Source organism: Streptomyces viridochromogenes (assembly GCF_001270495.1).
Classification (GTDB): Bacteria; Actinomycetota; Actinomycetes; order Streptomycetales; family Streptomycetaceae; genus Streptomyces; species Streptomyces viridochromogenes_A.
Map to the genome: position 1 here is coordinate 57,036 of NZ_LGUR01000048.1, position 56,101 is coordinate 113,136.

At 71.1% G+C, this 56,101-nt stretch carries 55 protein-coding genes and 1 riboswitch (2 of these 56 only partly in view); of the genes, 29 read left to right on the plus strand and 26 right to left on the minus strand.

The genetic code is table 11. The annotated features are described in order from the left end of the window. The 4 genes from ADK36_RS07585 to ADK36_RS07600 form a co-directional block, all read left to right on the plus strand. On the plus strand, positions 1–315 hold the final stretch of the coding sequence (locus ADK36_RS07585) for a polysialyltransferase family glycosyltransferase (protein ID WP_048586939.1). 1,020 nt of this gene lie to the left of the window's left edge; the window shows 315 of its 1,335 coding nt (coding positions 1,021–1,335); its start codon lies beyond the left edge, outside the window; its stop codon occupies positions 313–315. Between the two features lie 306 nt (positions 316–621). Continuing rightward, positions 622–1,743, plus strand: coding sequence for an acyltransferase family protein (locus ADK36_RS07590; RefSeq protein WP_048586948.1), 1,122 nt, complete (start codon positions 622–624; stop codon positions 1,741–1,743). Between the two features lie 132 nt (positions 1,744–1,875). After that, positions 1,876–2,772, plus strand: coding sequence for a sulfotransferase family protein (locus ADK36_RS07595; RefSeq protein WP_234329706.1), 897 nt, complete (start codon positions 1,876–1,878; stop codon positions 2,770–2,772). A 204-nt stretch (positions 2,773–2,976) separates the two neighbouring features. Beyond that, positions 2,977–3,891: a class I SAM-dependent methyltransferase gene (locus tag ADK36_RS07600; protein WP_048586937.1), complete on the plus strand. Its 915-nt coding sequence runs from the start codon at positions 2,977–2,979 to the stop codon at positions 3,889–3,891. Between the two features lie 74 nt (positions 3,892–3,965). On the opposite strand, the gene ADK36_RS07605 is transcribed toward ADK36_RS07600, so the two are convergent. Next, positions 3,966–4,337: an RICIN domain-containing protein gene (locus ADK36_RS07605; protein ID WP_234329707.1), complete on the minus strand. Its 372-nt coding sequence runs from the start codon at positions 4,335–4,337 to the stop codon at positions 3,966–3,968. Next, positions 4,304–5,884 carry an acyl-CoA mutase large subunit family protein gene (locus ADK36_RS07610; protein ID WP_048586936.1) on the minus strand — a complete coding sequence of 527 codons (1,581 nt, stop codon included), beginning with the start codon at positions 5,882–5,884 and terminating at the stop codon, positions 4,304–4,306. Before ADK36_RS07610 ends, ADK36_RS07605 begins: the two co-directional genes overlap by 34 nt. A gap of 158 nt (positions 5,885–6,042) precedes the next feature. Between ADK36_RS07610 and ADK36_RS07615 the strand changes: the two genes are divergently transcribed. Then, positions 6,043–6,861, plus strand: coding sequence for a L,D-transpeptidase family protein (locus tag ADK36_RS07615; protein ID WP_048586935.1), 819 nt, complete (start codon positions 6,043–6,045; stop codon positions 6,859–6,861). 213 nt (positions 6,862–7,074) lie between these two features. Here ADK36_RS07615 and ADK36_RS07620 read toward each other — a convergent pair whose 3' ends face one another. The 4 genes from ADK36_RS07620 to ADK36_RS07635 all read right to left on the minus strand — a co-directional run bounded on the left by ADK36_RS07620 (position 7,075) and on the right by ADK36_RS07635 (position 10,863). After that, positions 7,075–8,085: a hypothetical protein gene (locus ADK36_RS07620; protein WP_053084777.1), complete on the minus strand. Its 1,011-nt coding sequence runs from the start codon at positions 8,083–8,085 to the stop codon at positions 7,075–7,077. Then, positions 8,085–8,747, minus strand: coding sequence for an RNA polymerase sigma factor (locus tag ADK36_RS07625; RefSeq protein WP_048586934.1), 663 nt, complete (start codon positions 8,745–8,747; stop codon positions 8,085–8,087). Before ADK36_RS07625 ends, ADK36_RS07620 begins: the two co-directional genes overlap by 1 nt. Before the next feature lie 453 nt (positions 8,748–9,200). Further along, positions 9,201–10,034 carry a hypothetical protein gene (locus tag ADK36_RS07630; protein ID WP_078916750.1) on the minus strand — a complete coding sequence of 278 codons (834 nt, stop codon included), beginning with the start codon at positions 10,032–10,034 and terminating at the stop codon, positions 9,201–9,203. 211 nt (positions 10,035–10,245) lie between these two features. Next, positions 10,246–10,863 (minus strand): RNA polymerase sigma factor, encoded by a 618-nt coding sequence (locus tag ADK36_RS07635; RefSeq protein ID WP_048586933.1) that lies wholly within the window; start codon positions 10,861–10,863, stop codon positions 10,246–10,248. A 265-nt stretch (positions 10,864–11,128) separates the two neighbouring features. Between ADK36_RS07635 and ADK36_RS07640 the strand changes: the two genes are divergently transcribed. Continuing rightward, positions 11,129–12,019, plus strand: a complete 891-nt coding sequence (locus ADK36_RS07640; RefSeq protein ID WP_048586932.1) for a septum formation family protein — start codon at positions 11,129–11,131, stop codon at positions 12,017–12,019. A gap of 248 nt (positions 12,020–12,267) precedes the next feature. Continuing rightward, on the plus strand, positions 12,268–14,877 hold the full coding sequence (locus ADK36_RS07645; protein ID WP_234329708.1) for an N-acetylmuramoyl-L-alanine amidase: 2,610 nt from the start codon (positions 12,268–12,270) through the stop codon (positions 14,875–14,877). Between the two features lie 104 nt (positions 14,878–14,981). Here ADK36_RS07645 and ADK36_RS07650 read toward each other — a convergent pair whose 3' ends face one another. After that, positions 14,982–15,377, minus strand: a complete 396-nt coding sequence (locus ADK36_RS07650; protein WP_048586768.1) for a hypothetical protein — start codon at positions 15,375–15,377, stop codon at positions 14,982–14,984. Between the two features lie 171 nt (positions 15,378–15,548). On the opposite strand from ADK36_RS07650, the gene ADK36_RS07655 reads away from it, so the two are divergent. Further along, entirely contained in the window at positions 15,549–16,037 is a 489-nt protein-coding gene (locus ADK36_RS07655; RefSeq protein ID WP_234329709.1) for a DUF1877 family protein, read from the plus strand. Between the two features lie 32 nt (positions 16,038–16,069). Here the strand turns inward: ADK36_RS07655 and ADK36_RS07660 are convergent, their stop codons facing one another. From ADK36_RS07660 to ADK36_RS07670, 3 genes are all read right to left on the minus strand, one after another. After that, positions 16,070–16,684, minus strand: coding sequence for a hypothetical protein (locus ADK36_RS07660; RefSeq protein ID WP_048586766.1), 615 nt, complete (start codon positions 16,682–16,684; stop codon positions 16,070–16,072). Positions 16,685–16,802: 118 nt separating this feature from the next. Then, positions 16,803–17,306 (minus strand): hypothetical protein, encoded by a 504-nt coding sequence (locus ADK36_RS07665; protein ID WP_053196809.1) that lies wholly within the window; start codon positions 17,304–17,306, stop codon positions 16,803–16,805. A gap of 87 nt (positions 17,307–17,393) precedes the next feature. Beyond that, the gene (locus ADK36_RS07670) at positions 17,394–19,007 is read right to left on the minus strand and encodes a beta-N-acetylhexosaminidase (protein ID WP_048586771.1); all 1,614 of its coding nucleotides are present in this window, start codon (positions 19,005–19,007) and stop codon (positions 17,394–17,396) included. Positions 19,008–19,222: 215 nt separating this feature from the next. Here ADK36_RS07670 and ADK36_RS07675 point away from each other — a divergent pair, with 215 nt between their 5' ends. The 6 genes from ADK36_RS07675 to ADK36_RS07700 all read left to right on the plus strand — a co-directional run bounded on the left by ADK36_RS07675 (position 19,223) and on the right by ADK36_RS07700 (position 24,341). Continuing rightward, the gene (locus ADK36_RS07675) at positions 19,223–19,819 is read left to right on the plus strand and encodes a 2-oxo-4-hydroxy-4-carboxy-5-ureidoimidazoline decarboxylase (protein ID WP_048586764.1); all 597 of its coding nucleotides are present in this window, start codon (positions 19,223–19,225) and stop codon (positions 19,817–19,819) included. A gap of 167 nt (positions 19,820–19,986) precedes the next feature. Further along, entirely contained in the window at positions 19,987–20,367 is a 381-nt protein-coding gene (gene sdhC, locus ADK36_RS07680; RefSeq protein WP_078504082.1) for a succinate dehydrogenase, cytochrome b556 subunit, read from the plus strand. A 9-nt stretch (positions 20,368–20,376) separates the two neighbouring features. Continuing rightward, positions 20,377–20,871: a succinate dehydrogenase hydrophobic membrane anchor subunit gene (locus tag ADK36_RS07685; protein WP_048586763.1), complete on the plus strand. Its 495-nt coding sequence runs from the start codon at positions 20,377–20,379 to the stop codon at positions 20,869–20,871. Between the two features lie 22 nt (positions 20,872–20,893). Then, positions 20,894–22,648, plus strand: coding sequence for a succinate dehydrogenase flavoprotein subunit (gene sdhA, locus ADK36_RS07690; protein ID WP_048586762.1), 1,755 nt, complete (start codon positions 20,894–20,896; stop codon positions 22,646–22,648). Continuing rightward, positions 22,648–23,409, plus strand: coding sequence for a succinate dehydrogenase iron-sulfur subunit (locus tag ADK36_RS07695; protein WP_048586761.1), 762 nt, complete (start codon positions 22,648–22,650; stop codon positions 23,407–23,409). The genes sdhA and ADK36_RS07695 overlap by 1 nt, the downstream gene beginning before the upstream one ends. A 155-nt stretch (positions 23,410–23,564) precedes the next feature. After that, positions 23,565–24,341: a hypothetical protein gene (locus ADK36_RS07700; protein WP_048586760.1), complete on the plus strand. Its 777-nt coding sequence runs from the start codon at positions 23,565–23,567 to the stop codon at positions 24,339–24,341. On the opposite strand, the gene ADK36_RS07705 is transcribed toward ADK36_RS07700, so the two are convergent. Continuing rightward, on the minus strand, positions 24,336–26,825 hold the full coding sequence (locus ADK36_RS07705) for a DUF4132 domain-containing protein (protein WP_053196811.1): 2,490 nt from the start codon (positions 26,823–26,825) through the stop codon (positions 24,336–24,338). The genes ADK36_RS07700 and ADK36_RS07705 overlap by 6 nt on opposite strands. Next, complete coding sequence (locus ADK36_RS07710) at positions 26,825–27,217, minus strand: hypothetical protein (protein WP_048586758.1); 393 nt, start codon at positions 27,215–27,217, stop codon at positions 26,825–26,827. The genes ADK36_RS07705 and ADK36_RS07710 overlap by 1 nt, the downstream gene beginning before the upstream one ends. Positions 27,218–27,285: 68 nt before the next feature. On the opposite strand from ADK36_RS07710, the gene ADK36_RS07715 reads away from it, so the two are divergent. The 5 genes from ADK36_RS07715 (at position 27,286) to ADK36_RS07735 (ending at position 30,899) form a co-directional block, all read left to right on the plus strand. Then, a complete protein-coding gene (locus ADK36_RS07715; RefSeq protein ID WP_048586757.1) occupies positions 27,286–27,696 on the plus strand; it encodes a VOC family protein in 411 nt (136 codons plus the stop codon). Positions 27,697–27,825: 129 nt separating this feature from the next. Continuing rightward, positions 27,826–28,233, plus strand: coding sequence for a hypothetical protein (locus tag ADK36_RS07720; RefSeq protein WP_048586756.1), 408 nt, complete (start codon positions 27,826–27,828; stop codon positions 28,231–28,233). A 59-nt stretch (positions 28,234–28,292) separates the two neighbouring features. Beyond that, complete coding sequence (locus ADK36_RS07725) at positions 28,293–28,853, plus strand: thiol-disulfide oxidoreductase DCC family protein (protein ID WP_425315363.1); 561 nt, start codon at positions 28,293–28,295, stop codon at positions 28,851–28,853. 206 nt (positions 28,854–29,059) lie between these two features. Further along, a complete protein-coding gene (locus tag ADK36_RS07730; protein WP_053196813.1) occupies positions 29,060–30,088 on the plus strand; it encodes a peptidase in 1,029 nt (342 codons plus the stop codon). A 37-nt stretch (positions 30,089–30,125) separates the two neighbouring features. Next, on the plus strand, positions 30,126–30,899 hold the full coding sequence (locus ADK36_RS07735) for a TetR/AcrR family transcriptional regulator (RefSeq protein WP_048586754.1): 774 nt from the start codon (positions 30,126–30,128) through the stop codon (positions 30,897–30,899). Positions 30,900–30,917: 18 nt separating this feature from the next. On the opposite strand, the gene ADK36_RS07740 is transcribed toward ADK36_RS07735, so the two are convergent. Beyond that, positions 30,918–33,338 (minus strand): MMPL family transporter, encoded by a 2,421-nt coding sequence (locus ADK36_RS07740; protein ID WP_053196815.1) that lies wholly within the window; start codon positions 33,336–33,338, stop codon positions 30,918–30,920. Between the two features lie 164 nt (positions 33,339–33,502). Between ADK36_RS07740 and ADK36_RS07745 the strand changes: the two genes are divergently transcribed. Then, positions 33,503–34,228: a response regulator transcription factor gene (locus ADK36_RS07745; RefSeq protein WP_053196818.1), complete on the plus strand. Its 726-nt coding sequence runs from the start codon at positions 33,503–33,505 to the stop codon at positions 34,226–34,228. Beyond that, positions 34,225–35,685 (plus strand): sensor histidine kinase, encoded by a 1,461-nt coding sequence (locus ADK36_RS07750; protein WP_048586751.1) that lies wholly within the window; start codon positions 34,225–34,227, stop codon positions 35,683–35,685. Before ADK36_RS07745 ends, ADK36_RS07750 begins: the two co-directional genes overlap by 4 nt. A gap of 72 nt (positions 35,686–35,757) precedes the next feature. Here ADK36_RS07750 and ADK36_RS07755 read toward each other — a convergent pair whose 3' ends face one another. The 4 genes from ADK36_RS07755 to ADK36_RS07770 form a co-directional block, all read right to left on the minus strand. Then, on the minus strand, positions 35,758–36,165 hold the full coding sequence (locus ADK36_RS07755; protein ID WP_048586750.1) for an ATP-binding protein: 408 nt from the start codon (positions 36,163–36,165) through the stop codon (positions 35,758–35,760). Between the two features lie 96 nt (positions 36,166–36,261). Next, positions 36,262–37,818 carry an ABC transporter substrate-binding protein gene (locus ADK36_RS07760; RefSeq protein WP_048586749.1) on the minus strand — a complete coding sequence of 519 codons (1,557 nt, stop codon included), beginning with the start codon at positions 37,816–37,818 and terminating at the stop codon, positions 36,262–36,264. A 179-nt stretch (positions 37,819–37,997) separates the two neighbouring features. Beyond that, complete coding sequence (locus tag ADK36_RS07765) at positions 37,998–39,434, minus strand: metallophosphoesterase (RefSeq protein WP_053196819.1); 1,437 nt, start codon at positions 39,432–39,434, stop codon at positions 37,998–38,000. Between the two features lie 57 nt (positions 39,435–39,491). Continuing rightward, the gene (locus ADK36_RS07770; protein WP_053196821.1) at positions 39,492–39,731 is read right to left on the minus strand and encodes an SCO4848 family membrane protein; all 240 of its coding nucleotides are present in this window, start codon (positions 39,729–39,731) and stop codon (positions 39,492–39,494) included. Between the two features lie 172 nt (positions 39,732–39,903). Here ADK36_RS07770 and ADK36_RS07775 point away from each other — a divergent pair, with 172 nt between their 5' ends. Next, positions 39,904–41,190, plus strand: a complete 1,287-nt coding sequence (locus tag ADK36_RS07775) for a D-alanyl-D-alanine carboxypeptidase family protein (protein WP_053196823.1) — start codon at positions 39,904–39,906, stop codon at positions 41,188–41,190. Here ADK36_RS07775 and ADK36_RS07780 read toward each other — a convergent pair. Genes ADK36_RS07780 through ADK36_RS07795 form a run of 4 tightly spaced genes read right to left on the minus strand, consistent with a single transcriptional unit; the run spans position 41,138 to position 44,124 of the window. Next, positions 41,138–42,145: a YihY/virulence factor BrkB family protein gene (locus tag ADK36_RS07780; protein WP_048587017.1), complete on the minus strand. Its 1,008-nt coding sequence runs from the start codon at positions 42,143–42,145 to the stop codon at positions 41,138–41,140. The two genes, ADK36_RS07775 and ADK36_RS07780, sit on opposite strands and share 53 nt — an antisense overlap. Next, positions 42,133–42,609 carry a GtrA family protein gene (locus ADK36_RS07785; RefSeq protein ID WP_048587016.1) on the minus strand — a complete coding sequence of 159 codons (477 nt, stop codon included), beginning with the start codon at positions 42,607–42,609 and terminating at the stop codon, positions 42,133–42,135. Before ADK36_RS07785 ends, ADK36_RS07780 begins: the two co-directional genes overlap by 13 nt. After that, positions 42,603–43,595, minus strand: coding sequence for a decaprenyl-phosphate phosphoribosyltransferase (locus ADK36_RS07790; protein ID WP_199830129.1), 993 nt, complete (start codon positions 43,593–43,595; stop codon positions 42,603–42,605). Before ADK36_RS07790 ends, ADK36_RS07785 begins: the two co-directional genes overlap by 7 nt. Then, positions 43,588–44,124 (minus strand): phosphatase PAP2 family protein, encoded by a 537-nt coding sequence (locus ADK36_RS07795; protein ID WP_048587015.1) that lies wholly within the window; start codon positions 44,122–44,124, stop codon positions 43,588–43,590. The genes ADK36_RS07790 and ADK36_RS07795 overlap by 8 nt, the downstream gene beginning before the upstream one ends. A 133-nt stretch (positions 44,125–44,257) precedes the next feature. Between ADK36_RS07795 and ADK36_RS07800 the strand changes: the two genes are divergently transcribed. After that, positions 44,258–45,613 carry an FAD-binding protein gene (locus ADK36_RS07800; protein WP_048587014.1) on the plus strand — a complete coding sequence of 452 codons (1,356 nt, stop codon included), beginning with the start codon at positions 44,258–44,260 and terminating at the stop codon, positions 45,611–45,613. Positions 45,614–45,641: 28 nt separating this feature from the next. Then, positions 45,642–46,397, plus strand: a complete 756-nt coding sequence (locus ADK36_RS07805; protein ID WP_048587013.1) for a decaprenylphospho-beta-D-erythro-pentofuranosid-2-ulose 2-reductase — start codon at positions 45,642–45,644, stop codon at positions 46,395–46,397. 130 nt (positions 46,398–46,527) lie between these two features. Here ADK36_RS07805 and ADK36_RS07810 read toward each other — a convergent pair whose 3' ends face one another. Both ADK36_RS07810 and trpS read right to left on the minus strand, forming a co-directional pair. Further along, positions 46,528–47,106 (minus strand): 2'-5' RNA ligase family protein, encoded by a 579-nt coding sequence (locus ADK36_RS07810; protein ID WP_048587012.1) that lies wholly within the window; start codon positions 47,104–47,106, stop codon positions 46,528–46,530. Between the two features lie 232 nt (positions 47,107–47,338). Next, positions 47,339–48,352, minus strand: coding sequence for a tryptophan--tRNA ligase (gene trpS / locus ADK36_RS07815; RefSeq protein ID WP_048587022.1), 1,014 nt, complete (start codon positions 48,350–48,352; stop codon positions 47,339–47,341). A gap of 131 nt (positions 48,353–48,483) precedes the next feature. On the opposite strand from trpS, the gene ADK36_RS07820 reads away from it, so the two are divergent. The 4 genes from ADK36_RS07820 to ADK36_RS07835 all read left to right on the plus strand — a co-directional run bounded on the left by ADK36_RS07820 (position 48,484) and on the right by ADK36_RS07835 (position 51,787). Beyond that, the gene (locus ADK36_RS07820; RefSeq protein WP_048587011.1) at positions 48,484–49,044 is read left to right on the plus strand and encodes an RNA polymerase sigma factor; all 561 of its coding nucleotides are present in this window, start codon (positions 48,484–48,486) and stop codon (positions 49,042–49,044) included. Continuing rightward, complete coding sequence (locus ADK36_RS07825; protein WP_425315481.1) at positions 49,037–50,119, plus strand: hypothetical protein; 1,083 nt, start codon at positions 49,037–49,039, stop codon at positions 50,117–50,119. The genes ADK36_RS07820 and ADK36_RS07825 overlap by 8 nt, the downstream gene beginning before the upstream one ends. 232 nt (positions 50,120–50,351) lie before the next feature. Beyond that, complete coding sequence (locus ADK36_RS07830; RefSeq protein ID WP_053196825.1) at positions 50,352–51,071, plus strand: hypothetical protein; 720 nt, start codon at positions 50,352–50,354, stop codon at positions 51,069–51,071. A gap of 29 nt (positions 51,072–51,100) precedes the next feature. After that, a complete protein-coding gene (locus ADK36_RS07835; protein WP_053196842.1) occupies positions 51,101–51,787 on the plus strand; it encodes a hypothetical protein in 687 nt (228 codons plus the stop codon). A 21-nt stretch (positions 51,788–51,808) separates the two neighbouring features. Here ADK36_RS07835 and ADK36_RS07840 read toward each other — a convergent pair whose 3' ends face one another. Next, positions 51,809–53,257 carry a glycine hydroxymethyltransferase gene (locus tag ADK36_RS07840; protein WP_048587009.1) on the minus strand — a complete coding sequence of 483 codons (1,449 nt, stop codon included), beginning with the start codon at positions 53,255–53,257 and terminating at the stop codon, positions 51,809–51,811. Between the two features lie 31 nt (positions 53,258–53,288). Continuing rightward, positions 53,289–53,385, minus strand: a riboswitch (ZMP/ZTP riboswitch). A 162-nt stretch (positions 53,386–53,547) separates the two neighbouring features. Here ADK36_RS07840 and rocD point away from each other — a divergent pair. Further along, complete coding sequence (rocD, locus tag ADK36_RS07845) at positions 53,548–54,762, plus strand: ornithine--oxo-acid transaminase (protein WP_048587008.1); 1,215 nt, start codon at positions 53,548–53,550, stop codon at positions 54,760–54,762. A gap of 18 nt (positions 54,763–54,780) precedes the next feature. Here rocD and ADK36_RS07850 read toward each other — a convergent pair whose 3' ends face one another. After that, the gene (locus tag ADK36_RS07850; protein WP_048587007.1) at positions 54,781–55,659 is read right to left on the minus strand and encodes an alpha/beta fold hydrolase; all 879 of its coding nucleotides are present in this window, start codon (positions 55,657–55,659) and stop codon (positions 54,781–54,783) included. Between the two features lie 193 nt (positions 55,660–55,852). Further along, positions 55,853–56,101: the 3' portion of a glutathionylspermidine synthase family protein gene (locus ADK36_RS07855; RefSeq protein ID WP_048587006.1), read on the minus strand. The gene runs 939 nt beyond the window's last position; the window shows 249 of its 1,188 coding nt (coding positions 940–1,188); its start codon lies beyond the right edge, outside the window — the gene reads right to left on this strand; it ends in the stop codon at positions 55,853–55,855.

Consider the following 56,101-nt stretch of genomic DNA (forward strand, 5'->3'; position numbering starts at 1 on the left):
CTGCCCGAGCTGACGGACCGTGCCGCGGTCACCGACCAGCGCCGGGGCATGGACACGGACGCCCTCGCCGCCCTCCTGCGGGCCGTCGGCTTCGCCATGCAGGCCAAGGTCCTGCCGAACCTGCGGCGGGAGGCGGAGGAGTATCTGGCGCGGCATCTGAATCCGCACACCCTGCGGTATTTCAAGCGCAGGCGGCTGACCTCGCTGGGACTGCCCGGCGGGGTGCCGACCCAGCTGGCGTTCATCCCGCGCAACGCGACGGTCCGCCGGGTCGCGCGCAAGGCGCGCAGTCTGCGCCGGGCCGTAAAGCGCTGAGCGCACCTTTCCCAGGGTGTGGGGCCGTTTCCGATCCCCAGGGCGTGGGGCCGCTTCCGAACGGAGCGGCCCCGCGCCCTTTCACGTCTTCTCCCCTTCACGTCACCTTCCCAGGATTTCTCGGCAAGCGACAGGAAGATGAATTCCCGCCGACGGCTGACCGAAGTCTGTCCGCATCCGGCGAAGCACCTTGTTAATTCGGACTAATGTGCTGTGGCCCGACTGAGTTCCACTGAGGGGAATCCTGTGATCGACGCGTCCGAGGGCACCCGAGCGGCCTCCACGGACACCGCGGTGCGCACGGTCCTGCCGTCCACCGTCTCCGCTCAGCCCGCCGATCAGCCCCCCAAGCGGGACAAGCCCCGCGAGACCCGGCTGCGCGCGCTGGACGGACTGCGCCTGGTGGCCGCGCTGATGGTCGCGGCGTACCACTACGGCGGCCGTGACGGCGAGGTCTCCCAGGCCTGGGGCAGCTCGCCGAGCCTCCAGTTCCCCACGCTGCACGAGCTGTTCGCGTACGGCTGCCTGGGTGTGCAGGTGTTCTTCGTGATCAGCGGGTTCGTCATATGCATGAGCGGCTGGGGTCGCTCGCTGCGCTCGTTCTTCGCCTCCCGCGCCGCCCGGCTGCTGCCCGCGTACTGGGCGGCGATCATTCTCGTGACGGCGGTGTTCGCGCTGCCCGTGGTCGCCTACAAGGCCGTGTCGCCGAGCGACGCGCTGGTGAACCTGACGATGCTCCAGCAGCCGCTGGGCGTCGACCGGGTGCTGGGCGTGTGCTGGACCCTGTGGGCGGAGATCCGCTTCTACGCCCTGTTCGCGCTGTGCATCGTGCTGCCCGGGGCGACTCGCCGGCGGGTGATCATGTTCTGCGCCTTCTGGACGCTGGGGGCGGCCATCGCGCAGGCCGCGCAGGAGCCGCTCCTCGACCTGGTGCTGATGCCCGAGTACGCGCCGTACTTCATCGGCGGCGTCGGCCTGTACCTCGTGCACCGCGATCGCCGGGACGCGTACGCCTGGGGCATCGTGGTCGTGAGCTGGCTGATCGGTCAGCACTACGCGGTCGACCGCCTGTGGCACGCGCCGGAGGTGCAGGCGTTCTCCTACCGCAGCTCCTTCGGCATCATCCTGGTCGTCACCCTGGGCTTCCTGGCCGTCACCGCGATCGCGCTGGGCTGGCTGAGCTGGGCGAACTGGCGCTGGCTGACGGTCGCGGGCGCCCTGACGTACCCGTTCTACCTCGTCCACGAGCATCTGGGCTGGGTTGTCATCGAGGTCCTGCACCGGGACCTCGGCATCCCCTCGTACGCCACCGTCCTGCTCACGGTCGCCTCGATGCTGCTGCTCGCCCGGCTGCTCAACCGGGGTGTGGAGGACTGGGCCACGCCGCTGCTGCGTCGCGAGCTGGCCAGGATTCCCAGGAAGAATTAAGAAACCGGTAAGGCCCCTGGTCAGCGGGGAAATACGCGGACGCCCTCCCGCGCCGCGTCTCCTGCACGTCATCTCCCGTTCAGCTGTCGCCCCTGGGATACGGAGCGCACAGCGCGAGAGAGAGGTGTCACCGTGCGAGACCCCCGGATGACGGCGATCGGCAAGGGACTGAGGCGTCGGGGCAGGCTGATGATGCAGGCGGTGAGCCCGCCACGGGGGAGCCTTGACGCCATCCCCTCGCCCCGGCCCCGGAACTCGGACGTCCCCGGCGTCTCCGACGACGCCTGCTACACCGCGCCTCCCGCTCCGCGCCTGGTGGAGTCACCGGTCTTCGTCCTGTCCTCGGTGCGCTCCGGGTCGACCCTGCTGCGGGTGCTGCTGAACAGCCACAGCCGGGTCCGGGCCCCGCACGAGATGCATCTGCGCACCGTGCACGTCCAGCTGTCCCGCGAGTTCACGGCCGCCGCCATGCAGGAACTGCGGCTCGACAAGGACGAGCTGGAACACCTGCTGTGGGACCGGGTGCTCCACCTCGAACTCACCCGCAGCGGCAAGGACGTCATCGTCGACAAGACCCCGCCGAACACCCTCATCTGGCCCCGGCTGCACCGATGTTGGCCGAAGGCACGCCACATCGTCCTGCTGCGGCATCCGGGCACCGTCATCGCGTCCCTGACCGAGCGCCGGTCGGATCCCGACCACGAGGCCATCCGGGCCGAGGTCCTCGGCTACAGCGAGAAGCTGGAGGAGGCGCGCCGGAACCTCGACGTCCATGTGGTCCGGTACGAGGAGCTGACCGCGGAGCCGGAGCGGGTCACCCGCGGCGTCTGCGCCTATCTCGGCGTTCCCTGGGAGCCCGGCATGCTCGACTACGGCGCACAGGACCACGGCACCCTCCGCCCCCAGCTGGGCGACTGGTCCAGCACCCTCAAGTCCGGCCGCATCCAGCCCGCCCGCACCGCCCACCCGGACATCGAACTCCCGCCGCGCCTGGCGGAGTTGGCGCAGGAATGGGGATACCCGGTCTGACCCGCCCGGTCCCGCCCCCAACCGTCCGAACCGGCGTCCCGCCGTGGGCGCCGCTCGCCCCGTCGCCCGGCAACCGGTGAGGCCCCTGTTGTCCGGGCGAAGTTGTCCCGCCGTTCATCCGGCGGCGGGTTTGGCGTACCCCCTCCGGGCAGATGCCCGAGTACCCCGTCCGATCCGCAGGTTCACAACGGAGTGCTCGTGCCCATGGCAGCCACACAGCCCACGACCGCCGCCCGACGTCCCCGCACCCTCGACGACGTCCCCGGCTGGTTCCCCGCTCTCGACCAGGTGCTTTTCGACTGGCTCCTCGACCGGCAGCGATCCGCCGGCCTGCACGGCGACCTGCTGGAGGTCGGCGTGTACATGGGCAAGAGCGCGATCTTCCTCGGGCGCCGCCTCCAGCCGGGCGAGCGCTACACGGTGTGCGACCTCTTCGAGGGGGACGCGCCGGACGACGCCAACCAGGCGGAGTCGCAGAAGTCGTACGGCTCCCTGACCCGGCGGGCCTTCGAGGAGAACTACCTCTCCTTCCACGACGAGCTGCCCCGTGTCCTGCAGGGCCCCAGCTCGATCGTGCCCGACGAGGTCCCGCCGCGGTCGTGCCGGTTCGTGCACATCGACGGCTCGCATCTGTACGAGCACGTGTACGACGACATCGGCGCCGCCCAGGACCTGCTGGTGCCGGACGGAGTGGTCGTCCTGGACGATTTCCGCTCCGAGCACACGCCCGGTGTCTCCATAGCCGCCTGGGAGGCCGTGCTCAACCGGGGCCTGCGCCCGATCTGCCTGAGCACGCAGAAGCTGTACGGCACCTGGGGTGACCCCGGGCCGGTACAGGAGGAGCTGCTGGCGATGGTGCGGGCGCGCACGGACTGCCGGCTGAGCGTCCAGCAGGCGGCCGGGCACCGCATCGTCCGCCTCAAGGCCAAGGGCACACAGGCCCCGCCGTTCCCGCCGTCCCGGCACGCGGACGACACCACCGAACAGCCCGCCGAGCAGCCCGCAGCCCGCCCCGCGCCCCGGCGGACCTCCCGCAGTCGCGCCCGAGCGCTCGCCACCGACCTGCTCCCGCCGGTCCTCACCCGCGCGATCCGCGAGGCCCGGCGCCGGGGACGGTGAGACGTCGGCCATGGAAGAAGGGCGACCGCCGAAGCGGTCGCCCTTCCGTTCCCGCGGCCTTCAGCGGCCGGAGGTCAGAGGTTGATCCAGTTCCATCGCTGGTCCCCGCTGTCCGAGCAGGTCCACTGGATGACCTTGGCGCCGTTGTCCGAGCTGGAGCCGGGGATCGCCAGGCACTTGTCGCTGTTCAGGTTCCGCAGCCGCTGCCAGCTGTCACGGATCCAGACCTGCTCGCTGCCGCCGTCGCAGGGCCACTGAACGGCCTGGGCGCCGTTGTCCGTGGTGGCACCGGGCATGGCGATGCACTTCAGGCTGTTGCGGTTGCGGATGATGTAACGGTCGCCGTTCCCACCTGCGACCTTCGTCAGCGTCCAGTCCTGGGAGGGGTGGGACGGGTCGTGGGGCGGGTCGTTCAGAACACGTCGCTCGGCAGGTAGGTCCCCCACACCTCCCGCAGCGCGTCGCACACCTCGCCCACCGTCGCCCGGGCCCGCAACGCGTCCTTCATCGGGTACAGCACGTTGTCCTGGCCCTCGGCCGCCTTCTGCAGCGCGGCCAGCGCCGTGTCCACCGCTCCCTGGTCCCGTTCCGCACGCAGCCTCACGAGCCGTTCCGCCTGCCGGGCCTCGATGGCCGGGTCCACGCGGAGCGGCTCGTACGGCTCCTCCTCGTGCAGCTGGAAGCGGTTGACGCCGACGACCACCCGCTCGCCGGAGTCCGTCTCCTGGGCGATCCGGTACGCGCTGTGCTCGATCTCGTTCTTCTGGAAGCCGTGCTCGATGGCCGCCACCGCGCCGCCGAGGTCCTCGATCCTCCGCATCAGCCCGACCGCCGCCGCCTCGACGTCGTCGGTCATCCTCTCGATGGCATAGGAGCCCGCGAAGGGGTCCACGGTCGCCGTCACGTCCGTCTCGTACGCGAGGACCTGCTGCGTCCGCAACGCCAGCCGCGCGCTCTTGTCCGTCGGCAGCGCGATCGCCTCGTCGAAGGAGTTGGTGTGCAGGGACTGGGTGCCGCCGAACACCGCCGCGAGGCCCTGCACCGCGACCCGGACCAGGTTCACCTCCGGCTGCTGGGCCGTCAGCTGCACGCCGGCCGTCTGGGTGTGGAAGCGGAGCATCAGCGACTTGGGGTTCCTCGCCCCGAACTCGTCCCGCATCACGCGGGCCCAGATGCGGCGGGCGGCACGGAACTTGGCGACCTCCTCCAGGAGCGTCGTACGGGCGACGAAGAAGAAGGAGAGGCGGGGCGCGAAGTCGTCGACGTCCATACCGGCCGCGACCGCCGTGCGGACGTACTCGATGCCGTCGGCGAGGGTGAAGGCGATCTCCTGCGCGGGGGACGCGCCCGCCTCGGCCATGTGGTAGCCGGAGATCGAGATCGTGTTCCACTTCGGGATCTCGGCCTTGCAGTACCGGAAGATGTCGGCGATCAGCCGGAGGGACGGCTTCGGCGGGAAGATGTACGTGCCGCGCGCGATGTACTCCTTCAGCACGTCGTTCTGGATCGTGCCGGTGAGCCGGTCCGCCGGGACCCCCTGTTCCTCCGCGACCAGCTGGTACAGCAGGAGGAGCAGCGCGGCCGGCGCGTTGATCGTCATCGACGTCGACACCTGGTCCAGCGGGATCCCGTCGAACAGCACCCGCATGTCGTCGATCGAGTCGATGGCCACGCCCACCTTGCCGACCTCGCCGTGCGCGATCGGCGCGTCGGAGTCGTGGCCCATCTGGGTGGGCAGGTCGAAGGCGACCGAGAGGCCCATCGTGCCGTGGGCGATCAGCTGCCGGTAGCGGGCGTTCGACTCCGTTGCCGTGCCGAAGCCCGCGTACTGGCGCATCGTCCAGGGGCGGCCCGTGTACATGGAGGGGTACACGCCGCGCGTGAACGGGTACGCCCCCGGCTCGCCCAGCTTCTCGGCCGGGTCCCAGCCGTCCTGCGCGTCCGGCCCGTAGACCGGCTCGATGGGCAGTCCGGACTCCGACTCACGCGCCATGGTGGGGCCTCCGTGTCGCAGTTCACTTCTGTGTCCCACCATGCCGCGTAGTTCGCAACCGGTCACGTGCGGGGAACATCTCAGGTGACATCGGGGCGGTCAGCCCGGTCGGGGCGGCCGCGGTGAGACGCCGGGGGGCGGAAATGCGTACCAGGGGCATGGGGAGAGCGACTGCCGTACTCGCCGCGGGCGCCGCGCTCACGGTCCTGTGCGGTTGTACGGTGCAGGCGTCCGGGGACGACAGGCGCTCGCCGGTGCGCATAGAGCTCCCGAGCGGCACACCGTCCGGGAAGTCCGCGCCGCCGCCCGACGACAAGCCGAGCGCGACGCCCACGCCGGCGGCGCCCGCCGTGCTGTGGTCGCGGGGCGACGAGGGCCGTGACATACGGGAGCTCCAGTCCCGGCTGCGGCAGATCGCCTGGCTCTTCGACGGGCCGACCGGGACCTACGACGATCTGACCGAGCAGGCGGTCAGGGGCTTTCAGGGCAAGCGCGGGCTGCCGAAGACGGGGAAGACCGACCAGGTCACCTGGGAGCGGCTGCTGAAGATGACCCGCGAACCCGGCAAGTGGGACCTGTACCTGATGGGCGGCCAGCCGGCGGACGCGCCGGACGCGCGGTGCCTGACCGGCCGGGTGCTGTGCGTCAGCAAGTCGAGCCGGACCCTGCGCTGGATGATCGACGGGCGGACGGTCCTGACGGTGCCGGTGCGGTTCGGTTCGCAGTACACGCCGACCCGGGAGGGTGTGTTCAGCGTCTACTGGAAGTCCCGGCACCATGTGTCGACGCTCTATGACTCGCCCATGCCCTACGCCATGTTCTTCAGCGGCGGCCAGGCGGTGCACTATTCGTCCGACTTCGCGGCCACGGGTTACGGCGGCGCCTCGCACGGCTGTGTCAACGTACGGGACGAGCGGGCGATCGCGGAGATGTTCGCCCAGGTGAGGACCGGCGACAAGGTCGTCGTCCACTGGTGACGCCGGGCGGGGCGCGCAGGTGCGGGGAGATGGGGCGCGGGCGGGACCGGGGGAACGTGTCCCGCCCGCGCCGATGCACGAGCCGCAGGTACGGGGGGAACCCCGGCTCTGTGCGACGGCCGATGACCAGTCGGCTCACTCAGATCAGCGCCGGGGCGGCCGAAAACGTCACTCCCGCCGCGAAGAATTTTCTACAAATTACAAAACCGCAGGTCAGCGATGTGCGAGCGGAGTGAGGACACGATCCGCCAGGAAGTCGGCCACGGCCGCCGAAGGGGCGACCGCGGCGGCGTCCACGCGGCGGTCGTCGCCCTCGTCGCCCCTCTCCCGGTCCCCGCCCGTGCCCCGGTCCCGGTCCCGGTCTCTGCCCGTGTCCTTGCTCTTGTCCTTGTCCTTGCTCTTGTCCCTGCCCGGCTTGTCCCAGGTACCGCCGGGGGCCTGGAGGACGGTCTTGCAGTACTGCCGGACGCGCTCGGAGCCGCCCGCCGCGCGCTCCAGGGCGCGGCGGCGGTCGTGGGACAGCTGCTTGCCGTCGCGCAGGTCACGGCAGTACGAGGTGACGGCCTTCCACCAGTCGCCAGAGCGGCCGTCCCCGTCCCCGGCGGTGGGTCCGGGGTCCGTGGCGCGGCCTCCGGGTGCCGTCTCCTCGGTGGCGCCCGGACCGGCGGGGGTCTCCGCGTCGTCGGGCGTGGGCCCGCCCTGCACACCGCGCTCCGGGGAGGGCGAGAGGAGGGGGCGTTCCGGCGGGGCGGGCGCCGAGACCGAGGCGGCCGGGCGGCCCCCTTCGTCACCGACGAACGGCGTCGTCAGCACTCCGGTTCCGGCCGCGACCGCGACCCCGCCGACCATGCCCACGGCCAGCGCGGCCGCGAGACCGAGCCTTACGGGACGGCCCCAGCGGGGGCGGTCGGCGGCGCGGGCGGGGCCGCCGATGCGGACGAGCCCCACGTCGGCGACGCGGGTGGCGCGCGGTCCGGCGTCGCCGCCGACGGTCACGGCGGCGTCGTCCCGGTCCCCGCGCGCCGCGCGGAACGCCGCCAACGCGGCGGCCTCTCCGGGGAGTTCGGCGCTGCTCAGCAGGGGTTCGGCGGTCAGGGCCTCAAGCGTCTTGGCGAGGCGTTCGGCCTGGTCCCGGTCGGCCGGGTCGACAGCTTCGAGTGACTCTCCGCGCAGCAGTCGCTCCGCCGTTTCGCGGTCCAGCCACCTGTACTGCTCGTCGGCCATCACACACCCTTCTGCGTCCGCGTGACGCTTTGCGTCACACTCGCAGACGTCACCGCACGGTCGCGGGTTCCTCGCTGGGGAGGCAGGGCGTCGAGCACCCCGGCCGATTCCGGATCGTCGCCGAGCAGCTCGGCCAGCCGCTTCAGGCCCCGGTGCGCGGCGGTCCGTACGGCGCCCGGACGCTTGCCGAGCGTCTCCGCGGCCGTCTTGGCGTCGAGCCCCACGACCACGCGCAGCACGACCGCCTCGGCCTGGTCCTGCGGCAACCGTGCGATGAGGGAGAGGGTGCCGTCGGTGGCCAGCGCCTCCATGGCCTCGCCCGCCGTGTCGGACTCGGCGGCCTTCCCGGACAGCTCCGTCTCGTCGCCGCCGATCGCGGGGCGGCGGCCGCGCATGCGTATGTGGTCCAGCGCGCGGTTGCGGGCTATCCGGGCCGCCCAGCCGCGGAAGCGGTCCGCGTCCCCGCTGAACCGCTGCAGGTCACGCGCTATCTGGAGCCACGCCTCCGAGGCGACGTCCTCGGCGTCCGGGTCGCCGACCAGCGTCCGTACGTACCCGAGCAGCCGCGGGTGCACGGAGCGGTACACAGTGCGGAACGCACTCTCGTCCCCGTCCTGTGCGGCAAGCACCGCGGCGGTCAACTCCGCGTCGTCCCCCAGCACTGCTACCTCAATTGGTGGTTGCGGTTCCGAGACCGCAGGTCGTTGCGGTGGTCATACACCCTCCGCGTCCGGCGCGAAAGGCACGTTACGGCCTGAAAGCGCTGCTCGTCCATGTCCGTACAACATGCAACTACCCGGGAATCCGCGAATGTGTCCTCCCAGGTGTGACAGAAAACGCAGTCATGGCGCTGTAGAAAGTACGGGCCGCCGCGCGACCCGTGCCGCGCGACGGCCGGGGCCTCTCCTGTGGGGGGTGGCGGCCCCGGCCGTTGCCTCGGTGCCACCCGCCCTCGCTGCCTCTTCCCGGCTCCCAGCAGGGCTCGATCGACTTCAGGGAACGCGCCGAACTCCTCGGCACCCCTTCGGGTCCGGACCCACCGCCGACGGCGGCCACGAACCCGGTCTCCGCATCCCGACCGGCACGGACCGACAGCCGCTGTCGGCCTGGCGGCGTCAGTCCTTCTTCTCGGCCTTGTCGGGCTTCCCGGCGCCCTCGCCCGCACTCTCGCCCTCACCCGCGCCCGCGCCCGCGCCCTCACCCGCGCCCTCACCCGACGCGTTCTTCCCGCTCGGCCCCTGACCGTTGCCGGTGGCAGCGCCCTCGTCGGCCTTCTTCGTCGGCACGGTCTTCGCCGCCCGCGCCAGCTGCTCGGCGCAGTACGCGGCCACCTTGTCCTCGCCGCCCGCCAGCGTGACGAGCCGCTGCCAGGCCGTCGAGTCCAGGGCCTTGCCGCTGCCCTCGACCTGGTCGTAGGCGCGGCACTTGGCCTCGGCATCCTGGGCGGTGGAGGGGTGGCCGGGCTTCCCGGCGGTGGCGCCGGGCAAGGCGGCGGACGGGTCGGCGGCCGGCCGGCCGGAAGCGCCGGCCGACGGGGTGGGCCTGACCTTGTCGCCGCCGTCGGGGGCGTCCGAGGTGCCTGACGAGCCGATCGCGGCGACCGCCACGCCGCCCAGCGCGAGGCTCGCGACGAACAGGGAGAGCGTGGTCTTCACGGACAGCGCCAGGCGACGCGGCTCGCGGGGCCGCCAGTCGTCCCGGCGCCGGGTGCGCGCCCGGTGCGCCCCCGCGGCACGGGCGGCGCGGAACGCGGCCACGGCACGCTGCTCGCCCTCGGCGTCCGCCCGGTGTCCGCGCAGTACGGCGGCGGAGAGCAGCGCCTCCAGGGCGGCGTCGTCGAGCGCCACGTTCGGGCCGGAGGCGCGCCCTGACACGTGGCCGAGGACGAGGCCGTCAGGGTGCGCACGCCGACGGCCGGAGGTCCCACCGCCGTTCTGCTGTTCACCCATGTCCGTTTCCTGTTCCTGTCCGACCTGACCCGTTGCGGCCTCCGTGATGCACGTGTCGTACGTGCTCTACGTGACCTCCATGACAGCTGTGACACACGGGCTCGTAGAACCTGTACGTCCCTCGCGCCCCGTACGACTCACCGCGCACACCCCGCTTCGCCTCATCGAGGCGTTGAGATGCCGCCCGTGCCACCGCCGCCACACTCACTGTTCATTTCGATTCCCCCAGCGTCCGGGGGCCGTCATCCGTCACACCCGCGCCGCCCAGCTGCTGGGCGAGGCGCTTCAACCCCCGGTACGCGGCGGTCCGCACCGCACCCGGGCGCTTGCCCAGGACGCGTGCGGCGGCGGGGCCGTCGAGGCCGACGACGACCCGCAGCAGCACCGCCTCGGCCTGGTCCCGCGGCAGCCCGCCGATCAGCTCCAGGGCGCTCTCCGTCGAGATCGACTCCAGCGCCTGGTCGTGCGTGCTGTTCGGTCCGGGCAGGTCCAGTACGTCGCTCTCCAGCGCCGACGCCCGGGGCCGTACCTTCTGCCGACGCAGATGGTCCAGCGCCCGGTGCCGGGCGATGGTCGCGGTCCAGCCCCGGAACCCGGCGCCGTCGCCCTTGAACCTGCCCAGGTCACGGGCGATCTCCAGCCAGGCGTCGGACGCCACGTCCTCCGCGTCGTCCCCGACCAGCCCGCGCAGGTACCCGAGCAGGCCCGGCTGCACCAGCCGGTACGCCACCGCGAAGGCGGCCTCGTCACCTTCCTGAGCCCGCGCGACGGCCGCGCTCAGCTCCCCGTCGTGCGCGTGCACGCGGCGGGGTTCCCCTCCCTGGCCCAAGAACTGTCCTCGTCCGTACCGGTTCGCGGCGAATCCGCACCTCGCGCTGCGGCCGCCCTTTCCCACGCCCCTCCACGGTCAACAGCGCCCGGCCTCACAGAAGTGTCACAGGGCGGCCGGGACGCGGCCGGGATACAACCCTTGCCGCTCATCGCGAGTCACACAGACGCCGTGACGAGGCAGGGGCCTTCGCACAGCCGATCCCCAGGAATGGCATACGATGCGCGCGCCCCTCATAAAGATCACATAAGAGGATGTACACGTCATGTCGATCGTTCGATCTTCCCGTCCCCTTCGTGGCATAACCGCCGCCGTCGCCCTGCTCGCGATCGGCGCGGCCGGGTGCTCGGATGTCTCGGACGCCGTCGACAGCGCCAAGGACGGCGCGAAGAAGGTGGCCCGCCAGCGCTCGGTCTTCTCGCTGGCCGTCGGGGACTGCTACAACCCCAACACCAAGGGCGAGGGCGAGGAGATCCTCGTCGAGATCGTGCCCTGCACCGAGGCGCACACCGGTCAGGTCGTCGCCGATTTCAAGATCGACGAGGGGACCTCGTACCCCGGCGACGACGCGATCTCGGCCATCGCCGACAAGCGATGCCCGGTCGAGGCCGGGAAGTTCGCCCCGGACACCTGGGCGCTCCCCAAGGGCGTCGGCATCTTCTACTACACCCCGACCAAGGAGAGCTGGGCGACGGGTGACCGCGCCGTCACCTGCACCTACAACAAGGAAACGGGCAACTTCACCGGCTCCCTGAAGGCCGACGCGAAGACCCTGAAGCCCGCGCAGAGCACGTACCTGACGGGTTCGAACGCCGTCTACGACGCGTTCTGGGCGAACCAGCCCGAGAAGGACAGCGTCGAGAAGGACCTGGCCGGCTACAAGGCGCAGGCCAAGGCCGTCGCGGCCGCCCTCGACGCACACCTCAAGGGCCTGAAGGGCATCGAGGGCACCGAGGTCGGCAAGCTCCGCGACCAGCTGACGAAGACGGCCGCGCACTGGAAGACCGCCGCGAACGCCGCCGACACCGACGCGTTCTACATCGCCTTCGACCCGGCCTTCACCGGCATCGACCCGAACAAGACGGTCGCCGCCCGCAAGGAGCTGGGCCTGGCCACCACCGTCCCGGCCGACGACGCCGAGGTCTGGGCGAGCTGACGCCTCGCCGAGCGGGCGGGGCCGGGTCCACCAAGGACCCGGCCCCGCTTTCTCGTTCGGTGGGTGACAGTTCCCACGGGCTGTGCGCTGTCTGTAGATGCCACCTGTGTGACAGGTGATGCAGCCGTGACCATTCAATAGGGGTGGGACAGTTGAGTCCTCGCAGGACCCATGCGTACAAACCGCTCAGTCTGAAGAGACGTGCGTGGCTGACGGTGGGAGCCGTCGCGCTGAGCGGTGCCGGTGTCGTGACGTACGCGATCGCGGAACCGTCCGCGCCGGCCGACGCCAAGCGGGAGAGCCGCAAGCCGGCGATCCACACGCTCGAGCTCAAGGACCGCGGCTCCGGCCGCAAGGGCCTCGCCAGGCAGGGCACCGAGCGCTTCAGCGCGGTGGTGCTGACCTGGAACGACCCCGAGGCGACGGCCAAGGGCAGGCCCGAGGTGCGCACCCGGGACATCGAGACCGGCGAGTGGTCCGGCTGGCAGAGGGTCGCGCTGGAGTCGAACCAGGCGGACGGCGAGGAGGGCGCGCGGGCCGCCCTGCGCGGCGGTACGGAGTCGGTGTGGACCGGCGACTCCGACGGCATCGAGGTGCGCGTCGTGAACGCCGACGGCACCGAGGCGGCCGGCCAGCCGACCGGCATGGACGTCAAGCTGCTCGACCCCGGCACCGACCCGAAGGGCACGATGCGCCCGGCCGCCTTCGCGGCGGAGGAGACCACGGCACCGGCGACGCAGACCCCCGTGCCGACGGACCCGGCCTCGCCCACGGAGACGGTCACGCCGACCGACCCGGCCGAGCCCACCGGCTCCCCGGCGCCCACGAACCCGCCGACGCCCACCGCGACGCCCACCGGCTCGGCGTCCCCGACCGCCTCCCCCTCCCCCACCCCGACCGTCCCCGCACCCCGGCCCTCGACGGTCGTGAAGCCGCCGGTCATCACGCAGGCCGAGTGGGGCGCGTCGCCGGACTACGACGGCACACCGGAGTACGGCACCGAGATCAAGGCCGCCGTCATCCACCACACCGGCGTCGACAGCGACAACGGCCTGTCCTGTGCCGAGTCCCGGGCCCGGATGCGCACCATCCAGCAGGAACATTTCTCCCGCGGCTACTTCGACATCGGCTACAACTTCGTCGTCGACCGGTGCGGCCAGATATTCGAGGGCCGCAGCGGCGGCGCGGACCTGCCGGTGATCGGCGCGCACGACGCCGGATTCAACACCAACACGGTCGGCATCTCGTACATCGGCAACTTCGAGAAGGCCAAGCCCAGTCGGGCCGGCCTGGACGCGATCGCGCGCATCGTCGCGTGGAAGTTCGGCATGTACGGCATCGACCCGACCGGCAAGGTGACGCTGACGTCCGGCGTCCCGCAGGGCTACAGCGGCAACAAGATCCCGGAGGGCACGTCGGTCACGCTGCCCCGGGTCTTCGGCCACCGGGACACCAACGCCACGGCCTGCCCCGGCGCCAACCTCTACCCCCAGCTCGGCCGGATCGCCCAGGTCGCCAAGACCCCGGGCATCTCGCACGCCCTGGCCACCTCGGACTTCAACCGGGACGGCATCACCGACCTGGTCGCCGGCACCCCCCGCGCGCTGAGCAACGGCGGCACCCTCACCGTCGTCCCGGGCGGCATCGACGGCCCGGTCCCCGCCTCGAAGCGGACCCTCACCCAGAACAGCGCCGGCGTCCCCGGCTCCCACGAGTCCGGCGACAACTTCGGCGCCGCCACCGCCTGGGGCGACGTCAACGGCGACGGCTACGCCGACCTCGCGATCGGCGCGCCCGGCGAGGACGACACCAGCGGCCACGCGGACCGCGGTTCGGTCACGGTGCTGTACGGCCCGGCGCTCAACTCCGGCTTCTCCTACAGCACGTCGGGCACTGTCACGGCGACCGGCGCCAAGCTCGGCTCCACGGTGGCGGTCGGCGACTTCAACGGCGACGGCGAGGCGGACGTGTTCGCGGCCGGCACCGGCAAGGGCGGCAACTGGAACGCGCGCCTGACCGGCGGCAACACCGTGGCCGGCACGCTCACCACGGCCACCGGCTCCGTCGCCTACCTGGACGCCGCGACCGGCGACTTCAACCGCGACGGCTACGCGGACGTCGCCCTCAACTACCGCGACACGGGCGGCATCGGCCGCGTGATCCGCTTCGCCGGCTCGGCGACCGGCCTGACCAAGGTCGGCGTGCTCTCCGTCAAGGGCGGCCGCTCCATCGCCGCGGGCGACGTCAACGGCAACGGCTACGACGACATCGTCATCGGCCAGCCGGTGGCCTCGGAGTCGGGCGGCAGGTCCGGCGGCCAGATCACCATGGTCCCCGGCACGTCGAGCGGCTTCACCACGACCGGCATGACGACGATCCACCAGGACACGACCGACGTCGCCGGCGGCAACGAGTCCGGTGACAACTTCGGCGCCTCGGTCTCGGTCGGCGACTACAACGCCGACGGCTTCGCCGACGCCCTCACCGGCATCCCCGGCGAGGACTTCCCGCGCGCCGGCGTGAACCAGTCCAACGCGGGTGACGTGCTGCTGGTCAAGGCCACGGCGTCCGGCCTGACCGGCACCGGCTCGGTCCGCTTCTCGCAGGAGACGTCCGGCGTCCCCGGCACCGGGGAGGGCGGCGACCTGTTCGGCTCGTCGGTGTCGCTGACGGACCTGTCGGGCTACGGCCGCGCCGACCTGACGCTCGGCGCGGAGGGCGAGGACGGCACGGACGGCATCGTCATGTACGTCCCGAGCAACAGCACCGGCCTCGGCTATTCCCAGGCGCTCATCTACAGCAAGACCGCCCTGGGCACCCCGACGGACGCCCATCTGGGCCAGACGCTGACGCCGTAACCGCCGAGGTATCCGGCCGGATGTCCGCCGAGAGCAGCTGACCCGGCCGGGACCCCGCCCATTCACGGGGTCCCGGCCGGGTCATGTCCTCGACGGCCGCCGCCTTATCGCCCCGACCAACCGCTCGTCGCGTCCCGGCACAGCAACCGCAGCGACCCGTCGCCCGCGAAGCACCGCCGCGCCTCGTCGATCGGATCCCACAGCCGTCCGTCGGGCGTGCGGATCCAGTGGTCGCCACCCGACGCCCACCACTCGGCACCCGTCTGACGGGCGATCACCTCACCGGCGTACGCACCGAGACCGCGCAGTGTGTTCTCCACGGCGGCGTACGGCGTCCGTTCACGGCGCAGTTCCTCGATCATCCGGTCGACCCGCCACAGGCTCTGCGCCGAGTAGTCGAGTCGCAGTCGCGCCCCCTCGCGCATCGTCGCCACCGCGTCCGCCGCCCACCGAACCGGCTTGGTCGCAGCTGAGGGCCTGGTTTCCTGCTGAGTCGTCACATCCTGGAGAGCGTGGCCGAACTGCGTTTCGTCACCCGGATTCGGGGGTTGCCCGGGACCGGTGCAGGACCGCCCCACCTCCGCCCCATGAATGTCACAGGACTCCCTCACACACCAGGTTTACGCGGGAGTGACGCTTCGCCGCCCCCGTGCGCTCAGTCACTGATGAACATGTGCTTCCATCTCCGAGCGGTGCCGCCCTCGGCGCTGCGCAACAGCCCGACCTGGTTCCAGCGTCTGTTCGAGGACGACTGGGACACCGTGCGGGAACGGATCGGCCGGCACCGCGAGGAGGTGCTCGACAGGCGGTACGGCGAGGTCGAGCTCCTCTACTCCGGCATCCCCCCGAACCACGCACCGGGCGGCCCTCGCACCCATGTGGTCCTCGGCGGCCGCCCGGTCCTGCACCCCGACCCGCCCCTGCAGCCGTTCCTGGTGCTCACCGCGGCCCAGGTGAGCGGAGTCGCCGAGTACCTCAAGGCGGCCGACTTCGACGACCTGTGGCGCCACGCGCGCGGGAGGCTGCTGCGGCCGTACGGCGCGACGGACGCGGAACCCGAGGTCCGCGGTCTCTTCGCGGCGACACACCGCGACCTCTCCGCCTTCTACACGCAGACGGCCCGGTACGGCGACGCGGTGGTCAAGTGGCTGATGGCCTGACGGACCGCCGCGATGCCGGGGCCGACGGCCGGTCAGCCCCTCCCCCGGGCCCGCCGCGACACCACCGCCCGCAGCACCCGCCGCCCCTCCGTCGACACCTCGAGCGCCCGGCGCAGCCCGCCCGCACCATGCCCGGCGAGGATCTCCAGGACGCTGATCTGGCGGCGCAGTTCGGCGGCGACCAGCGGCGACATGCCCGCCGTACGGCCCTCGACGGGGCCGGCACCTTCCGCGCGCGCCGAGCTGAGCGCCTCGGGCAGCGCGCCGGCCGAGGACGCGTCGTCCTCCGCGGGGTCGAGGAGCCGGTGTATCTGGAGCGAGGCGACGGAGCAGGCGTCGGCCCAGATCCGCGCCTCGGCGGCGGACCGTACGGCCGGGGCCGCGGCCAGCATCCGCCGGGCGAGCAGCGCGGCCTCGTCCTCGACGTCCTCGTCGTCCACGATTTCGGCGACGCCCAGCTTCCCGCGTACCTGCTCCAGCAGTTCGCCCCAGGCGGTCGGCTCCCCGCCCGCCGCGAGGTTCGCCCACAGCGGCCGCAGAACCTCGTCGTCACCTCCGAGCAGGGGCACACACCGATCCAAACAAGCCAACCCGCTGGCGGCCAGTCCGCGTTCGTCGGCCTGAGCGATCAGTTCCACCAGGCTCATCCACGCCTCCCTAAGCGGGTCAGTCATGAGGGTCGGGGTCCCCGCACAGGCCCCTGGAAGGGCCCCTTCCTTAACGGAGCCCGCACCTCCCCTTACTGCGTGCAACGGCCCGTGAGTGTCACAGGGGTACGACGCCGAGCCGGTCGAGCAACCGAAAGAAGAGGTTTTCGGCCAAAGGATCCGCTTCAGCGGTGAGTACGTCGATCAACGACTCGGCGTTCACCTCGTGCCCCGCCTCGGCGGCCCAGCCGACGGCGCGCTCGGCGGCGTCACCGGGTTCGAGAAAGTAGTCCTCCAGCGTGAGCCCCTCGTTCCCGGCGCCGAGGTACCCGGCCATCGCGGCCCGCGCCAGACAGGTCGTCCACGCGCCGCTCTCCGGCGCCGCCGCCTCCACCACCACGGAGGCGCTGTCCATGACGTATCCGAAGAGCGCGGGCGCCCCGGTCTCACCGGACAGGGCGTTCATGCTCCCGACCTCGCCGTCCCCGCTCGGGTACTCCCAGACCTGCCAGCCGCCGGGCGCCTCCTCGCGCAGGGTCATCCCCTCCGCGCCGGCCAGCGCGTCCAGCTCCGCCAGCGGCCGCTCCCCGCGGCCCACGACGAAGTACCCCCAGTAGCCCATTCCAGTTCCCCCTGGCAGTCCGTACGGCCAGGGCCGAATACACCACATTCGTACGGGGGTTCGCAGCCGTATCGGCCAATCCGCAGTTCAGTTCAGGCGGTCGGCGAGAGCCCTGAACTCGGCCCAGGACAACTCCGGCTCACCTGTGTCCCACAGCTTCTGCACCGTCGCCCGCAGCGGCATCCGGATCCCGGCGGCGACCTGTTCCTGCGTCTGCGAGTTCGCCAGGTCGCACCACACCGCGAAGGACCCGCCCAGGATCTGGTCGTCGTACGTGGCCGGCACGGGCGTCGTCCCGCGCAGGACCCGCGGCGTCCACTGTTCGTAGATGCGCTGGCCCGTGGGATAGACGAAGGTCTGCGGCTGGCCGAGCACGTAGTAGAGGAACTCGTCGTTGTAGTTGATGACCTTCCGCCCCTCCCTCAGGTACTCCAGCGGCAGCCGGGCGCCGATCTCCTTGCCCGTCCAGTAGGCCACCTGGATGTCCTTGTCCGGCTGGACGGAGGTGCCCCGGAAGAACCCGTCGTTCCACGCGCGCGGCGTGCGGTCGTGGGCGCGGACGGTGTCGGCGCGGTCGTTGAGCCATCCGGTCGCGAGGTCGGCGACGGTGCCGCCGGAGCCGTAGGCCTCCCGGGCGGCGGTGGCGAGCTGCGGGTAGGACGCCTCGGGGTTCGAGACGACCAGCGCCTGGTACTCGTCGCCGCCGAGGTGCCACTGGCTCCCCGGGAAGAGCCCGGCGAACTCGTTCAGCAGGTCGTCGACGATCTCGGCGGACTCGGGCTTGGAGATGTCGACGGCGCCCCGCGTCGCGACACCGTTCACGTTGCGCAGCTGGAGATCGGGGTGCGCGGCGATGACGGCGCCCAGATGCCCGGGCGAGTCGATCTCGGGCACGACGGTGATGTGCCGGCTCTCGGCCAGCCGGACGATCTTCCTGACCTGCGCCTTGGTGAGGTGCTGCTGGGACACGATCTCGGGATGCGAGGTGGACTCGATCCGGAAGCCCTGGTCGTCGGAGAAGTGCAGACCCAGCTGGTTGAACTTCAGGTCCCCCAGCTCCCGCACCCGGTCCTCGATCCAGTCCGCGGTGAAGTGCTTGCGGGCGATGTCGAGCATGAACCCGCGCACCGGCTTGGCCGGCTCGTCCCGCACGACGCCCTCGGGCGCCGTACCCCCGTCCTGGACCTCCTGCTTCAGCGTCCGGGTCCCGTAGAAGACCCCCGCCTCACCGGGCCCGCTGATGGTCACGCGGCCGCCGCGCACGGTCATGGAGTACGACTCCGGATCCGCTCCCTCGTCGTCGTTCAGGGCCAGCCGCACATCCCCGGTCCGCACGTCGTCCTTCTCGCCGGCGTACGCAAGCCCCAGCTCACCGGCGATGAGCCGCCCCTCGTCGGCGAGCTCCGCGTCGTTCACGACGACCCGCTCCTGCTTCGCCGGACGCCAGCCGGGGCCCCGGGCGGCGGTGTGGGAGGTGACGGCCGGGATGGTGCGCGGGGCCTTCGAGAGCGGATACGACCGAGTGGGTGACGGAGTCGGGGTGGGCGCCGCCTCCGGGGCAGCGGGCGAGGCGGCCTCGGATATGCCCGGGGCGGACCGCCGCTGCTCCGAGCCGGCCGGCTCTCCGTCGTCGCCGGTGGCCAGGAGCCCGAGGCTCACCCCGGCCGCGACCGTCACCACGACCACCGCGACGATCAGCACCCACGTCTGCTTCAGCACCCGTTCGGCCGGTGCCCGGCGCCTGTGCTTGTGCTGGCTCACATCGCCAACCTAGGCCCTGTGAGCTCAGCTCGCCGTCCAGGGAACGTTCCGAAACTCTCCCGTTCGACTGAAATTCGGGCATCCGTCGGACACGTCACGTCCACACTCGGTAACGTGGCGCCACTCCTGCCCCAGAATCCCCTGTCGAAACCCACGTGACGCCCACACACCTTCCTGGCCGAGTCGCCATACCGTCGCTGCCCGAGCAGACCCGTACTCCACCGTCTCCCACCGCGCTGGAGTCCTTCAACACGGCCCCCGCCGACGAGGTCCGACGGGCCCTCCTCAGCTGCCTGCGCAGCCCCCGCTGGGCCGACCGCATCGCCGACCACCGCCCGTACCCCGACGTCGACTCCCTGCTGGCCGCATCCGACGAGGCGGCGTACGACCTGACTCCGGGAGACCTGACGCAGGCCCTGGCAGGAGAAACGTTGCCGGTGCTCCCGAAGGGCGCTTACGGGGCGGCCCACACGGCACTCAGCGCCGCGAGCGCCGCATACGAGGCCAGGTTCGGACACGCGTTCGTCATCTGCGTGGACGGCCTGACGCCGAACGAGGCCCTCGACCACGCCCTGGCCGGAATCCGGTCACGATTGACAAACGATCCGGAAGAGGAGCGGGTCGTTGCGGCAGAGGAACTCCGGCGCCTGGCAAGAGGACGGCTGATCGATGTCCTCAGGGGCGCGAGGAACTGCGCGACCAGCCACAACGCGCCCACACTCGGCAAATACCAGGACACCTCGGCCCCTTAGCCGCCAATACCCCATCCGCGTGCCACTTTGATCACATACCCAGCCCCCCGCTAAGCCGCGCAGCGCCACGTGGATACGATGCTGAGGGCCGGTGGACCGTACCCGGCCGGGCCCGACCGACAGCACAAGCCGGCAGGCCCCGATACCCCGCTCCCGGAGGGACTTCCGTGCCGGCTGGAACGCTGTACCGCGGCCGGGAAGGAATGTGGTCCTGGGTGGCTCATCGAGTCACCGGCGTCCTCATCTTCTTCTTCCTGTTCGTTCACGTGCTGGACACCGCTCTCGTCCGCGTCTCCCCCGAGGACTACGACAAGGTCGTAGCCACGTACAAGACGCCGATCGTCGCGCTGCTGGAGTACGGCCTCGTCGCCGCCATCCTCTTCCACGCGCTCAACGGCCTGCGCGTCATCGCCGTCGACTTCTGGTCGAAGGGGCCGCGCTACCAGAAGCAGATGCTCTGGTCCGTCGTCGGCCTCTGGCTGGTGCTGATGCTCGGGGCGATCTACCCCGTCCTCGGCCACGCCGCTCGTGAACTCTTCGGGAGCTGACGCGTAAGCATGTCGAACAACACAGTCACCACTGAGAAGACCGCCGCCGGTATCGGCCCGGTGGAGGGCGAGTCCCTCTACAACGTCGACAACCCGGCCCCGTACATCGAGGCGCCGCGCAAGCGCACCAAGAAGACGCCGCGGTCCACCCGTGGCAACTTCGAGATGGCCGCCTGGCTGTTCATGCGCCTGTCCGGCATCGTGCTGGTCGTCCTCGTCATCGGCCACCTGCTGATCCAGCTCGTGCTGGACGGCGGCGTCTCCAAGATCGGCTTCGCCTTCGTGGCCGGCCGCTGGGCGTCCCCGTTCTGGCAGGTCTGGGACCTGCTGATGCTGTGGCTCGCGATGCTGCACGGCGCCAACGGCCTGCGCACGGTCATCAACGACTACGCGGAGCGCGCGAACACCCGCCTGTGGCTGAAGGGCCTGCTCTACACCGCCACGGTGTTCACCATCCTGCTGGGCACGCTGGTGATCTTCACCTTCGACCCGAACATCCGCTAGGCACGGGGCTGAGGCAACCACCATGAAGATCCACAAGTACGACACCGTCATCGTCGGCGCCGGTGGCGCCGGTATGCGCGCGGCCATCGAGTCCACGAAGCGCAGCCGTACCGCCGTGCTGACCAAGCTCTACCCCACCCGCTCCCACACGGGCGCCGCGCAGGGCGGCATGGCCGCCGCGCTGGCCAACGTGGAGGAGGACAACTGGGAGTGGCACACCTTCGACACGGTCAAGGGCGGTGACTACCTGGTCGACCAGGACGCCGCCGAGATCCTGGCGAAGGAGGCCATCGACTCCGTCCTCGACCTGGAGAAGATGGGCCTGCCGTTCAACCGCACCCCGAACGGCACCATCGACCAGCGCCGCTTCGGCGGTCACAGCCGCAACCACGGCGAGGCCCCGGTCCGCCGGTCCTGCTACGCGGCCGACCGCACCGGCCACATGATCCTCCAGACGCTGTACCAGAACTGCGTGAAGGAGGGCGTGGAGTTCTTCAACGAGTTCTACGTCCTGGACCAGCTGATCACCGAGGTCGACGGCGTCAAGAAGTCCGCCGGTGTGGTCGCCTACGAGCTGGCCACCGGTGAGATCCACGTCTTCCAGGCGAAGGCCGTGATCTACGCGTCCGGCGGCTGCGGCAAGTTCTTCAAGGTGACGTCCAACGCGCACACGCTGACCGGTGACGGCCAGGCGGCCGTGTACCGCCGCGGGCTGCCGCTGGAGGACATGGAGTTCTTCCAGTTCCACCCGACCGGCATCTGGCGCATGGGCATCCTGCTGACGGAGGGCGCCCGCGGTGAGGGCGGCATCCTCCGCAACAAGGACGGCGAGCGCTTCATGGAGAAGTACGCGCCGGTCATGAAGGACCTCGCGTCCCGTGACGTCGTCTCGCGCTCCATCTACACGGAGATCCGCGAGGGCCGCGGCTGCGGTCCCGAGGGCGACCACGTCTACCTGGACCTGACGCACCTTCCGCCGGAGCAGCTCGACGCCAAGCTCCCGGACATCACCGAGTTCGCGCGGACGTACCTGGGCATCGAGCCGTACACGGACCCGATCCCGATCCAGCCCACCGCGCACTACGCGATGGGCGGCATCCCGACGAACGTCGAGGGTGAGGTCCTCAGCGACAACACGACGGTGGTCCCGGGCCTGTACGCGGCCGGCGAGGTCGCCTGTGTGTCCGTGCACGGCGCCAACCGCCTGGGCACGAACTCCCTGCTGGACATCAACGTGTTCGGCCGCCGGGCCGGCATCGCGGCCGCGGAGTACAGCCAGAAGGCGGACTACGTGGAGCTGCCGGAGAACCCGGCGGAGCTGGTGATCGACCAGGTGGAGCGCCTGCGCACCTCCACCGGCACCGAGCGCGTGGCGACCCTGCGCAAGGAGCTGCAGGAGACCATGGACGCCAACGTCATGGTGTTCCGCACGGAGCAGACCATCAAGACGGCGGTCGAGAAGATCGCGGAGCTGCGCGAGCGCTACCGCAACGTCTCGATCCAGGACAAGGGCAAGCGGTTCAACACGGACCTGCTGGAGGCCATCGAGCTGGGCAACCTGCTCGACCTGGCCGAGGTCATGGCCGTGTCCGCCCTCGCCCGCAAGGAGTCCCGCGGCGGCCACTACCGCGAGGACTACCCGAACCGCGACGACGTCAACTTCATGCGCCACACCATGGCGTACCGCGAGGTCGGCGACGACGGCACGGAGTCCATTCGTCTCGACTACAAGCCGGTCGTCCAGACCCGCTACCAGCCGATGGAGCGTAAGTACTGATGGCAACCCCCGTTATGGACAAGGTGGAGGCGGAGTCCGCCGCGTCCCCCTACATCACGGTCACCTTCCGGGTCCGCCGCTTCAACCCGGAGATCTCGGCCGAGGCGACCTGGGAAGACTTCCAGCTGGAGATCGACCCGAAGGAGCGCGTCCTCGACGGCCTCCACAAGATCAAGTGGGACCTGGACGGCACGCTGACCTTCCGCCGCTCCTGCGCCCACGGCATCTGCGGCTCGGACGCGATGAGGATCAACGGCAAGAACCGCCTTGCCTGCAAGACCCTCATCAAGGACATCAACCCCGAGAAGCCGATCACGGTCGAGCCCATCAAGGGCCTGACGGTCCTGAAGGACCTCGTGGTCGACATGGAGCCGTTCTTCCAGGCGTACCGGGACGTCATGCCCTTCCTCATCACGAAGGACACGAACGAGCCGACGCGTGAGCGTTTCCAGACGGCCGAGGACCGCGAGCGCTTCGACGACACGACGAAGTGCATCCTCTGCGCCGCCTGCACCTCCTCGTGCCCGGTGTTCTGGAACGACGGCCAGTACTTCGGCCCGGCGGCCATCGTCAACGCGCACCGCTTCATCTTCGACTCGCGTGACGAGGCCGGCGAGCAGCGCCTGGAGATCCTCAACGAGAAGGACGGCGTCTGGCGCTGCCGCACGACCTTCAACTGCACGGACGCCTGCCCGCGCGGTATCGAGGTCACGAAGGCGATCGCCGAGGTCAAGAAGGCGCTGATCACGCGCCGCTTCTGAGGTTGCCTCAGGTACGGGTTCCCGTGCCAGGGCTTTGCGGGCCCCGTCTCCCGGTTCGGTACCGGGGGCGGGGCCCTCGCCATTCCCTGCTGTTCCCAACAGCTGTGGCTGGAAGGGCAGTTGAGGTAGTTGAGACTTCAATACAGACTGACCCCATGGCACTCCTGAGAAAGGCGGCCGCCGCTCTGTCGGCCACGGCCGCCATCCTGCTCGCGATACCCCCCACTGCCTCCGCGATCCCCCTCTCCCGTCCGACACTCGCCCACGAGAACTTCGACCGACTCCCCCTGGGCCCGGTGTCTCACGGACGCGACTGGACGAGCGACGTCTCCGACGGCACCCTGACCGTCGCCCCGAGCACCACGGGCCGCCCGGGCCGCGAACTCCGCATCCGCACCGAGGGCAACGGCCGGGCCTTCCTCGTCTTTCCCGACCTGACCGCCCCCGGCAACAGCTACTGGGCCCGCCTCCGTCTGCGCGTGGACGCCTTCCCCACCGCCCCCGACTGGGCGCACTGGACGATCGCCGAGGCCTCCGGCTCGGACTCCCCCACGCTCGTGCGCCCCCTGGGCGGCCAGTACGCCCCCACCGACCAGGGCAACTTCTGGGGTGTCGGCTCCGACCTCGGCCCCACGGGGGACTGGACGTCCTGGAAGACCTCGGCGCCCGCCACGGCGGGTACCTGGCAGTGCGCCGAGTTCCACCTGGACGCCACCGACAACCGCGTAACGGTCTACTTCGACGGCGTCGAGCAGCCCGACCTGACCGTCTCCACCAACCAGCACGGCGGCACGTCGGACCCCTTCACCCTCCCGGCCTTCGACAAGCTGAAGCTGGGCTGGCAGCTGTACCAGGCCGACCCGACACCGTCGTCGTACGAGATCCGGCTGGACGACATCGCGGTCGGCACACGGAGGGTGCCCTGCTCATAGCTGGCTCAGGATCGTCGGGTCCGTGATCTTCATGTCGTCGGCCAGCATCATCGCCTTGCTGAGGATCACCGCCAGCATCCGGTCGCCCTCGTAGGGCAGGTAACCCGTCTGCGGGGCGGCCGGGTTGGACTTGGGGACGATGCACAGGTACTGGTCGTTCGGGGTCATCAGGATGTTGCCCGAGCCGAGGTGGATCTTGTACGTGTGGCGTTCGCCCTTCACATGCAGGAAGCGCCCCTCGATCGTGCAGCGGTCGGCGATGGCCAGCCTCGGTATCAGGCGTTCGAGGAGGCCCCGGCGGGTCTCGGCGCTCGCGCCCAGTTCGCCGAAGCCGTACGACGTCCAGTACTCCCGGAAGCGGCCGTCGGGGCCGCCGTCCTGCCAGGTCGGGTCGTTGCCGACGCTTCCCACGCCGACGAACAGGTCCACGTCGCGCAGGACTTCCGACAGGACCAGGGGCGGGACGTCCGTCAGCGGCACCGGTTCGACCGGGTCGGCGCCGTCACGCAGCCACATGCGGTACTCGCCGCCGCAGCAGTGCGCCGAGTTCTGCGGGGCGTCGATCGGGTAGAAGCGGACCTGGTCGGTACGCAGGCGCAGGAAGCTGCCGGAGTCGGTGATGTCCTCGTAGTGCTCGCCGCTGTCGCCCTCGATCCAGTACTCGGCGCGCAGGCCCCACTGGGGCAGCTCCCGGACGGCGGGCGGCGCCTCGTCGTCGACGGCCAGGCGCAGCTTGTTGCGCCAGCCCCGGATCGCCGCCAGGGAGTGGAACTGGTGCTGGCGCAGGACATGCGCCGCGAAACGGTTCGAGTACGTCCCCGTCGCGCGCTCGGCGTCCGTCAGCAGGTACACCTCGCGGTGGGCCTGCTTGAAGGGCTGGGTGATGCCGTGCCGCTCCAGCCAGTCGCGCCAGGCGACGATCTCGGCGGGTTCGTGGCCGGCCGGGTGCCAGAGTTCGACGTGGGTGCCCTCGGTGACCGGTGTGTCGGCCAGGGTGCGCAGCTCGCCGTCCGCGTACCCGGCCGTCGTACCGTCGACCGTCCAGAGCAGACGGCGGGCCAGGGTGCCGACCAGGGGGTGGTCGAGGTAGCGCTCGCGCCACGCGGCGTACGGCCAGGTGCGGCGGTCCAGGAACTGGCGGTCCAGGCGCTCGCTCTGGGCCGAGAGCATCTTGTCGATGTCCTTGGCCGCCGCCTTCAGCTCCTTCAGCTCGTCGGCGTGGTCGCGTCGTACGGCGGCGGGGACGCTCTTCACCGCCTTGCCGCTCGCGTTGCTCCAGCTCAACACGGCCTTGGGGCCGCGGACTTCGAGCAGCGCCGTGACCTCGCCGAGCCGGTGCTCCGCGCGGCCCACCTCCGTCAGGCCGTAGGCCGGTACGGCCAGTTCCTCGACCTCCTCCCGGGCCAGGCCCAGCGCCTGGGCGCGCGCGTCCAGCGCGGTGTTCAGGAGCTTGAGCGTGCCCTTGAAGGTGACACGGGTGGTCAGGCGGGCCAGTTCGGCGAGGGCCGACTCGCCGTCCATGCGGGCCAGCGCGTTGACCGCGGCGTTGGCGACCTTGGGGTTCACCGGGCCGAGGCCCGCCACCTTGCGCAGAGCGGTCTCGGCGAGGGCGCCGAGGGCGCGCGCGGACTCGGGGTGCGCGGGGAGGAGGGAGAGCAGCCAGGCCAGGCCGCGCAGCGCGTCGGCGTTGTACGGGTCGAAGGTGGCGTTGGGGTCCGGCCCGTAGCGCGGTTCGAGGAGCGGGCGGGTCCGCGGTCTGCCCACCAGCCGCAGCCAGGGCAGCAGCCGCTCGCGCACCTCGTCGGTGCCGAGGGGCTCGATCAGCGCGCGGCCGGTCCTGTCCCACTTGGCGGAGGGACGGGCGGCGGTGGCGGTGGCCGCGTGCGCGAGCAGGTGCCGCCAGCCGTCGCCGAGTTCGTCCGCCTCGGCGAGGGCCCGGTCGGACCATGCCTCGCCCGGGTTCACCGCGGGGCCGTCGAGCTGCGCCACCAGTGCTCCCAGTGTCTTCTTGCCGTTCCACAGCGTCAGATACGAGCGGCGGACCACGGCGACGAACTCGCCGGGCAGCTCCCGCCCGTCGGCCTGCTCCAGTTCGGCGAGCCGGATCAGCTGAGCGGTGTCGTAGTGCACGTCCTGCTCCGCGGCCAGGCCGATCAGCGCGGCCCTGGTGTCGAGCTGCTGTCCCTCGGCGGCGGGCCGCATCGTCCGTAGGCAGGCGAACACGCTGACGATGTGGCGGCGCGGGTGGGAACCGGGCTCCATTTCGTGGTAGCGGGCCGCCAGCCGGTGCACCAGCTCCGTCTGGAACCGGTCGCCCGCGGCGAGGATCGCGTGGAAGACGTTCTGGCCGTCCCCGCTCCAGTGGCCGCCGTTCATCTCGGCGAGCCTGAGCAGTTCCGGAACGACGCGTTCGATGTCCTCGGCCGCGACGAGGCCGACGACCTCACGGACCAGTTCGGCGCGCTCGGACCTTGCGTAGGTCATCAGCCACCCACCAGCGCCACGAGCTTCAGGAACGTGATCTCGGTGCCGAGCGCGAGCTCGATCTCGTCGTCGAGGTCGGTCACCTGACGGTCCCCCACGAGCACGAGGAAGCCGTTGCCCGCGAAGGCCTTCAGCGCGAGCTCGGTCTGCGCCTCGGGGTCTATCCGGCGGGCCGTGCGCATCGCGTACCCGTTCAGCACGCGCTCGGCGTCATGCGGCTGCACGAGCCCCTGGAACACCTCCGGCGTACGCGCGTTGTACTCGGCGACCTCCTGGAACACCCGGCGCCGGATCAGTTCGCGCACGGTGAGCCGCTCCTCGGCGATCTCCAGCCCCCAGCCGTCGCTGCGGCTCCCGCTTGTCGTCTCGTCGACGAACGTCACGATTCCCATGACGACGACAGTACGAGCCACCACTGACAATCACCGGTTCCGGCCGATCATCGCCTTACCCTGACGGTATGTCAGATGACGAGTCGTACGAACTGCTCGGGTTCGACAACGTGCTGCTGCCGGTCGGCGACCTCGGCGAGGCCGTCCGTTTCTACGAGCGCGCCGGGTTCACGGTCGGGTTCCGGCTCGACGAGGCCGGGATCGCGCTGCTCAAGGTCGGCGGCGAGACGCCGGGGATCCTGCTGCGCGCCGAGGACGCGCTGGGCCACCGGCCGCCCCCCTGGCCACACCCCCGCGTATGGCTGGAGGTGCCGGACGCCCGGGCGGCGGCGCGGACGTTGCGCGACGCGGGCGTCGAGCCGCTCGACGAGCCCTTCTCCGGGGCCACCGGCTGGACCGTCGAGATCGCCGATCCCTGGGGGAACGTCACCGGGTTCACGGACTACTCCAAGCGGCCGGAGCTCGGGCGCAGGCCCTGAGCCATGCCGGGAGGAATCCCCGGAAAGACGTGACGGAGCCCTCACCTCCGCCGAGTTGAACGCGTTCAAGAACGGGTCTACAGTCTCCCCTGTCAGCGTTTTGAACGCGTTCAAGAAGGGGGCGGCGTCATGGACCGCACGGTCATCGCCTACGTCATCTACCTGGTCGTCAGCATCGCCCTGACCGTCTGGGTGGCCCGCACACTCAGCCGCAACGGACGGATCTTCCTCTCCGACGTGCTGCGCGGGAACGAGAAGCTCGCCGACGCCGTGAACCACCTGCTCGTGGTCGGCTTCTACCTCGTCAACCTCGGGTTCGTCGCGCTGTATCTGAGCGACGACGGAACCGTCCTCGACACACGCGGGATCTTCGAGGCCCTGTCGACCAAGCTCGGCGTGGTGCTGCTCGTGCTCGGCGTGATGCACCTGGGCAACGTCTACGTGCTCAACAAGGTCCGGCGGCGCGGCCTGATGGAGCGCGAGCAGGTACCGCCGGTCGCCCCGCAGGGGTGGGTCACTCCGTCGGCCGGGGCGTGAGCGTGCCCGGCACGGCGGCCGAGGGGGCGAGCGGTGTGACAGGCGAAGTGGCGGGCGGCGTGGCTGCCGAAGCGGCGCGCGGCGTGGCTGCCGAAGCGGCGGCCGGCGTGCCGGTCCGAGGGCTCACGGTTCTCTATGACGCCCAGTGCTCGCTGTGCACCTTCCTGCGCGACTGGCTCGTGAAGCAGCCGCAGCTGGTGCCACTGGAGATGACGCCGGCCGGGTCCGACGAGGCCCGGCGGCGCTTCCCCGGCCTGGACCACGGGGCCACCCTCGACGAGATCACCGTCGTCGGTGACGCGGGACAGGTCTACCGGGGCGGCGCCGCCTGGATCGTCACGCTGTGGGCGCTGCGCGAGCACCGGGGACTCGCGCATCGCCTCAGCACCCCGGCCGGGGCACGGCTCGCCAAGGGGGCCGTGCTCGCCGCCGCCAAGTGGCGCGGGGCGCAGTGGAGCGGGGCGCGACAGGGCGGGGCGCAGGGCGGCGGCGCGCACTGGGGTGGTGCGCAGTGGGGCGGGCGGGCCTACCGGCGCGGGGACGGGTGGTCGTACGACCCGAGTTGGGGCTGGTCGTACAACCCGCCGGGCTGCGAGAGCGGTTCCTGCGCCACGCGGTGAGGTGGTGTCGGCGGCCCGTTCAGGGCGACCAATTCGCCCTGAACGGCTCACTTTCGGACCTTGTTTTGGCATGCACCCTTCCAAAACGGTGCTCGGCTTGGCACGCTGCCTCCCGGTTCTCCACTCCGCACTCGCATCGGCTGTCCGTCGCCTGCCGGGCGGCGCCCGTCTGGTCGCCCGGTCCCCCCATCGCAGAAGGAGTACGCGTGAGAGGCATACCCCGCGTCACCCGCATACCCCGCCCCCTCCTCGGCGCCCTGGTCGGCGTCACCGCGCTGCTCACCGCAGGCGCCCTCGCCACACCCGCGGGCGCCACGCCGAGGCCCGACACCTCGACCGGCGTCAGCTCGGTTCCGGCCGACGCGCAGCGGCAGGCCCGTGAGTTCTGGACACCGGAACGGATGCGCGCGGCGACGCCGCTCGACCTGGTGACCGTCGACGGCCACTACGACGGCGGTTCGGCACCCCTCAAGGGCACCGCGACCAAGGTCGCGCCCAGCGCCCCGGCAGCCGGGGCGGTCGGCAAGGCCGTGTCCGACATCGGCCTGCTGGCCTTCCCGAACAGCGGCGGTCAATGGACCGGCGGCGGTTCGGTCGTGTCCACGGCGGGCCGGGTGTTCTTCAGCTACCAGGGGCGTACGGCGTCCTGTTCCGGCAACGCCGTCACCAGCGCCAACAAGAGCACCGTCATCACGGCGGGCCACTGTGTGAAGCTGGAGGGCGCCTGGCACACCGACTGGGTCTTCGTGCCCGGCTACCACGACGGACAGGCCCCCTACGGCCGCTGGACCGCGTCGAAGACTCTGTCCACCCCGCAGTGGACGGCGAGCGAGGACATTAACTACGACGTCGGCGCGGCGGTCGTCGCCCCGCTGGACGGCAAGCTGCTGACGGACGTCGTCGGCGGGCAGGGGCTGGCCTTCAACACCGGGTACAACCTGCGCATGTACTCCTTCGGCTTCCCGGCCGCCGCCCCGTACGACGGCGAGAAGTTCATCTACTGCAGCGGCACCACCAACCGGGACTTCCTGCTCTCCGACGACCACGGCATGAACTGCAACATGACCGGCGGCGCCAGCGGCGGCCCCTGGTTCACGCAGTTCGACGAGTCCACGGGCAGGGGCCTGCTGTCCTCGGTGAACAGCTTCAAGTACAACTTCCTGCCGAACCGGATGTACGGCCCCTACTTCGGCGCCGACGCCCAGAACCTGTACCAGACGGCACAGGCCTCCTGACGGTCGGCCGAAACACCACTCGTTAGGCTCTCGTTCCGTGCCCTCGAAGAACGACAGCCCTGAACAGGGCGATGCGCCCAGCAAGTCCGAGCAGACCCGCGCGCTGATCCTGGAGACCGCCATGCGGCTCTTCCAGGAGCGCGGCTACGACAAGACGACGATGCGGGCGATCGCCCAGGAGGCCGGTGTCTCCGTCGGAAACGCGTACTACTACTTCGAGGGCAAGGAACACCTGATCCAGGGCTTCTACGACCGGATCGCCACCGAGCACAAGGTGGCGATCCGGGACGTCCTGGCCCGGGAGACCGACCTGGAGGCGCGGCTCGCGGGAGTCCTGAAGGTGTGGCTGGACATCGCGACGCCGTACCACGAGTTCGCCGTGCAGTTCTTCAAGAACGCCGCCGATCCCGACAGCCCGCTCAGCCCCTTCTCCGCCGAGTCGGAGCACGCGCGCGTGGAGGCCATCAGCATCCATCGGCAGGTGCTGGCGGGGGCGACGAAGACCAAGGTGCCCGAGGAACTCCGGGACGTCCTGCCCGAGCTGATGTGGCTCTCCCAGATGGGGCTCGTCCTGTACTGGATCTTCGACCGTACCGAGGGGCGCGAGCGCAGCTACCGGCTCGCCGAGCGGGGCGCCCGGCTGACCGCGCGGGGCGTCTCGCTGGCCCGGTTCCGGGTGCTACGGCCGCTGGTGCGCGAGGTGCACGAGCTGTTCACGGACTTCCTGCCCGGGATGACGAACGCGATCCCGGATCCGGCGAAGGGGAAGACGAGCGGCAAGGGGGCGCCCGCCGAGGACGAGCGCCCCTGAAACCGCCTCTGGCGACTTTCAGTTGACGGCGTCCACCTCGCCCTCGGCCAGCTCCACGTCGTACACGAGCGGCCCCTCCGTCACGACCACCTGACCGGCCCGGGACCCGTACGACGCGGCGGTCACCGCCAGCAGATACGTCCCCGGCGCCGGCACCGAGACGATGTACGAGCCGTCGGCCAGGGAGGTCACCTGGTCGAGCCGGCGCCCGCCGTTCGTCAGCAGCGTCACCGCCGCACCGTCGACCGGCTCGCCGTCGGCGGTGCGGACGAACCCGTGGACGACCGAGGCCCGGCCCGCCACGACCGGCTCCTCCTCGGCCACCGCCGGCTCCTCCCTTGGCTCCACCGCGAGATGCGGCACCCGCTTCTCCAGCCAGTCCGGCAGCCACCAGTTCGACCTGCCGAGCATGTGCATCGCGGCCGGCACCAGTGCCGTACGCAGGATGAACGCGTCCAGGGCGACGGCGGCCGCTAGGCCGATGCCCGCCATCGCGCCCTCCATGTCGCCGCTCAGCACGAACGCGCTGAACACGCAGATCATGATCAGGGCGGCGGAGTTGATGACCCGGCTGGTCTCCGCGAGGCCGACGCGCACCGCGCGCGCGTTGTCCTTCGTGTGCACCCACTCCTCGTGCATCCGGCTCACCAGGAACACCTGGTAGTCCATGGAGAGGCCGAACAGCAGGGACAGCATGATGACCGGCAGGAACGACGTGATCGGCCCCTCCTTGCCGATGCCGAGGAGCTCGGTGCCCCAGCCCCACTGGAAGATCGCCACCAGTACACCGAAGGAGGCGGCCGCCGCGATGAGGTTCATCAGGGCCGCCGTCAGCGGGACCACCAGCGAGCGGAAGGCCACCAGCAGGAGCAGGAAGCCGAGCGCGGTGATCGTCGCGACGAAGTACGGCAGGCGTTCGCCGGTCACCGACGCGAAGTCCTTGAAGACCGCTGTCACGCCGCCGACATGGGCTTCGGCACCCGACCGCGGGATCACGTCGTCGCGCAGGCGGTCGATCAGCTGGTCCGTCTGCTCGGACTGGGGCGAGGTGTCCGGGACGACCTGGATGACCGTGACGCCGTTCGCGGGCGGTGCGGCGGCCACCTGGGCGACGCCCTCCGCCGACCGGATGCCGTCGACCAGACCGGCCGGGGCGGCGCCCTCCACGACCACCTGGAGCGGGCCGTTGACGCCGGGCCCGAAGCCCTCCGCGAGCAGGTCGTAGGCCTGCCGGGTGGTGGTGGACGCCTGGTGGTTGCCCTGGTCGGTGGCGCCGAGACGGAGCGACAGCACGGGGATCGCGAGGGCCGCCATGACCACGAGGGCCAGCGCCGCGATCGGACGCGGGCGCCGTTGGACGTACGTCGACCAGCGCGCGGCGAGTCCGCTCGCCTCCGCCGGTTCCGGTCCCGCCGCCACGAGCCGGCGTCGCTGCCGGCGGCTGAGCACCCGCATGCCGAGCAGGCCGAGGAGGGCCGGCAGCAGGGTGACCGCGGCCAGCACGCTCAGGACGACCGTGAGCGAGGTCGCGACGACCACGCCGTCCAGGAACCGCATGTTCATCACCAGCATTCCGGCGAGCGCGATGCACACCGTGCCACCCGCGAACAGCACCGCGCGGCCCGAGGTGTTGAGGGCGGTCACGGCCGCCTCCTCGGGCTTCATCCCGCGCAGGATGCCGCGTCGGTGCCGGGTCACGATGAACAGGGCGTAGTCGATGCCGACGCCGAGGCCGATCAACGAGCCGAGCAGCGGGGCCACTTCGGGCACGTCCGTGACATGGCTCATCAGCATCGTGGCGATCATGCCAGTGCCGACGCCCGCGACCGCCACGACGATCGGCAGCAGCATCGCGAAGAGCGAGCCGAAGGCCAGGAACAGCACGACCGCCGCCGCGAGGATGCCGACCGCCTCCGCCGTGCCCTGCGGCGGCTCCTGGGTGCGGGCGATGGCCTGGCCGCCCAGCTCCACCTGGAGTCCGTCGCGTTCGGCGGCCTGCGCCGTGTCGACGACGTCCTCGATCAGCTCCATGGGGACGGCGTTCGCCTGCTCGGTGAAGGTGATCTGGGCGTACGCGATCCGCCCGTCCTTGCTGATCTGCGCGGCTCCCCGGGCCGCGTACGGGTCGGCGACCTCACCGACCCCCTTCATGCGCCCGATCTCCTCCAGCGCGGGCTCGATCCGGGACCGTACGGAGTCGTCCCGTACGGATGCCCCTTCGTCCCCGTCCACCTTCCACACCACCGTGTCGGTGTCGCCGGCGCGCTCCGGGAACGCCTTCTCCATCAGGTCGTACGCGGTCGCGGAGTCCGTGTCCGGAAGGGAGAAGACGTTCGCGTAGTTCGTGCCCGCGGCCGAACTCGCCGCGCCCAGGCCGAACAGCGCCCCCACCCACAGCAACAGGACCACCAGCCGGTGCCGATAGCACCACCGTGCCAATGTCGCCACGCTCAACGCTCCTTATTCGGTTCGGTCGGTCCCCCAGGTCCTGGGCAACAGGATTGACGGCGGCACGCGCGCGTGGCAGTCGACGGCCATGACTCTCAAGGAACTCCAAAGGGCGAACCCGCCCGACTGTCAGTGGCCCCGCCGATACTGGGGGCATGACGACGGGTTCTGGCACCGTGCTGGTCGTGGAGGACGAGGAGAGCATCGCCGACGTCCTCGCCATCGCCCTGCGCTACCACCGGTTCGAGGTCCTGATCGCGGGCACGGTCCGCGAGGCGCTCACCCTCGCCGAGCGCACGCGCCCCGACGTGGCGCTGCTCGACGTCATGCTCCCGGACGGGGACGGCCGCGCCCTCGGGCATGAACTGCGCGAGCGCCGCCCGGACTTGGCGCTCGTCTTCCTCACCGCGCGCGACTCGCCCGCCGAGATCGTCGGCGCCCTCGGCTTCGGCGACGACTACATCACCAAGCCGTTCAACATCGACGAGGTCGTCGCCCGCATCACAGCGGTGCTGCGCCGCACCCTCCCCCACGCCCGAACCGGCTCGCGCGGGGGGACCCCCATGGCCGATGTCCTCCCCCAGCGGCCACCCCTGCGGTACGGCGACCTGGAGCTGGACGAGACGACGTACTCGGTGCGCCGCGCGGGCCACACCGTCGAACTCACCCCCACCGAGTACGCCCTGCTGCGCTTCCTGGTGCGCAACGGCGGCCGGATCGTCCCCAAGGAGCAACTCCTGCGCCACGTCTGGCAGTACGAGCACACGCCGCCCGAGTCGACCGTCGTGGAGACCTACATCAGCTATCTGCGACGCAAGCTGGACACCCTGGGGCCGCCGGTCATCACCACGCGGCGTGGCGTCGGATACGGGCTGGCATGAAGGTTCCCAGGATCTTCGGCGCCTGCCCCCGGCGCGGCGTCCACTCGCTGCGCGGCAAGCTGACGCTGGCGAACGTGGCACTGCTGGCCGTCGGCATCGTCGTCGCGACCGCCGTCAGCCTGATGACGGCGCGGTTCTATCTGCTCGACAAGGTGGACACCGAGCTGAAGAGCGCGCGGACCACGCTGGGGAACGCCGGGTTCACCCTCCGGCAGATCGAGTCGCTGAGCGAACTGGGCATCGCGCTGGACAGGTTCACCGGCGACGACGCCACGGACACGGATCCGCTGCCGAGCCCGACGATGGTGTACGTCGCGGTCGACTCCGCGGGAAAGCCGGTGGCCCTGGGCCCGCTGAAGCCGACACCCCGCCAGCACGCGCTCGCCGCCGCCGCGAAGGACCCGGTCGCCCTCGCCGACGACGAGGACCCTCGGGACGTACGGGTCGAGGGCGACCGCTACCGCATGGCCGGCGCGCGGCTGTCGGACGGCACCGTCGTGCTGATCGGCATGTCGACGGAGGGCCTGCACGAGGGCATGGGCAAGGCGCTCAAGATGGACCTGGCCGTCGGCACCGTACTGCTGGCGCTGCTCGCCTGTCTGACCATGATCGGTGTGCTGCGCTGGATGCGGCCGCTGGAGGACATGGTGGAGACCTCGTCGGCCATCGCCGAGGGCGATCTGACCCGGCGGATCCCCTCCAGCCGCGACTCGACCCTGGAGGTGGAACAGCTCCGGGTCGCCCTCAACTCCATGCTCCACCAGGTGGAGTCGGCGTACCGCACGCGCGAGCGCAGCACGGCCCAGCTGCGCCGCTTCGTCGGCGACGCCTCGCACGAGCTGCGCACCCCGCTGTCCGCGATACGCGGGTACCTCCAGCTGTACGACAAGGGGATGCTGCCGGAACCGGCCGAGCGCAAGCGGGTCTGGGACCGGATGAACGGCGAGGTCGACCGCATGGGGCGCCTCGTCGACGAGCTGCTCACCCTCGCCCGTCTCGACCAGCGGCCCGAACTGCGCTTCCGCAACGTCGACCTGAGCCGCCTGGTGCGCGAGGCCGCCGAGGACCTGCGGGTGCAGCAGCCGGAACGGCCGATCACGGTCGGCGCCGAAGGCGCGCTGCTGGTGCACGCCGACGAGTCGGGGCTGCGCCAGGTGCTGGGCAACCTGCTGAGCAACGTCCGCACCCACACACCCGCCGATGTGCCGGTGCGGCTGGGGGTGGAGCGGGCGGACGGGGTCGTGCGGCTGTGGGTCGAGGACAAGGGGCCGGGGCTGTGCGAGGAGGACGCGGCGCGCGTCTTCGACCGGTTCTTCCGGGCCGGCGGCGGCGCCGGCAGCGGGCTGGGGATGGCGATCGTGCAGGGGGTGGTGGAGGCGCACGGCGGGGAGGTCGCGGTGCGGACGGCGCCGGGTGAGGGGCTGGCGGTGACGGTGACGCTGCCGCCGTCACGGTGACGCTGCGGACGGGGGCCGCGAGTAGGGGCCTACGAGTGGGTCGCCTTCACGGCCGTAAAGCCTTGCCGGCTCTCATGGGTTGGCGTCGGCGAGGATCAGTGCCCAGACCGTCTTCCCGTGTCGCCCCCGGCCCCACACACCCCACGCCGCGGCCACGTTCTCCACCAGGTGCAGGCCACGCCCGGTCTCCTCCCACTCCCCCACCACACGTGAACGCGGTTCCAGCCGGCCCTCGTCCGACACCTCGATCAGGCAGGAGCCGTCGGCCAGCGCTGTCACGCCGACCTCGAACTCGCGCTCCAACAGGGGGCCGTGGCGTACGACGTTGGTGGCCAGCTCGGAGACGAGCAGCACCGCGTCCTCAAGTGCCGGATCCCGTGGCCCGTGCCCCCAGTCGGTCAGATGGTCCCGGACCCGGCGCCGGGCGAGACCGACCGACGCAGGATGCCGGGGCAGCCGGAAGGCGTTGCGTCTCAACACGTTTGCTCCTCACCCCGCGCACACCTCCGTCACATGGTGCAGCGCCGAGTGGTCCCCTTGCATCACCAGGGGAATTGCCAACGTGGCGAGATCGCGTCAGATCCAGGTGAGGCGCCAGAGCCGGAACACACCGGTTCCGTCCGAGAGGTACTGGCCGCCGCCGACCTCCTCGCTGGCGACGACGTACTCCTTGGCCTGCCACAGCGGGATCACCGGGACGTCGCGGGCGACGGCCTCCTGGAGCAGGCGGAAGTCCTTCGTGGCCTCGCTGCGGTCGGCGTACTGCTGGCTGGCCGTGATCAGCTGGTCCACGGCCTTGTCGCTGTACCCGGTGTTCATGGTGCCCTTGGTGCCGACGAGCGGGCCGCCGTAGGTGTCCGGATCGGGGAAGTCGGCGACCCAGCCGACGGCGTACGCGTCGAGCCTGCCGCTCGCCCAGCGCTTTTGGAAGTCGGTCCACTCGTAGCCCTTGAGCGTCACCTTGAACAGGCCGCTCGCCTCCAGTTGCCGCTTGATCTCCGCGGCCTCCTCGGCTCCGGCGCCGCGGCCCGTGGCATAGCCGTAGGTGAAGCGGACGGGCAGACTCACGCCGGCCTCGGTAAGCAGGGCGCGCGCCTTGGCGGTGCTCAGCTCGGGATAGGTGTCGAAGAACGACGTCGTGTGGCCGGTGATCCCCGTCGGGATCAGCGAGAACAGCGGGTCGACGGTCCCCTTGTACACCGTCGCCGCCAGCCGCTCGCGGTCGATCAGCCAGGCCATGGCCTGCCGGACCCGGACGTCGTGCAGCGGCGAGCCCTTGCGGGTGTTGAAGTAGAGGTTGCGGATCTCGGAGCTGTCGGCCTCGGAGACACGCTGGCCCGGGTCGGCGGCGTTCAGTCCGGCCAGCACCTCCGGCGGCAGCGTGCGGGTGGCGACGTCGATCCGCTTCGCCTTCCAGGCGCTGCCGAGGGCGTCCGCGTCGGTGTAGTAACGCAGTTCGACGGGGCGGCCGGTTCCCTTGAGGGCGCCCTTGTAGTGCGCGTTGGGGCTGAGGACGGCGTCCTTGTCCTTCGTGTACGAAGTCAGCGTGTACGGGCCGGTGCCGTCGACAGCGTTGTCCTTGCGCAGCGCGCCGGGCGGGTACTTCTCGCGGTCGACGATGGCGCCCGCCCCGGTGGCCACCTTGAGCGGGAACGTGGCGTCCGGCGACGACAGCCGGAAGGTGACCGTACGCCCGCTCGCGTTCACCGAGCCGAGGGTGCTCAGCAGGGAGGACGGGCCGACGTCCGACTTGATCCGCTTGACGCGGTCGAAGGAGTACTTGACGTCCTGCGCGGTCATGGCTCGCCCGCTCGGGAAGGTGAGGCCCTCGCGCAGTTCGCAGCGGTAGGTCTCCAGGTCGGTGCCGACGAAGGCACAGCTCTCGGCCGCGTCCGGCACGGGCGCGACGCCGCCCGGCTCAAAGGTCAGCAGTGACTGGAAGACGTTGTTGAACAGCGCCCAGGAGCCGGCGTCATAGGCGCCGGCCGGATCGAGCGAGGTGACGGCGTCCGTCGTGCCGACCGTGATGGTCCTGTTCTCGTCCTGCTGCGACGGCAGCAACTGCCAGCCGCCTACTCCCACGGCCGCCAGCACGAGCAGCGTCGCGAGAATCCGCATGCGAATCGAACGCATGGGTGTGCCCTCTCCCCGGCCCTCCGCGGGCCCCACATGAGCAGTGAATTCGAGCCACTCCCCTAAGTGGCGCGCACACCTAATCACACGTGTTTCATCAGGGGGAAGGGCTTTCTGGTGACATGGGAAAGAACTTACCTACGGGTGTTTCCGGCGGGTTTCACAGGCTGTTCAAAGCCTCAGGCCTGACGGGACGCCAGCTCGATCACCGTGATGTCCGACGGGGCACCCACGCGCGTGGGCGGCCCCCAGGCGCCCGCGCCCCGGCTGACGTACAGCTGGGTGTCGCCGTAGCGGTCCAGGCCGGCCACCGTCGGGTTCGCCATGCCCGCGAGGAGGTTGCCCGGCCAGAGCTGGCCACCGTGGGTGTGGCCGGAGAGCTGGAGGTCGACGCCGTGGTCGACGGCGTCGTGGATCTGCACCGGCTGATGGGCGAGGAGCACGCACGCGCGTGCCCTGTCCCGGTCGCCGAGGGCCTTGGCGAAGTCGGGGCCCTGGCCCTCGCTCTCGCCCGCGATGTCGTTGACACCGGCCAGGTCGAAGTGGGGCATCTCGGTCCGGGCGTTCTCCAGCGGGCGCAGGCCCAGGCGGCGTACCTCGTCGACCCACTGCTCGGCGCCCGAGAAGTACTCGTGGTTGCCGGTGACGAAGAACGCTCCGTGTCTCGCCCGGAGCCCGGCGAGCGGGGCCGCCGCCGGGCCGAGGTCCTTCACGCTGCCGTCGACCAGGTCGCCGACCACCGCGATGAGGTCGGGCTGGGTGCCGTTGATGGCGTCGACGACCTTCTGCGCGAAGCCGCGGCCCAGGACCGGGCCCAGATGGACGTCGCTCACGACCGCGATGCGGTAGCCGTGCGCCGCGCGCGGGAGCTTGGCCAGCGGGACGGTGACCCGCTTCACCTTCGGGCCTCTGACGACGCCGTAGGTGCCGTACCCGACGGTCCCGACGGCGGCCGCGGCAGCGGCGCCGGCGACGACCCGGGAGACGAAGAGGCGGCGGGTGGGGGTGGCGAGGGGGCGGGAGGCAAGGGGGTGGGAGGGGTCGGCGGAGCCAGGGGCGGATGCCGGGTCGGGGTCGGTCGCGGACCCGGAGGACGAGTCGGTCCCGGGGGCCGGGAGGGGGTCGGCGGTGAGCGCCGAGGCCGAGCCGGCGGTGGACGCCGACACGGTCGTGGACGCCGAGATCGAGCCCGCCTTGGGCGTCGAGGCCGGGACGGTCGTTGGCGCCGCTGTCACACCCGCCGTCACTTCCGCCGGTGCCGCCTCCGGCTGTCGTACGGCCTCCCCGGTGCGCGCCCGCCGCTCGAGCCACCGTCTCAGCAGGGGCCGTACGGCCTCGCCCGCCAGCACGCCCAGGATCAGGTACATCGACAGGGCCAGCCACATGAAGCCCGGCCAGGCGAGGACCTGCTGGAGCCAGAAGGGCGCGCCCGAGCGCTCGGCGACGAGGGCACCCACCGTCAGGGCCCAGCCACCGGCGATCACCACCACGCCGACGCGGCGCACGAACCCGGGGCCACGGGTCGTGTCACGGAACAGACGGCGCCACAGCCACCAGTTACCCGCCACCAGAACGGACACCACGAGCAGTGCGACAAGCGCGAAGACGATGACCACGCCGACGTTCCCTTTCCCTTGCGTGACGAGTGAACGTCCCGCGACCTGGCCGAGTTCCTATGACGTCCGGCGCAGTGCGCGTACTCCACGCAACCCGATGACCCCGACGACCGTCCCCAATACGAAGGAGACGACAGCGAGCACCAGGTGCACCCAGAAGTACGCCGTCGGGTGACCGTCGTCGAACGCGAGCCCGCTGCTGTCCTTGATCAGGTTTTTGACGAAAGTGGCCCAGATGACCCAGCTCCACACCCCGAAGGCGAGCAGGAACCAGGAGACGGGGCGGCTGAGCTTCACAAGAACTGACCTTTCATCGCAGCGCTGGGCACCCGCAGTCGGCCGGGGGTCCGGGGAGTGTCCCCCGGATGGGCACAGCATGCGTTCAGTATCACCGTCCCGGGTCCGGCCCTCCGAGCGGGGTGGGGGCAGAAACGGGACTTCCATGGGAACGGCATGTACGTTCTCGCTCGTGCCCGCACCCAAGAAGACCGCCAGGCGTGCCCTGCTGGTCACTTCCGCCGTCGTGTCGTCCCTCGCGCTGGCCGCGCCCGTCTCCTACGCGGCCCCCAAGCCGTCACCGAGTACGACCCCGTCGGCCACTCCGCCGGCGAACATGTCGACCGTGGGCGGCGAGCGGCTGGGGCAGCCCGGCACGCAGGTGAACCTCGCGGGCGGCGTCCCCGTGCTGCCCAAGGACCTGACGGCGCGCTCCTGGGTCGTCGCCGACGCCGAGTCCGGCGATGTGCTCGCCGCGCACAACGCGCACTGGCGGCTGCCGCCCGCGAGCACCATGAAGATGCTGTTCGCCGACACGGTGCTGCCGAGGTTCCCCAAGACCACGAAGCACAAGGTCGTCCCGTCCGACCTGGCGGACATCGGGTCCGGCTCCAGCCTGGTCGGGATAAAGGAGGGCGAGACCTACTCCGTCCACGACCTGTGGCTCGGGGTCTTCCTGCGCTCGGGCAACGACGCCGTGCACGTGCTGTCGAAGATGAACGGCGGGATCGACAAGACCGTCAAGGAGATGAACGAGCACGCCGAGGAGCTCCAGGCCCTCGACACGAACGCGGTGTCGCCCGACGGCTACGACGCTCCCCGCCAGGTCTCGTCGGCGTACGACCTGACGCTGATCGCCCGTTCCGGGCTCCAGAAGAAGGACTTCCGCGAGTACTGCTCGACCGTCACCGCCAAGTTCCCGGGCCAGACGACGAAGAACAAGAAGGGCAAGTCGGTCCGCGAGTCCTTCGAGATCCAGAACACCAACCGGCTGCTGGCGGGCGACAGCGACGTCCCCGTCTACCAGGGCATCGCGGGCGTCAAGAACGGCAACACCACCAACGCCGGTGCCACCTTCACGGGCGTCGCCGAGCGGGGCGGCAAGGTGCTGCTCGTCACCGTCATGAACCCGGAGAAGAGCGAGCACAACGAGGTCTACAAGGAGACCGCGCGGCTCTTCGACTGGGGCTTCCAGGCGGCCGGCAAGGTGCAGCCGGTGGGTGAGCTGGTGGCGCCGAGGAGCGCGACGCAGGCCAGCGCCCAGCCGGGTGCGAACGACGCCGGGGAGGCCGGTGGCGCCGGGGACGCGGAGAAGTCCTCGAAGCCTGCGGTGGGTGCCTCGGCCGCGGGCGGTTCGAGCGGCATGGGGACCGCGCTCGGGATCGCCGGCGGGCTGCTGGTGCTGCTCGCGGCAGGCGCCTTCCTGATCAACCGCCGGTGGCCGCTGCCCGACCTGGTGCGCCGTCGGGGCCGTTCCTGAGTCCGGGTTTCCCGGGCCGGCCGGGCTCGTCCGGCCCGTCCGGCTCCCCGGACCCACCGGGCTCCTCGGACTGGTCGGGCTCACCGGACTCGTCGACGAGCTCCGACTCCTTGCCCTGCGTCGCCGTCCAGGCGGCGCAGAACACCACCAGCTTCGCGGTGAAGTTGATCCACAGCAGCAGCGCGACCGGCACGCCGAAAGCGCCGTACATGCTCTTCGTGGCCACGCCCTGCATGTAGCCGCTGAGCAGCAGCTTCAGCAGTTCGAACCCGACCGCGCCGATCAGCGCGGCCACCATCAGCCGGCGGCGCGGCGGTTCGACGCGGGGCAGCAGGGTCAGGACGTACAGCAGAAGCAGGAAGTCGGCGAGTACGGCGACGAGGAAGGCGGCGATCTGCAGCAGCACCCCGCCCCAGCCGCCCTCGTCGATGCCGAGCTGCCGGGTGATCCAGCCGACCATGGCGGAGGCGACGGCGGAGGCCGCGAGCGTCAGGAGCACGGCGCCGCCGAAGCCGACCAGGACGCCCGCGTCCTTGGCCTTGCGCAGCACAGGGTTGCCCTCGTCCTCGGGCAGCTCCCACACCGCGCGCAGACACTCGCGCATGGAGCCGACCCAGCCGATGCCGGTGAACAGCAGGAGGGCACCGGCGATGAGGCCGACGGTGCCGGCGTTCTGGACCAGCGCGTCGATGTCGAGCTGGTCGGAGATGCCGGGCACCTGGTCGGTGAGCCTGTCCTCCAGCTTGTCCTGCTGCTCCTTGCTGAGCGTGGCGGCGGCGATCGCCGCGGCCACGGTGAGCAGCGGGAACAGCGCGACAAAACTGGTGAACGTCATCGCGGCGGCCAACCGAGTCCACTTCACCCGGTCCATGCGCTCGTACGACCGCCACGCGTGCGTGGTCATCAGCCGGGTCACCGTGGACCCGACGACGGGAAGTTTCTTCAGCCAGTCCATGATCCGACTCTGCCCTCCGCGCGGAAGACCAATGTCCGAGTGCCCCAAAACCGCAGGACAGTCGCCAGCGCCATGCCGATTCCCGCTCCGGAGACGGTGTCCGCGCGCTGGGAGGTGAGGCCGAGGCCGTAGTGGCTCACGGTGAGACACAGGAGTTGTACGGCCGCTCCGGCGACGTTCACCCCGAAGAAGACGGCGTAGGGGCGCAGGCCCCTCGGGCGGGTGTGGCGGTAGGTGCCGAGGGCGTTCCCGGCGTAGGCGACCGTGCAGCCGGCGACGAAGGAGAGGGCCTTGGCCGTGAGGGGGTCGAGGGCCGCGGGGCCGCGGAGCCAGGTGAAGAGGGCGAGGTCGACGGAGTAGGCGAGGAGGCCGACGGCGGCGAAGCCGAGGAGTTCGCGCCGACCGCCCCACGCGCGCGTGCCGAGGGCCTCCGGTGGGCTGCGCCACGCGCGCGTGCCTACCAATTGGCCACCGCCAAGCCGTACATCGCCAGCCACACCACCCCGATGACGGCGAGCGCGCGGTCGTGCAGGACGACGTCCTCGGGTTCGCCGGCGGTGCCGCGGTCGGCGAAGACGGCGTACCGCAGGATCGCGAGGATGAAGGCGACCATGGACAGCTGACGCCAGGGCAGCACGCCGGTGTGCGGGTCGCCGCCCTCCTCCAGGGCCCACAGGCAGTACCCCAGGACGGCGACCCCGGCCGCCAACTGCCAGACGAAGCGCAGATAGCCGGTGGTGTACTCGGTGAGCAACGCGCGCGTGGCGCCCGCTTTCCCGGCCATCCGCACGGCCTCGGAGTAGCGCTTGGCCGACACCATGAACAGCGCCCCGAATCCGGTCGTGATCAGGAACCAGCGCGACAGCGGGATGCCCAGCGCGAGCCCGCCGACCATCGCCCGCATCAGGAACCCGGTCGTGACGACGGCGAGGTCGACCACCAGAACGTGCTTGAGGCTGACGCAGTACGCGAGTTGCATGCCGATGTACGCCGTGAGCAGGGCCGCGACGGCGGGTGGGGTCAGCCAGGCCGCGGCGGCCGGCGCGAGGACGGCGAGGGTGCCTCCGACGGCGTACGCGACCGGTACGGGCACCTGTCCGGCCGCGACCGGGCGGCGGCGTTTGGTGGGGTGCGCGCGGTCCGCCTCGGCGTCCCGGGCGTCGTTGATCAGGTAGACGGCGGCGGCACAGGCGGTGAAGAGGGCGAAGACCAGGCCGAGTTGGATCAGGGCGTGGGCCGAGAAGAGCCGGCCGGCGGCGGCCGGCGCGGCGATGACCAGGATGTTCTTGACCCACTGCTTGGGGCGCGCGGTCTTGACGATGCCTTTCAACAGCGCGCCCGGGCCGCCTTTTCGGGGTGGCGGTACGGCCTGTCGCGGGGGCGTGCGCTGCGCGTGCAGCGCCGCTTCCCTGATGCGTGCGGCACTCGTCAGGGGCGCGATCTCAGCCATGGGCGACCCCCTTCCTCATCCAGCGCGCCCCGGCGCGCGCGGTGAGCGCCCCCAGTGCCACGCCCGCCGCCACGTCGGAGGGGTAGTGCACGCCGACGACCAGGCGCGACACGCACATCGCGGCGGCGAGCGGCGCGACCGCGTACGCGCCGAGCGCGCCGAAGGCGACGGCGGCAGCCGCGGCGGAGGCCGCGTGGGAGCTGGGGAAGGAGTGCCTGCCGAGGGTGCGCACCAGGGGCTGGACGTGCGCCGGGCGCGGGCGGCGAACCACCCTTTTCACCCCCATGCTGGCGAGGTGCGCACCCGCGGTGAGCGCCGTGCCGCGCAACCAGGCGCCACGTCGCCGCCCGTCCACGAGGGCCCCCGCGAGTCCCGCCGCCAGCCACAGCGTGCCGTGCTCACCCACCCGGGAAAGGGCCCGCGCGGCGGTGGCGACGTGTGGGTCGCGGCCACCGGCATACAACGCCGAAAGGATTCTGTGGTCCGCCCCTCTGAGGCTTCGTCGGTCGATGTCGTCGAGGTGGTCCATGTGGATTCACTGTTCACGTCGACACAGCCAGAATTACGGCAATATTGGGCGACATCCCATTAATCACCCATTTCGGGGAGAGCATGGATGTTTCATAACTGATCGCTCACATACGGACGCTACGGTCGCCGACATGCCTGCTGACACCGTCTCCGTCACGGGATGGGGCCGCACCGCCCCCACCGTCGCCCGTCTGATCCGCCCCAGGACCTACGAGGAGGCCGTGGCGGCCGTCCGGGGCTGCGGAGTGCGCGGGGGCATTCCGAGGGGCCTGGGGCGGGCCTACGGGGACGCGGCGCAGAACGCCGGGGGCGCGGTCTTCGACATGACCGGCCTGGACCGCATCCACGCGATCGACGTCGACGGCGGCACCGTCTCGTGCGACGCGGGTGTATCGCTGCACCGGCTGATGCGGGTACTGCTCCCGCTCGGCTGGTTCGTGCCAGTGACGCCCGGCACCCGCCAGGTGACGGTCGGCGGCGCGATCGGCGCCGACATCCACGGCAAGAACCACCATGTCTCGGGCTCCTTCTCCCGCCATGTGCTGTCGCTGGAACTCCTCACCGCCGACGGCGAGATCCGCACCGTCCGCCGCGACACGCCCCTGTTCGACGCGACCACCGGCGGCATGGGCCTGACCGGCGTGATCCTCACCGCCACGGTCCAACTCCAGCCGGTGCAGACCTCGCTGATGTCGGTCGACACCGAGCGCGCGCGGGACCTCGACGACCTCATGGCCCGACTGGCCGCCACCGACGACCACTACCGCTACTCGGTGGCCTGGGTCGACCTGCTGGCGCGCGGCGCGGCGACCGGGCGCGCGGTGCTGACCCGCGGGGACCACGCGCCCCTGGACGCCCTGCGCGAAGGCACGCGCGCGCGTAGGGACCCGCTCGCCTTTCGCCCCTCCCGCCTTCCGCCCGCGCCCGCCCACCTGCCGGAGGGCCTGCTGAACCGCCGTACCGTGGCCTGTTTCAACGAACTCTGGTACCGCAGGGCTCCACGCGCGCGTACCGGCGAACTACAGAAGCTCTCCACCTTCTTCCACCCCCTGGACGGCGTGCCGCACTGGAACCGGATCTACGGCCGGGGCGGCTTCGTGCAGTACCAGTTCGTCGTCGGACACGGTCAGGAGGAGACGCTGCGCCGCATCGTGCGGCGCATCTCCGAGCACCGCTGCCCGTCCTTCCTGGCCGTCCTCAAACGCTTCGGGGACGCCGACCCCGGCTGGCTCTCCTTCCCCTTGCCCGGCTGGACGCTGGCCCTGGACATCCCGGCCGCCCTGCCCGGCCTCGGCGCACTCCTCGACACGCTGGACGAGGACGTGGCCGCGGCGGGCGGGCGTGTCTACCTCGCCAAGGACTCCCGGCTGCGACCCGAGTCGCTCGCCGCGATGTACCCGCGCCTGGACGCCTTCCGCTCACTGCGCGCGGAGCTGGACCCGCGCGGCGTGTTCGTGTCCGACCTGGCCCGCCGCCTCGCCCTGTAGAACCACCATCAGATCTCTAGGAGCTGTCGTGAAGGACGCCTTCGGCCTCCCCCAGTCCCTGCTCGTCCTCGGCGGTACGTCCGAGATCGCGCTGGCCACCGCACGCCGCATGATCGCGCGCCGCACCCGCACGGTGTGGCTGGCGGGCCGCCCGTCGCCCGCCCTGGAGCAGTCCGCGGCCGAGCTGCGCGCACTGGGCGCCGACGTGCGGACGGTGGCTTTCGACGCGCTCGACCCCGAGTCCCACGAGCCGGCGCTCGGCAAGGTCTTCGCGGAGGGCGACATCGACATGGTGCTGCTCGCCTTCGGGATCCTCGGCGACCAGGCGCACGACGAGCGTGAGCCGCTGAGCGCGGTGCGGGTAGCCCAGACCAACTACACGGGCGCCGTGTCGGCGACCCTGGTCAGCGCGAGCGCCCTCCAGAACCAGGGACACGGCTCGCTGGTCGTCCTCTCCTCCGTCGCCGGCGAGCGGGCCCGCCGCGCCAACTTCATCTACGGCTCCAGCAAGGCCGGCCTCGACGCCTTCACCCAGGGCCTGGGCGACGCCCTGCACGGCACCGGCGTCCACGTCATGGTCGTACGCCCCGGCTTCGTACGTTCCAAGATGACCGCCGGCCTGGCCGAGGCCCCCCTCGCGACCACCCCGGAGGCGGTCGCGACAGCGATCGAAGTGGGCCTGCGACGCCGCTCGGAGACGGTATGGGTACCGGGCGCGCTCCGCCTGGTGATGTCGGCCCTACGACACGCCCCACGAGCTCTGTTCCGCCGCCTGCCGATCTAGACCACGGCCCGGCACGCCCTCAAGGCGCGGCAGCGCCTCCAGGGGCGTGGGGAACCGCGCGCCCAGCCACGACGCACCCGCAGCCGAAACTCAACACACCCCGGCACGCCCTCCCGCCCGACCGGCGGAGCTAACTCGCCGGGATCGAGCCGCGCTCCACCGAGCCCGGCTGCGGCGGAACCACCGGCCCTCCGAAAACGAAGTCCCTCAGCTTGCGCCACACACCGTCGGCGCCCTGCTCGTAGAGGGCGAAGCCGGTGCAGGGCCACTCGGCCCGGTAGTCGGCCAGTTCCTCGAACGCGCGGTCCATCGACTCGTCGTCGATGCCGTGCGCGACGGTGACATGCGGGTGATACGGGAACTGGAGCTCGCGTGCGACGGGCCCGGAGGCGTCGCGGACCTGCTTCTGCAGCCAGGTGCAGGCTTCGGCACCCTCGACGACCTGGACGAAGACGACCGGCGAGAGCGGCCGGAAGGTGCCGGTGCCGGACAGCCGCATCGGGAAGGGCCGGCCCGCGGCCGCGACCTCGACGAGGTGTGCCTCGATCGCCGGCAGCAGCGCGGCGTCGACCTCCGTCGGCGGCAGCAGTGTGACGTGCGTGGGGATGCCGTGCGCCGCGGCGTCGCCGAAGCCCGCGCGCCGCTCCTGGAGCAGGCTGCCGTGAGGCTCCGGGACCGCGATCGACACGCCGATCGTTACGGTCCCCACGTCGTCTCCTGTCGTCTGTCGGTGAGCTCGCCCGTCGCGAGCAGCGCGTCTTGTTGTGAGCACATTGCCCTGTTGTGAGCTCATACCCTGTTGTGAGCGTGAGTGGCCGCTGATACGGCCACTCGGCTATCGACTGTACGGCCACGGCCGTGCCGCGGGCAGGCGCAACCGTAGTGATGTGCAGCGCTTGCGGTGGTACGGCCGTGTTCCGGCCGTGTGCCGTGGTGCGGGCTCAGTGCTTGGCGGGCAGGAAGCCCACCTTGTCGTACGCCTGGGAGAGCGTCTCCGCGGCGACGGCACGCGCCTTCTCCGCACCCTTGGCCAGGATCGAGTCCAGCGTCTCCGGGTCGTCCAGGTACTGCTGGGTGCGCTCCCGGAAGGGCGTCACGAACTCGACCATGACCTCGGCGAGGTCCGTCTTGAGCGCACCGTAGCCCTTGCCGTCGTACTTCTGCTCCAGTTCCGCGATTCCCGCACCCGTGAGGGTCGAGTAGATCGTGAGCAGGTTGCTGACGCCCGGCTTGTCCACGGCGTCGTAGCGGATGACGGTGTCGGTGTCGGTGACCGCGCTCTTGACCTTCTTGGCGGTGGCCTTGGGCTCGTCGAGCAGGTTGATGAGGCCCTTCGGCGTGGACGCCGACTTGCTCATCTTGATCGACGGGTCCTGAAGGTCGTAGATCTTCGCCGTCTCCTTGAGGATGTACGGCTTCGGGAGTGTGAAGGTCTCGCCGAAGCGACCGTTGAAGCGCGTGGCGAGGTCACGGGTGAGCTCGATGTGCTGCCGCTGGTCCTCGCCGACCGGGACCTCGTTGGCCTGGTACAGCAGGATGTCCGCGATCTGCAGGATCGGGTACGTGAACAGGCCGACGGAGGCCCGGTCCGCGCCCTGCTTGGCGGACTTGTCCTTGAACTGGGTCATGCGGGACGCCTCGCCGAAGCCGGTGAGACAGTTCATGACCCAGGCGAGCTGGGCGTGCTCGGGGACATGGCTCTGGACGAAGAGCGTGCAGCGCTCGGGGTCGAGTCCGGCCGCGAGGAGCTGAGCGGCGGCCAGGCGGGTGTTGGCGCGCAGGTCGGCGGGGTCCTGCGGGAGCGTGATCGCATGCAGGTCGACGACCATGTAGAACGCGTCGTGGGACTCCTGGAGGGCAACCCACTGGCGGACGGCGCCGAGGTAGTTGCCGAGGTGGAACGAGCCTGCGGTGGGCTGGATTCCGGAGAGCACGCGGGGTCGGTCAGAGGCCATGCTCACCATTCTCTCAGGTCTCGGGGGCGGGTCCGGAACTGGTCGGAAACAGATGGGAACCGATCCGTCTTCCGCGGTGTAACAAAGGTGTGAGGACGCGGGAGGGGGGCCGCATCGTCGATGAGGCCGCGGTGATCGCACGCGTACGCGCCGGAGAGCCGGAGGCGTACGCGCAGCTGGTGCGGGCCCATACGGGCATCGCGCTCAGGGCGGCCGCCGCGCTCGGGGCGGGTGCGGACGCGGAGGACGTGGTGCAGCAGGCCTTCGTCAAGGCGTACTGCTCGCTGGGCCGCTTCAAGGACGGCGCGGCGTTCAAGCCCTGGCTGCTGGCGATCGTCGCCAATGAGACGAGGAACACAGTGCGTACGGCGGCCCGTCAGCGCACGCTCGCCGGGCGTGAGGCGGCCTTCGTGGAGGCGGAGCCGTTGATACCGGAATCGGCGGACCCGGCGATGGCCGCGCTGGAGATAGAGCGCCGCGTGGCACTGCAAGCCGCCCTGGAGAAGCTGAGCGAGGAGCATCGCCTGGTCGTCACCTACCGCTATCTCCTGGAGATGGACGAATCCGAGACGGCCCAGGCCCTGGGCTGGCCCCGGGGCACGGTGAAATCCCGGCTGAACCGCGCCCTGCGGAAGCTGGGGCGGCTGCTGCCGGATTTTCAGCCTCGGGAAGGGGGTGATGAGCATGAGTGACGAACGGAAGCCGTACGACGACGGCGACGGGCAGGGGGCGTACGAGGGCGAAGGACGGCGTGCGTACGGACGTGACGGCGCCGACGGCCACGAAGCCACCGGTCGAAACGGTCGAAACGGTCGGAGCAAGGGGAACAGGGGGGACAGGGGGAACGGCCGGGGAGTCGGCGGCGGAGGCCCTCGTGATCGCCTCCGTCGCACCGACCCCACACGGCTGCCCGAGGAGTTGCGGGCCCTCGGGCGGTCGCTGGACGCCCAGGGTGGGGCGGACGGCGCCGAGACGATGGTCGAGCGTGTGCTGGGGCAGATACTCGCCGAGCAGCTGCCGGTGCCCGTGGCCGAGCCGCCGGGCCCCGCCGAACGGCTGCGGGCGGTGCGGCGCTGGACGCGGGTGCGGTGGCGTTCCCTGACCGCGGCGTTGTGCGGCCTGCTGGCGGTGCTCGTGCTCACCCCCCCGGTGCGGGCAGCGGTCTTCGACTGGTTCGACTTCGCCGGAGTCGAGGTGCGGTACGACCCGTCGGCGGTTCCCTCGCCCGGCGCCGAGGTCCCGGGCTGTGGCCGCTCGATGTCGCTCGCCCAGGCGGAACGCCGGGCCGGGTTCGAGCCGCTGGTGCCGCAGGAGCTGGGCATGCCGGACACGGTCGCGGTGACGGGTGAGTCACGGGGACGGTTCGTGGTGAGCCTGTGCTGGCGCGAGGACGGCCGCACGATACGGCTGGAGGAGCGGCGGGCGAGCCTGGACCTCGGCTTCGCCAAGACGGTGCGCGAACCGCCGCAATGGATCTCCTTGCGCACGGCCTCCTCCGACGGCGGCACGACCGACCCGGCTCTGTGGTTCCCCCGACCGCACCTGCTGACCTTCTGGCTGGTGGACGCGCGCGGGGAGCGCTACGCCCGCGAGGAGCGGACGGCCGGGCCGACGTTGCTGTGGGCCCACGAGGCCCACGAGGCCCGCGGGGCCGACGAGACCGAGGGCGAGACCGTGACGCTGCGGCTGGAAGGGGTGGCGTCGAAGGAGCGGGCGGTTGAGATCGCGCGGTCGCTCGGCAGACCGACCGAGGTGCCCGCGAAATAGGTGGATCGGGGTGGGAACCCAGGCGGGTCGGGCGGTGTACCAGAAGTGACACGCGGCTCGGGGACGGGCCGCACGGGGATCGCTCGGGTTGGGGGTTCGGATGCGCGGACATGGGGTCGGCCGCTTCGGGGGCCGGTTGCGAGGACAGGAGGCCGACTGCTCGGGAGCGCGGTCGCGCGGGAGCGGACGGCGGCCGGGCAGGGGTCGCGAACTGACGGCGCTGACCGGGGCGTTGGCAGCCGCATTCGCCCTGCTGCTGTGGGGCACCGCGAGCCCGGCGTCGGCCGGCGGCCCGACAAGTGTGCTCCTGGTCTCCCCGGAGAGCACGGAGACCGCCGCGCTGTACTACTCCGACAGGGAGTACGGAGAGCTGGAGCAGCTGCTCGGCACCGCGGCCGAGGGCACGCGGGACAAGCCGCCCGAGGCCGGCCTGACGGCAGCCCGCCAGATCAACGTCACGTGGCTGGTCCATGACGTGACGCCCTGGCGCCTCGACCGGGTCTACCCGGCCCACAGGGGGCAGGACGTCTGGATACACACGACGGCGAACCTGGACAGCACGACGAGCGGCACCTGGCACCGCGCCGATCACCCGGCCCGGCTGCGTGCCCTGCTCAAGAAGCTGGGCCTGATGGGCAAGGTCTCGGGCGAGGGAAGGACGGCGATCTCCCCGCCGGGGTGGGAGGAGGACGGGACGGGCGACGCCGCGAAGGACGCCCCCGGCCCCGCGGCCGACGCCGCGGAGACGGCGACCGAGGCGTCCCCAGCCCGGTCGGGGTCGGGCTCGGGCTCGGGGTCGGGGTCGGGTGACGGCACCGAATGGTGGTGGGCACTACCGGGTGCGGTGGCCGGAGCGGTGCTCGCTCTGGTGCTGCGCCCCTTCACCGCACGGCTGCCGCTGGACCGCCTGCGGGGTGAGCCGGGGCCGAGGCAGGAGCTGCGGGACGTGTGAGGCCCGGCCTGGGTGGAAAGGCACGGCTCTTGGTCCTGCTCGTACCGGTGTCGTTCGCGCTGGTCCTGTGCGGGGCGGCGCCGGCGGCCTCGGCGGTGCCGGCGCAGGCTCGGGATGTCCCCGACGTGGCGATGGTCGTCGCAGGCGGCAGCGGGCGGACGACGGCGACGCGCTCCGGTGAGCAGCCCTTCGCCCGCCTCTGGCAGCTGTTGCAGCCGACCTACGTCGGCACGGAGCGGGTGCCGGAGGACTGGGTCGGGGGGCGTCATCCGCCGATACGCCTCACGGTGATCTGGGGGCTGACCGGGATCGGTGGCTGGCCCGAGACGAACCGGGCGCCGGGAGGGGACGTGGCCGTCCAGCGGCAGGACCAGCTGTTCGTGGCGGAGGACGGCACCCCGTGGGTGCGGTCGGATCCCGCACCGGACGTGGAGGACGACGACATCCGCTGGCACCGTGCACCGCGCTCTGTCTTCGAGCGGCTGGACCTGACAGGGCTGCTCGGTGAGACGGAGGACGAGCGCGCCGTGGCCACGACGGCCGAGGCTCGGCCCTGGGCAGCCATGGGCGACGCCGGGTGGGCGGTGGCTGGGCTGGCCGTAGGGTTCGCGACCGGTGTCGGTGGCACGTTGCTGATACGCCGCGCGGCGGCCCGGCCGGAAGCCGGACCGCCGCGGGAGGAACCACGTCAGGAGTTGATCGACCTGGACCTGTGAGGCCCTGGAGCGTCGCGGGCGTCAGCCCAGGTCGATCTCCGGGTACAGCGGGAAGCCGGCCACGAGGTCGGTGGCGCGGCGGGAGATCTCGTCGGCGACCTTCGGGTCGAGGACGTGCTGGGCCTTGGAGGGGGCGCCCTTGCTGGTGGTGCCGGGCTCGGTGGTGGTGAGGACGCGGTCGATGAGGCCGGCGACCTCGTCCATCTCGGCGGTGCCCAGGCCACGCGTGGTCAGGGCGGGGGTGCCGATGCGGATGCCGGAGGTGTACCAGGCGCCGTTGGGGTCGGCCGGGATCGCGTTGCGGTTGGTGACGATGCCGGACTCGAGGAGCGCGGCCTCGGCCTGGCGGCCGGTGAGGCCGTAGGAGGAGGCGACGTCGATCAGGTTGAGGTGGTTGTCGGTGCCGCCGGTCACGAGGGTCGCGCCCCGGCGCATCAGGCCCTCGGCCAGCGCCCGGGAGTTGTCCACGATGCGCTGGGCGTAGTCGCGGAAGGACTCCTGGCGGGCCTCGGCCAGGGCGACGGCCTTGGCTGCCATGACATGCGGGAGCGGGCCGCCGAGGACCATCGGGCAGCCGCGGTCGACCTGGTCCTTGAGGGAGTCGTCGCACAGGACCATGCCGCCGCGCGGACCACGCAGAGACTTGTGGGTGGTGGTGGTGACGATCTGGGCGTGCGGGACCGGGTCGAAGTCGCCGGTGAGGACCTTGCCGGCGACGAGACCCGCGAAGTGGGCCATGTCCACCATGAGCGTGGCGCCGACCTCGTCGGCGATCTCGCGCATGATCCGGAAGTTCACGAGACGGGGGTAGGCGGAGTAGCCGGCGACGATGATGAGCGGCTTGAACTCACGGGCGGACAGATGCAGGGCCTCGTAGTCGATGAGGCCGGTGGCGGGGTCGGTGCCGTAGGAGCGCTGGTCGAACATCTTGCCGGAGATGTTCGGGCGGAAGCCGTGGGTGAGGTGGCCGCCGGCGTCCAGGGACATGCCGAGCATGCGCTGGTTGCCGAAGGCCTGGCGGAGCTCGGCCCAGTCGGCCTCGGAGAGGTCGTTGACCTGGCGGACGCCGGCCTTCTCCAGGGCGGGGGTCTCGACGCGCTGGGCGAGGACGGACCAGAAGGCGACGAGGTTGGCGTCGATGCCGGAGTGGGGCTGGACGTAGGCGTGCCGGGCGCCGAAGAGTTCCTTCGCGTGCTCGGCGGCGAGGGACTCGACGGTGTCGACGTTGCGGCAGCCGGCGTAGAAGCGACGGCCGATGGTGCCCTCGGCGTACTTGTCGCTGAACCAGTTGCCCATCGCCAGGAGGGTGGCCGGGGAGGCGTAGTTCTCGGAGGCGATCAGTTTGAGCATCTCGCGCTGGTCGGCGACCTCCTGGCCGATGGCGTCGGCCACGCGCGGCTCGACGGCGCGGATCACATCGAGGGCGGCACGGAAGGCGGTGGACTCGTTGGAGAGGGGCTCGGCTGACATGGGGACCTCCGGACGTCGTGTGCAGCGTTCACGGTACGGCCCAGGCGCACGGCACTCGGTCTGGACTCGGTCCAGGGGCCGCTCCCCGATGGTTGGTCCATCCCAGCGCGCCAGTCACGGCCCGTCGATCAGCCTACCGGGCGCGCCGACGCCGCCTGGTCCCGCGTCCACCATGCGAGCAACGATAGGAAGGGGCCGCAAAGCACTCGTAAGGCCAGAAATGGACAGTGGCCGCGAGCCTCGTGACGGTCGGGACACGAGCCCTCGTGGTGGCGGAAACGGAGAGCCCCGTGAGCAGGTCGAGCACCACCGAGTCCCTGATCGCCGCGGTCGACGCGCACAGCGCCCACAACTACCACCCGTTGCCGGTCGTGGTGGCGACGGCGGACGGGGCGTGGATGACGGATGTGGAAGGGCGACGGTATCTGGATCTGCTGGCCGGGTATTCGGCGCTCAACTTCGGGCACGGCAACCGGCGGATCGTGGACGCGGCGAAGGCGCAGCTGGAGCGGGTGACGCTGACGTCGCGGGCGTTTCATCACGACCGGTTCGCGGCGTTCTGCGAGCAGCTCGCCGAGCTGTGCGGGATGGAGATGGTGCTGCCGATGAACACGGGGGCGGAAGCGGTGGAGACGGCCGTGAAGACCGCCCGCAAGTGGGGCTACCGGGTCAAGGGGGTGCCGGCGGAGATGGCGAAGATCGTCGTCGCCGGCAACAACTTCCACGGCCGCACCACGACGATCATCAGCTTCTCCACCGACCCGGAGGCGCGGGCGGACTACGGGCCGTACACACCGGGCTTCGAGATCGTGCCGTACGGGGATCTGACGGCGATGCGGGAGGCGTTGACGGAGAACACGGTGGCCGTGCTGCTGGAGCCGATCCAGGGCGAGGCGGGGGTGCTCGTTCCGCCGGCCGGCTATCTGCCGGCGGTGCGGGAGCTGACGCGGGAGCGGAACGTGCTGTTCGTCGCGGACGAGATCCAGTCGGGGCTGGGGCGCACGGGTCGTACGTTCGCGTGCGAGCACGAGGGTGTGGTGCCGGATGCGTATGTGCTGGGGAAGGCGCTCGGGGGCGGGGTGGTGCCGGTGTCGGCGGTGGTGTCGTCGGCCGAGGTGCTGGGGGTCTTCCGGCCCGGGGAGCACGGGTCGACGTTCGGCGGGAATCCGCTGGCGTGTGCGGTGGCGCTGGAGGTGATCGCGATGCTGCGGACAGGCGAGTTCCAGGAGCGGTCGGCGGAGCTCGGCGCGCATCTGCACCGGGAACTGGCCCTGTTGGCCGGGACGGGCCGGGTGACGGCGGTGCGGGGGCGCGGGCTGTGGGCGGGGGTCGACATCGGCCGGGCGTTCGGCACGGGGCGGGAGGTGTCCGAGAAGCTGATGGACCGGGGTGTGCTGGTGAAGGACACCCAGGGGGCGACGATCCGTATCGCGCCGCCCCTGGTGATCGGGAAGGAGGATCTGGACTGGGGGCTCGCCCAGTTGCGGGGTGTACTCGGGGTGTGAGTCGGCCGCCGCCCGGCGTCAGCGGTGTGCGGTGTGGTCGAGGATCGCGGTGGCGAGGGGTTTGTGGATCTCGGGCGGGAGTGCGTGGCCCATGCCGGGGATCTCGACGACGTGGGCGCCGTGGATCGTCTGGGCGAGGTGCTGGGCGTGCGGGAGGGGGAAGACCGGTTCGGCGGGCGCTGAGACGACGAGGGTGGGGACCGTGGTCCGGGCGAGTTGTTCGGTACGGAGCATGCCCGAGTAGTCGGCGCGGCCATGGGCGTCGCCGGGCCGGTGATGGCCGGTGTGGGCGATGACCTTGCGGTCGAGGGTGCGGAAGTAGTCGGCGTCGAAGGGGATGTGGCCGCCGGACAGAAGCCGCCAGTGGGCGACCCGGCGGTCCAGTTCAGCCTCCCGGCCCTCGTCGCTCCAGGGCTGGGACCACAGCTCCATGATGCGGGGGTCTATTCCGGGGAGTTCCTCCACCGGGGTGCGGGTGCCGTCCGGGTGGATGTAAGGGGTGTCGCTCAGGGCGCTCGTGCCGATCAGGGTCGCACTCAGCAGGCGGTCGGGGTGATCGGCGATCAGGAGCTGGGTGAGCATGCCGCCCAGCGACATACCGACGACATGGGCGCGGGCGACGCCGAGTCCGTCCAGGACCGCGAGGGCGTCGTCGGCGAGGGTGGTGAGGGGGTAGGGCTGGTCGTCGTAGGCCCAGGTGGAGCGGCCGGTGTCGCGGTGGTCGTAGCGGATGACGCGGTGCTGGGCGGCGAGGAGGGCGACGAGTTCGTCGGGCCAGCCGAGGCCGGAGGCCTGCGCGCCCATGATCAGGAGAAGCGGGGGTGCGTCGGGGGCGCCGCGGTCCTCTGCCCAGAGGCGGATCCCGGGTGCCGTGTCCAGGTCGATGAGGTGGTCCATGAGGGCGGGCTCCCTGTGGGTGCGATGCGACCAGAAAGAAAGAAAGAGAGTTCGAGACGAGACGTACCGTATCGGAACTTGGTGGCGCCGGCCACCCTGTATGCGGCATCGCGGGGGGGGGCGCTCATCCGGGTCTGCCGCCTTCGATGTGCGACAGCCGTTCGGCGTACGGCCGCTACTCGGCGTACGGCCGCTAAAGGATCACGTGTGGCAGGAAGCGGGCGTACTCGTCCGTGATCAGGCCGGACGACTCGCGGATGCCGAGGCCGGCCGACTCGTCCTCGACGACCCATGCGCCGAGGACGACGTGGTTGCCGTCGAAGGCGGGGAGCGGGGCCAACTGCTGGTAGCAGCAGGGTTCTTCGCGGACGACCGCCGCCTGGGCTCCGGGTTCGTGGATCGTCACGCCGGCGCCCTCGCGGCCGAGCAGGGGCTTGGCGAC

What these genes read in the sequence shown, in the direction of transcription:
- ADK36_RS07695 (WP_048586761.1), top strand. Translation starts at nt 22,648, where the DNA reads ATGGCAACCCCCGTTATGGACAAGGTGGAGGCGGAGTCCGCCGCGTCC.
- ADK36_RS07610 (WP_048586936.1), bottom strand. Translation starts at nt 5,884, where the DNA reads ATGGCGCGTGAGTCGGAGTCCGGACTGCCCATCGAGCCGGTCTACGGG.
- ADK36_RS07825 (WP_425315481.1), top strand. Translation starts at nt 49,037, where the DNA reads ATGAGTGACGAACGGAAGCCGTACGACGACGGCGACGGGCAGGGGGCG.
- ADK36_RS07700 (WP_048586760.1), top strand. Translation starts at nt 23,565, where the DNA reads ATGGCACTCCTGAGAAAGGCGGCCGCCGCTCTGTCGGCCACGGCCGCC.
- ADK36_RS07660 (WP_048586766.1), bottom strand. Translation starts at nt 16,684, where the DNA reads ATGAGCCTGGTGGAACTGATCGCTCAGGCCGACGAACGCGGACTGGCC.
- ADK36_RS07715 (WP_048586757.1), top strand. Translation starts at nt 27,286, where the DNA reads ATGTCAGATGACGAGTCGTACGAACTGCTCGGGTTCGACAACGTGCTG.
- ADK36_RS07640 (WP_048586932.1), top strand. Translation starts at nt 11,129, where the DNA reads ATGTCGATCGTTCGATCTTCCCGTCCCCTTCGTGGCATAACCGCCGCC.
- ADK36_RS07630 (WP_078916750.1), bottom strand. Translation starts at nt 10,034, where the DNA reads ATGGGTGAACAGCAGAACGGCGGTGGGACCTCCGGCCGTCGGCGTGCG.
- ADK36_RS07840 (WP_048587009.1), bottom strand. Translation starts at nt 53,257, where the DNA reads ATGTCAGCCGAGCCCCTCTCCAACGAGTCCACCGCCTTCCGTGCCGCC.
- ADK36_RS07800 (WP_048587014.1), top strand. Translation starts at nt 44,258, where the DNA reads ATGCCTGCTGACACCGTCTCCGTCACGGGATGGGGCCGCACCGCCCCC.
- ADK36_RS07710 (WP_048586758.1), bottom strand. Translation starts at nt 27,217, where the DNA reads ATGGGAATCGTGACGTTCGTCGACGAGACGACAAGCGGGAGCCGCAGC.
- ADK36_RS07850 (WP_048587007.1), bottom strand. Translation starts at nt 55,659, where the DNA reads ATGGACCACCTCATCGACCTGGACACGGCACCCGGGATCCGCCTCTGG.
- ADK36_RS07655 (WP_234329709.1), top strand. Translation starts at nt 15,549, where the DNA reads ATGTGCTTCCATCTCCGAGCGGTGCCGCCCTCGGCGCTGCGCAACAGC.
- ADK36_RS07795 (WP_048587015.1), bottom strand. Translation starts at nt 44,124, where the DNA reads ATGGACCACCTCGACGACATCGACCGACGAAGCCTCAGAGGGGCGGAC.
- ADK36_RS07665 (WP_053196809.1), bottom strand. Translation starts at nt 17,306, where the DNA reads ATGGGCTACTGGGGGTACTTCGTCGTGGGCCGCGGGGAGCGGCCGCTG.
- ADK36_RS07750 (WP_048586751.1), top strand. Translation starts at nt 34,225, where the DNA reads ATGAAGGTTCCCAGGATCTTCGGCGCCTGCCCCCGGCGCGGCGTCCAC.
- ADK36_RS07780 (WP_048587017.1), bottom strand. Translation starts at nt 42,145, where the DNA reads ATGGACTGGCTGAAGAAACTTCCCGTCGTCGGGTCCACGGTGACCCGG.
- ADK36_RS07705 (WP_053196811.1), bottom strand. Translation starts at nt 26,825, where the DNA reads ATGACCTACGCAAGGTCCGAGCGCGCCGAACTGGTCCGTGAGGTCGTC.
- ADK36_RS07600 (WP_048586937.1), top strand. Translation starts at nt 2,977, where the DNA reads ATGGCAGCCACACAGCCCACGACCGCCGCCCGACGTCCCCGCACCCTC.
- ADK36_RS07720 (WP_048586756.1), top strand. Translation starts at nt 27,826, where the DNA reads ATGGACCGCACGGTCATCGCCTACGTCATCTACCTGGTCGTCAGCATC.
- ADK36_RS07620 (WP_053084777.1), bottom strand. Translation starts at nt 8,085, where the DNA reads ATGGCCGACGAGCAGTACAGGTGGCTGGACCGCGAAACGGCGGAGCGA.
- sdhA (WP_048586762.1), top strand. Translation starts at nt 20,894, where the DNA reads ATGAAGATCCACAAGTACGACACCGTCATCGTCGGCGCCGGTGGCGCC.
- ADK36_RS07790 (WP_199830129.1), bottom strand. Translation starts at nt 43,595, where the DNA reads ATGGCTGAGATCGCGCCCCTGACGAGTGCCGCACGCATCAGGGAAGCG.
- ADK36_RS07685 (WP_048586763.1), top strand. Translation starts at nt 20,377, where the DNA reads ATGTCGAACAACACAGTCACCACTGAGAAGACCGCCGCCGGTATCGGC.
- ADK36_RS07745 (WP_053196818.1), top strand. Translation starts at nt 33,503, where the DNA reads ATGACGACGGGTTCTGGCACCGTGCTGGTCGTGGAGGACGAGGAGAGC.
- trpS (WP_048587022.1), bottom strand. Translation starts at nt 48,352, where the DNA reads ATGGCCTCTGACCGACCCCGCGTGCTCTCCGGAATCCAGCCCACCGCA.
- ADK36_RS07760 (WP_048586749.1), bottom strand. Translation starts at nt 37,818, where the DNA reads ATGCGTTCGATTCGCATGCGGATTCTCGCGACGCTGCTCGTGCTGGCG.
- ADK36_RS07615 (WP_048586935.1), top strand. Translation starts at nt 6,043, where the DNA reads ATGGGGAGAGCGACTGCCGTACTCGCCGCGGGCGCCGCGCTCACGGTC.